This window comes from Nonomuraea sp. NPDC001699 (assembly GCF_053596455.1).
Map to the genome: position 1 here is coordinate 392,305 of NZ_JBSFGF010000005.1, position 57,149 is coordinate 449,453.

The 57,149-nt window shown below is 69.8% G+C and carries 53 protein-coding genes and 1 tRNA gene (1 of these 54 running past the window's edge); 30 read left to right on the forward strand and 24 right to left on the reverse strand.

Annotated elements, in window-relative coordinates; all coding sequences use genetic code 11:
* Positions 1-1,239: the 5' portion of a transglycosylase domain-containing protein gene (locus tag ACWCSU_RS18435; protein ID WP_449936208.1), read on the reverse strand. 1,224 nt of this gene lie to the left of the window's left edge; 1,239 of the gene's 2,463 nt are visible here — the first part of the coding sequence; its start codon is at positions 1,237-1,239; its stop codon lies beyond the left edge, outside the window.
* A 231-nt stretch (positions 1,240-1,470) separates the two neighbouring features.
* Entirely contained in the window at positions 1,471-1,857 is a 387-nt protein-coding gene (locus ACWCSU_RS18440) for a DUF5318 family protein (RefSeq protein WP_357693351.1), read from the reverse strand.
* Positions 1,858-1,990: 133 nt separating this feature from the next.
* On the opposite strand from ACWCSU_RS18440, the gene ACWCSU_RS18445 reads away from it, so the two are divergent.
* Positions 1,991-2,575, forward strand: a complete 585-nt coding sequence (locus ACWCSU_RS18445; protein ID WP_125640646.1) for a PadR family transcriptional regulator — start codon at positions 1,991-1,993, stop codon at positions 2,573-2,575.
* A 13-nt stretch (positions 2,576-2,588) separates the two neighbouring features.
* Entirely contained in the window at positions 2,589-3,668 is a 1,080-nt protein-coding gene (locus ACWCSU_RS18450) for an inositol-3-phosphate synthase (RefSeq protein WP_352322950.1), read from the forward strand.
* Positions 3,669-3,692: 24 nt separating this feature from the next.
* Here ACWCSU_RS18450 and idi read toward each other — a convergent pair whose 3' ends face one another.
* Positions 3,693-4,277: an isopentenyl-diphosphate Delta-isomerase gene (gene idi / locus ACWCSU_RS18455; protein ID WP_357693349.1), complete on the reverse strand. Its 585-nt coding sequence runs from the start codon at positions 4,275-4,277 to the stop codon at positions 3,693-3,695.
* Positions 4,278-4,383: 106 nt separating this feature from the next.
* On the opposite strand from idi, the gene ACWCSU_RS18460 reads away from it, so the two are divergent.
* Positions 4,384-5,673 (forward strand): MFS transporter, encoded by a 1,290-nt coding sequence (locus ACWCSU_RS18460; protein WP_449936212.1) that lies wholly within the window; start codon positions 4,384-4,386, stop codon positions 5,671-5,673.
* Here ACWCSU_RS18460 and ACWCSU_RS18465 read toward each other — a convergent pair.
* Positions 5,653-7,077, reverse strand: coding sequence for a CCA tRNA nucleotidyltransferase (locus tag ACWCSU_RS18465; RefSeq protein ID WP_357693345.1), 1,425 nt, complete (start codon positions 7,075-7,077; stop codon positions 5,653-5,655). The two genes, ACWCSU_RS18460 and ACWCSU_RS18465, sit on opposite strands and share 21 nt — an antisense overlap.
* Before the next feature lie 130 nt (positions 7,078-7,207).
* Between ACWCSU_RS18465 and ACWCSU_RS18470 the strand changes: the two genes are divergently transcribed.
* The 8 genes from ACWCSU_RS18470 (at position 7,208) to trxA (ending at position 16,157) form a co-directional block, all read left to right on the forward strand.
* The gene (locus tag ACWCSU_RS18470; RefSeq protein WP_449936214.1) at positions 7,208-7,732 is read left to right on the forward strand and encodes a YbaK/EbsC family protein; all 525 of its coding nucleotides are present in this window, start codon (positions 7,208-7,210) and stop codon (positions 7,730-7,732) included.
* Positions 7,733-7,776: 44 nt separating this feature from the next.
* A complete protein-coding gene (locus ACWCSU_RS18475; RefSeq protein WP_449936216.1) occupies positions 7,777-9,906 on the forward strand; it encodes a DUF6049 family protein in 2,130 nt (709 codons plus the stop codon).
* Positions 9,903-11,507, forward strand: coding sequence for a murein biosynthesis integral membrane protein MurJ (murJ, locus tag ACWCSU_RS18480; protein ID WP_449936218.1), 1,605 nt, complete (start codon positions 9,903-9,905; stop codon positions 11,505-11,507). Before ACWCSU_RS18475 ends, murJ begins: the two co-directional genes overlap by 4 nt.
* A gap of 230 nt (positions 11,508-11,737) precedes the next feature.
* Complete coding sequence (locus tag ACWCSU_RS18485; protein ID WP_449936220.1) at positions 11,738-13,255, forward strand: protein kinase family protein; 1,518 nt, start codon at positions 11,738-11,740, stop codon at positions 13,253-13,255.
* A 16-nt stretch (positions 13,256-13,271) separates the two neighbouring features.
* Positions 13,272-13,907 (forward strand): RNA polymerase sigma factor SigM, encoded by a 636-nt coding sequence (gene sigM, locus ACWCSU_RS18490; RefSeq protein ID WP_449936222.1) that lies wholly within the window; start codon positions 13,272-13,274, stop codon positions 13,905-13,907.
* Positions 13,897-14,775: a hypothetical protein gene (locus tag ACWCSU_RS18495; protein ID WP_449936223.1), complete on the forward strand. Its 879-nt coding sequence runs from the start codon at positions 13,897-13,899 to the stop codon at positions 14,773-14,775. Before sigM ends, ACWCSU_RS18495 begins: the two co-directional genes overlap by 11 nt.
* Before the next feature lie 124 nt (positions 14,776-14,899).
* Positions 14,900-15,832 (forward strand): thioredoxin-disulfide reductase, encoded by a 933-nt coding sequence (trxB, locus tag ACWCSU_RS18500; RefSeq protein ID WP_357693331.1) that lies wholly within the window; start codon positions 14,900-14,902, stop codon positions 15,830-15,832.
* A gap of 10 nt (positions 15,833-15,842) precedes the next feature.
* Positions 15,843-16,157, forward strand: a complete 315-nt coding sequence (gene trxA, locus ACWCSU_RS18505; protein ID WP_352322961.1) for a thioredoxin — start codon at positions 15,843-15,845, stop codon at positions 16,155-16,157.
* Positions 16,158-16,234: 77 nt separating this feature from the next.
* Here the strand turns inward: trxA and ACWCSU_RS18510 are convergent, their stop codons facing one another.
* A complete protein-coding gene (locus ACWCSU_RS18510; protein WP_357693328.1) occupies positions 16,235-16,852 on the reverse strand; it encodes a GNAT family N-acetyltransferase in 618 nt (205 codons plus the stop codon).
* A gap of 269 nt (positions 16,853-17,121) precedes the next feature.
* Here ACWCSU_RS18510 and ACWCSU_RS18515 point away from each other — a divergent pair, with 269 nt between their 5' ends.
* Together ACWCSU_RS18515 and ACWCSU_RS18520 are read left to right on the forward strand one after the other, a co-directional pair.
* Positions 17,122-18,354: an aminotransferase-like domain-containing protein gene (locus tag ACWCSU_RS18515; RefSeq protein WP_357693547.1), complete on the forward strand. Its 1,233-nt coding sequence runs from the start codon at positions 17,122-17,124 to the stop codon at positions 18,352-18,354.
* Positions 18,355-18,482: 128 nt separating this feature from the next.
* Positions 18,483-19,439: a D-alanine--D-alanine ligase family protein gene (locus tag ACWCSU_RS18520; protein WP_357693326.1), complete on the forward strand. Its 957-nt coding sequence runs from the start codon at positions 18,483-18,485 to the stop codon at positions 19,437-19,439.
* A gap of 111 nt (positions 19,440-19,550) precedes the next feature.
* On the opposite strand, the gene ACWCSU_RS18525 is transcribed toward ACWCSU_RS18520, so the two are convergent.
* Positions 19,551-20,555 (reverse strand): hypothetical protein, encoded by a 1,005-nt coding sequence (locus tag ACWCSU_RS18525; RefSeq protein WP_449936225.1) that lies wholly within the window; start codon positions 20,553-20,555, stop codon positions 19,551-19,553.
* Positions 20,552-21,073: an RNA polymerase sigma factor gene (locus ACWCSU_RS18530; RefSeq protein WP_449936228.1), complete on the reverse strand. Its 522-nt coding sequence runs from the start codon at positions 21,071-21,073 to the stop codon at positions 20,552-20,554. Before ACWCSU_RS18530 ends, ACWCSU_RS18525 begins: the two co-directional genes overlap by 4 nt.
* 564 nt (positions 21,074-21,637) lie before the next feature.
* On the opposite strand from ACWCSU_RS18530, the gene ACWCSU_RS18535 reads away from it, so the two are divergent.
* Positions 21,638-22,684: a threonine aldolase family protein gene (locus ACWCSU_RS18535; RefSeq protein ID WP_449936230.1), complete on the forward strand. Its 1,047-nt coding sequence runs from the start codon at positions 21,638-21,640 to the stop codon at positions 22,682-22,684.
* A gap of 260 nt (positions 22,685-22,944) precedes the next feature.
* On the opposite strand, the gene ACWCSU_RS18540 is transcribed toward ACWCSU_RS18535, so the two are convergent.
* From ACWCSU_RS18540 to rpmH, 8 genes are all read right to left on the reverse strand, one after another.
* Positions 22,945-23,907: a ParB/RepB/Spo0J family partition protein gene (locus tag ACWCSU_RS18540; RefSeq protein WP_449936232.1), complete on the reverse strand. Its 963-nt coding sequence runs from the start codon at positions 23,905-23,907 to the stop codon at positions 22,945-22,947.
* Between the two features lie 309 nt (positions 23,908-24,216).
* Positions 24,217-25,191, reverse strand: a complete 975-nt coding sequence (locus ACWCSU_RS18545; protein ID WP_449936233.1) for a ParA family protein — start codon at positions 25,189-25,191, stop codon at positions 24,217-24,219.
* Between the two features lie 137 nt (positions 25,192-25,328).
* Positions 25,329-26,000, reverse strand: a complete 672-nt coding sequence (gene rsmG, locus ACWCSU_RS18550) for a 16S rRNA (guanine(527)-N(7))-methyltransferase RsmG (protein ID WP_357693314.1) — start codon at positions 25,998-26,000, stop codon at positions 25,329-25,331.
* A 543-nt stretch (positions 26,001-26,543) separates the two neighbouring features.
* Positions 26,544-27,032, reverse strand: coding sequence for a Jag family protein (locus ACWCSU_RS18555; protein ID WP_357693312.1), 489 nt, complete (start codon positions 27,030-27,032; stop codon positions 26,544-26,546).
* A gap of 20 nt (positions 27,033-27,052) precedes the next feature.
* Complete coding sequence (gene yidC / locus ACWCSU_RS18560; protein ID WP_357693310.1) at positions 27,053-27,976, reverse strand: membrane protein insertase YidC; 924 nt, start codon at positions 27,974-27,976, stop codon at positions 27,053-27,055.
* 4 nt (positions 27,977-27,980) lie between these two features.
* Positions 27,981-28,238, reverse strand: coding sequence for a membrane protein insertion efficiency factor YidD (yidD, locus tag ACWCSU_RS18565; RefSeq protein ID WP_352322972.1), 258 nt, complete (start codon positions 28,236-28,238; stop codon positions 27,981-27,983).
* Positions 28,239-28,255: 17 nt separating this feature from the next.
* On the reverse strand, positions 28,256-28,618 hold the full coding sequence (rnpA, locus tag ACWCSU_RS18570; protein ID WP_357693308.1) for a ribonuclease P protein component: 363 nt from the start codon (positions 28,616-28,618) through the stop codon (positions 28,256-28,258).
* A gap of 62 nt (positions 28,619-28,680) precedes the next feature.
* Positions 28,681-28,818 carry a 50S ribosomal protein L34 gene (gene rpmH, locus ACWCSU_RS18575; RefSeq protein WP_043614899.1) on the reverse strand — a complete coding sequence of 46 codons (138 nt, stop codon included), beginning with the start codon at positions 28,816-28,818 and terminating at the stop codon, positions 28,681-28,683.
* A gap of 444 nt (positions 28,819-29,262) precedes the next feature.
* Between rpmH and dnaA the strand changes: the two genes are divergently transcribed.
* The 9 genes from dnaA (at position 29,263) to ACWCSU_RS18620 (ending at position 40,933) form a co-directional block, all read left to right on the forward strand.
* Positions 29,263-30,843: a chromosomal replication initiator protein DnaA gene (gene dnaA, locus ACWCSU_RS18580; RefSeq protein ID WP_397035968.1), complete on the forward strand. Its 1,581-nt coding sequence runs from the start codon at positions 29,263-29,265 to the stop codon at positions 30,841-30,843.
* 525 nt (positions 30,844-31,368) lie between these two features.
* Positions 31,369-32,508, forward strand: coding sequence for a DNA polymerase III subunit beta (gene dnaN, locus ACWCSU_RS18585; protein WP_357693304.1), 1,140 nt, complete (start codon positions 31,369-31,371; stop codon positions 32,506-32,508).
* A 49-nt stretch (positions 32,509-32,557) separates the two neighbouring features.
* Entirely contained in the window at positions 32,558-33,499 is a 942-nt protein-coding gene (gene gnd / locus ACWCSU_RS18590; RefSeq protein ID WP_364083562.1) for a phosphogluconate dehydrogenase (NAD(+)-dependent, decarboxylating), read from the forward strand.
* Positions 33,500-33,589: 90 nt separating this feature from the next.
* Positions 33,590-34,822: a DNA replication/repair protein RecF gene (gene recF / locus ACWCSU_RS18595; RefSeq protein WP_357693301.1), complete on the forward strand. Its 1,233-nt coding sequence runs from the start codon at positions 33,590-33,592 to the stop codon at positions 34,820-34,822.
* Positions 34,812-35,312 (forward strand): DUF721 domain-containing protein, encoded by a 501-nt coding sequence (locus ACWCSU_RS18600; RefSeq protein ID WP_352324557.1) that lies wholly within the window; start codon positions 34,812-34,814, stop codon positions 35,310-35,312. The genes recF and ACWCSU_RS18600 overlap by 11 nt, the downstream gene beginning before the upstream one ends.
* Positions 35,313-35,614: 302 nt before the next feature.
* Positions 35,615-37,558 (forward strand): DNA topoisomerase (ATP-hydrolyzing) subunit B, encoded by a 1,944-nt coding sequence (gyrB, locus tag ACWCSU_RS18605; protein ID WP_357693299.1) that lies wholly within the window; start codon positions 35,615-35,617, stop codon positions 37,556-37,558.
* A 15-nt stretch (positions 37,559-37,573) separates the two neighbouring features.
* Positions 37,574-40,072 carry a DNA gyrase subunit A gene (gene gyrA, locus ACWCSU_RS18610; protein ID WP_357693297.1) on the forward strand — a complete coding sequence of 833 codons (2,499 nt, stop codon included), beginning with the start codon at positions 37,574-37,576 and terminating at the stop codon, positions 40,070-40,072.
* 3 nt (positions 40,073-40,075) lie between these two features.
* Complete coding sequence (locus tag ACWCSU_RS18615) at positions 40,076-40,726, forward strand: DUF3566 domain-containing protein (RefSeq protein WP_449936235.1); 651 nt, start codon at positions 40,076-40,078, stop codon at positions 40,724-40,726.
* Positions 40,727-40,859: 133 nt separating this feature from the next.
* Positions 40,860-40,933, forward strand: a tRNA-Ile gene (locus tag ACWCSU_RS18620).
* 547 nt (positions 40,934-41,480) lie between these two features.
* Here the strand turns inward: ACWCSU_RS18620 and ACWCSU_RS18625 are convergent.
* Positions 41,481-42,665, reverse strand: a complete 1,185-nt coding sequence (locus tag ACWCSU_RS18625) for a DUF11 domain-containing protein (RefSeq protein WP_449936236.1) — start codon at positions 42,663-42,665, stop codon at positions 41,481-41,483.
* A 409-nt stretch (positions 42,666-43,074) separates the two neighbouring features.
* On the opposite strand from ACWCSU_RS18625, the gene ACWCSU_RS18630 reads away from it, so the two are divergent.
* Positions 43,075-43,353: a hypothetical protein gene (locus ACWCSU_RS18630; protein ID WP_449936238.1), complete on the forward strand. Its 279-nt coding sequence runs from the start codon at positions 43,075-43,077 to the stop codon at positions 43,351-43,353.
* Between the two features lie 16 nt (positions 43,354-43,369).
* Here the strand turns inward: ACWCSU_RS18630 and ACWCSU_RS18635 are convergent, their stop codons facing one another.
* Positions 43,370-43,741, reverse strand: coding sequence for a DUF4267 domain-containing protein (locus tag ACWCSU_RS18635; protein ID WP_357693287.1), 372 nt, complete (start codon positions 43,739-43,741; stop codon positions 43,370-43,372).
* A gap of 89 nt (positions 43,742-43,830) precedes the next feature.
* Between ACWCSU_RS18635 and ACWCSU_RS18640 the strand changes: the two genes are divergently transcribed.
* Both ACWCSU_RS18640 and ACWCSU_RS18645 read left to right on the forward strand, forming a co-directional pair.
* Positions 43,831-44,403 (forward strand): TetR/AcrR family transcriptional regulator, encoded by a 573-nt coding sequence (locus ACWCSU_RS18640; RefSeq protein WP_449936240.1) that lies wholly within the window; start codon positions 43,831-43,833, stop codon positions 44,401-44,403.
* A 74-nt stretch (positions 44,404-44,477) separates the two neighbouring features.
* Positions 44,478-44,867, forward strand: a complete 390-nt coding sequence (locus ACWCSU_RS18645) for a YybH family protein (protein WP_449936242.1) — start codon at positions 44,478-44,480, stop codon at positions 44,865-44,867.
* A gap of 18 nt (positions 44,868-44,885) precedes the next feature.
* Here ACWCSU_RS18645 and ACWCSU_RS18650 read toward each other — a convergent pair whose 3' ends face one another.
* Positions 44,886-45,212: a CU044_2847 family protein gene (locus tag ACWCSU_RS18650; RefSeq protein ID WP_449936244.1), complete on the reverse strand. Its 327-nt coding sequence runs from the start codon at positions 45,210-45,212 to the stop codon at positions 44,886-44,888.
* A 207-nt stretch (positions 45,213-45,419) separates the two neighbouring features.
* Between ACWCSU_RS18650 and ACWCSU_RS18655 the strand changes: the two genes are divergently transcribed.
* Positions 45,420-45,839, forward strand: coding sequence for a hypothetical protein (locus ACWCSU_RS18655; protein ID WP_364083524.1), 420 nt, complete (start codon positions 45,420-45,422; stop codon positions 45,837-45,839).
* Positions 45,840-45,841: 2 nt separating this feature from the next.
* Positions 45,842-46,066, forward strand: a complete 225-nt coding sequence (locus ACWCSU_RS18660; RefSeq protein WP_357693278.1) for a helix-turn-helix transcriptional regulator — start codon at positions 45,842-45,844, stop codon at positions 46,064-46,066.
* On the opposite strand, the gene ACWCSU_RS18665 is transcribed toward ACWCSU_RS18660, so the two are convergent.
* Together ACWCSU_RS18665 and ACWCSU_RS18670 are read right to left on the reverse strand one after the other, a co-directional pair.
* On the reverse strand, positions 46,063-46,539 hold the full coding sequence (locus ACWCSU_RS18665) for a GbsR/MarR family transcriptional regulator (RefSeq protein WP_364083521.1): 477 nt from the start codon (positions 46,537-46,539) through the stop codon (positions 46,063-46,065). The two genes, ACWCSU_RS18660 and ACWCSU_RS18665, sit on opposite strands and share 4 nt — an antisense overlap.
* A gap of 255 nt (positions 46,540-46,794) precedes the next feature.
* Positions 46,795-47,418 carry an FMN-binding negative transcriptional regulator gene (locus ACWCSU_RS18670; protein ID WP_449936247.1) on the reverse strand — a complete coding sequence of 208 codons (624 nt, stop codon included), beginning with the start codon at positions 47,416-47,418 and terminating at the stop codon, positions 46,795-46,797.
* 46 nt (positions 47,419-47,464) lie between these two features.
* On the opposite strand from ACWCSU_RS18670, the gene ACWCSU_RS18675 reads away from it, so the two are divergent.
* Positions 47,465-48,793 (forward strand): aminotransferase class I/II-fold pyridoxal phosphate-dependent enzyme, encoded by a 1,329-nt coding sequence (locus ACWCSU_RS18675; protein ID WP_449936248.1) that lies wholly within the window; start codon positions 47,465-47,467, stop codon positions 48,791-48,793.
* 17 nt (positions 48,794-48,810) lie between these two features.
* Here ACWCSU_RS18675 and ACWCSU_RS18680 read toward each other — a convergent pair whose 3' ends face one another.
* The gene (locus tag ACWCSU_RS18680; RefSeq protein ID WP_449936251.1) at positions 48,811-50,190 is read right to left on the reverse strand and encodes an MFS transporter; all 1,380 of its coding nucleotides are present in this window, start codon (positions 50,188-50,190) and stop codon (positions 48,811-48,813) included.
* Between the two features lie 135 nt (positions 50,191-50,325).
* On the opposite strand from ACWCSU_RS18680, the gene ACWCSU_RS18685 reads away from it, so the two are divergent.
* On the forward strand, positions 50,326-51,036 hold the full coding sequence (locus ACWCSU_RS18685) for a hypothetical protein (RefSeq protein WP_357693267.1): 711 nt from the start codon (positions 50,326-50,328) through the stop codon (positions 51,034-51,036).
* Between the two features lie 12 nt (positions 51,037-51,048).
* Here ACWCSU_RS18685 and ACWCSU_RS18690 read toward each other — a convergent pair whose 3' ends face one another.
* From ACWCSU_RS18690 to ACWCSU_RS18700, 3 genes are read right to left on the reverse strand one after another with little or no spacing between them, the layout of a single operon-like run.
* Positions 51,049-53,643, reverse strand: a complete 2,595-nt coding sequence (locus ACWCSU_RS18690; protein WP_449936253.1) for a LuxR C-terminal-related transcriptional regulator — start codon at positions 53,641-53,643, stop codon at positions 51,049-51,051.
* Between the two features lie 49 nt (positions 53,644-53,692).
* Entirely contained in the window at positions 53,693-53,854 is a 162-nt protein-coding gene (locus ACWCSU_RS18695; RefSeq protein ID WP_185844989.1) for a hypothetical protein, read from the reverse strand.
* A gap of 35 nt (positions 53,855-53,889) precedes the next feature.
* Positions 53,890-57,087 carry a BTAD domain-containing putative transcriptional regulator gene (locus ACWCSU_RS18700; protein ID WP_449936255.1) on the reverse strand — a complete coding sequence of 1,066 codons (3,198 nt, stop codon included), beginning with the start codon at positions 57,085-57,087 and terminating at the stop codon, positions 53,890-53,892.
* Positions 57,088-57,149: the final 62 nt, after the last annotated feature.

Genomic DNA, 57,149 nt, shown 5'->3' on the forward strand with positions numbered 1-57,149 from the left:
GCCGCCGTAGAAGGCCAGGACGCGGCCGTTCTTCGGGTCGACGGCGGCCAGGCCGGCGTGGAACTCCTTCGACATGTTCGCCGTCGTGGCCTCGACCGCCGTCTTGGCGGCCTTCATGAGCTTCTCGTCGAAGGTCGAGGTGATCTGGTAGCCGCCGCTCCTGACCATGTCAGGGGTGAGCTTGCGCTGCTTCAGCTCCTCCAGCACCTGCGTGATCATGTAGCCGCGCAGGCCCGCGTAGGCTTCCTTGGTGTCGCCCTTGTAGACCTTGGGGAACTTCGCCTTCGCCGGCAGGTCGCCGTACTTCTGGGGCCACTGCTCGGCCATGTACTTGATGGTCGTGCTCCACCGCTCGCGCAGGCCGGGGTCGTCGGGGCCCCAGCTCGGGCGCTGGATGCGCGCGGCCAGGTAGGCGCCCTGCTCGGGGGTCAGGTTCTTGGCGTGGACGCTCTTCCCGAAGTACGCCTGCGAGGCGGCCTCGACACCGTAGGCGAGGCCGAAGTTCACGGTGTTGAGGTAGCGGGCGAGGATGACTTCCTTGGTCAGCTCCTGGTTGAGCTTGACCGCGACGAAGATCTCCTTGAGCTTGCGCTTGACGGAGACCTCCTGGCTGAGGCCGTCGTAGTAGCCGCGGGCCATCTGCTGGGTGATGGTCGAGGCGCCCTGGAGCTGCTGGCCGGTCGCGGTCATCCACACCGAACGCGCCATGCCGGAGAGGGAGACGCCGGAGTCCTCGTAGAACGTCTTGTTCTCGATGGCGACCGTGGCGTCCTTGACGGTGTCGGCCATGTCCTTGAAGTCGACGGTCTGCCGGGGCACGCCGAGCTTGGCGAGGACCTTGCCGTTGCGGTAGTAGAGCGTGCTCTGCTGCGCGACCGCCGACGCCTGGGTGGCCTCGGGCACCGGCGTGAGGTTGTAGGCGACCATGATCATGCCGAAGATGCCGGCCGCCAGCACGACCACGCTGGCCACGACGATCTTCCAGCTCGGCACGAACCGGCGCCAGCCGCTGCGCCTCTTGGTCGGCGGCCCGGGCGGCTCCGGGGGTTCGTCCTGCCCGCTCGCCCGGCGCGAGCGCCTGGGCGGCGCCTCGCTGACCATCGTCTCCTGGTTGCTCACGGAACGCGTCTCCTGCCGCGCCCGGGAGCGGGCGCGCGGCGGCAGCTCCTCACGCCCCTGGGGCGCCCCGCGCCGGGGCTGCGGCCCGGAGGCGGGGTCGCTGTACGACTGCGCGGACATCGCGCCGGTCTGCTCATAAGCGGCTTCAGGACGACGCGGCGACTGCGCCGAACCCCAATCGGAGTCACCGGTTTGGGGAGGAGAACCTGGGGGCACAGAACGGGATGAGTTGGAGCGACGGCGCCTTCCCGGGCGGGCCGTCCCCTCATTCATGCTGTTACTCACACGTCCTCGCATCGTCGTCGGATAAAAACGGCGTATGGGCGTGAGGTGACTCGCCGCCCTCGGTCTTCACGGTTGGCCGACGAGGTCTGGCGGTCCGTTGCCGAGGACGAACGAGACCGTCAGGTGGTTCCAGGAACAACCTTGGCAGACCTCGACGACGTACACCCGGAACTCATCGTAATCATGGGCCATTTCGACAAGCTCTGACGTGGCCTTTGCCTGACCGGCATGCCGCCCGAGCGAATCGCCGTAGACATAGGTCACGTTGGTGACGTTCTCCCTCTCGCACACCGGGCAGAGACGTTCGGTCGACTCGCCGAACATGCGGGCTGCGCGAAGGAGGTACGGCTGTGCGTCACAGAGGTCTCCGCGCGAGGCGCGGCCCACCTCAAGGGAACGGACCGCTGCCCGCTTGGCGAGGCCGTAGTCCACCACCCTCCGCTGTGACCACATGAGCGCCAGACTACGGCGTTTTACCGAATCATCCCAACGGCTTGGCAAATCCTTTGATTGCGGCCTTATAGCGAATCGACGTATCCTCTGGATGTATCGACTCGATACATCGACGCGAGAGGAGGCGGTTCCAGTGGCCAGCGGACAAGGCAGAGTTCTGGAGCTCGCCGTTCTCGGGTCGCTGCACGAACAGCCGCTACACGGCTATGAGCTGCGCAAACGGCTCAACGCCCTGTTGGGCATGTTCCGTGCGTTCTCCTATGGATCGCTGTACCCCTGTCTGCGATCGCTACTGGCCCAGGGCCTCATCGTGGAGGAGCAGCCCGCTCCCGCCACGATGGTCGGCGGCCGGTCGAAAATCGTCTACAAGCTGACCGCCGAGGGCAAGGAACGCCTCCAGGAGCTGCTGACCCAGGCCGGCCCGTCAGCCTGGGAGGACGAGAGCTTCGGTGTGCACTTCGCCTTCTTCAGGCACACGGAGGCCGAGGTGCGCCTGCGCATCCTCGAAGGCCGCCGCAGCCGCCTGGAGGAGCGCCTCGACAGCGTGCGCACGGCGCTGGCCCGTACCAGGGAGAGGCTCGACAGCTACACGCTCGAGCTGCAGCGCCATGGGCTTGAGTCGGTCGAACGCGAGGTGCGTTGGCTGAACGAGCTGATCGCCACGGAGCGGCGGGCCTCGGAAGGGCCCGAGAGAGATACCACGTCAACTGATGAGTAAGGGAGCGAGTGCGATGGGTTCGGTTCGCGTGGCCATTGTCGGTGTCGGCAACTGCGCGTCTTCGCTGGTCCAGGGCGTCCACTACTACAAGGACGCGGACCCGGCCGCGCGAGTGCCGGGCCTGATGCACGTGAAGTTCGGTGATTATCACGTGGGCGACGTCGAGTTCGTCGCCGCCTTCGACGTGGACGCCAAGAAGGTCGGCCGCGACCTGTCCGAGGCGATCGTCGCCAGCGAGAACAACACCGTGAAGATCACGGATGTGCCGCCGACCGGGGTGACCGTGCTGCGCGGTCACACCTTCGACGGTCTGGGCGAGTTCTACCGCGAGATCATCGAGGAGTCCGACGAGGAACCCGTCGACGTGGTCAAGGTGCTCCGCGACAACCAGGTCGACGTCCTGGTGTCCTACCTGCCGGTGGGCTCGGAGGAGGCCGACCGCTTCTACGCGCAGTGCGCCATCGACGCCAAGGTGGCGTTCGTCAACGCGCTGCCGGTCTTCATCGCCTCCGACCCCGAGTGGGCCGAGAAGTTCACCGAGGCCGGCGTGCCGATCGTCGGCGACGACATCAAGTCGCAGGTCGGCGCCACGATCACGCACCGCGTGCTGGCCAAGCTGTTCGAGGACCGCGGGGTCGAGCTGCTGCGCACGTACCAGCTCAACTTCGGCGGCAACATGGACTTCATGAACATGCTGGAGCGCAGCCGGCTCCAGTCGAAGAAGATCTCCAAGACGCAGTCGGTGACCTCGCAGATCCCGCACGAGATGGGCAAGGCCGATGTGCACATCGGCCCGTCGGACCACGTGCCGTGGCTCGACGACCGCAAGTGGGCGTACGTGCGCCTGGAGGGCCGCTCGTTCGGCGACACGCCGCTGAACCTGGAGTACAAGCTGGAGGTCTGGGACTCCCCCAACTCCGCCGGCATCATCATCGACGCCGTGCGCGCCGCCAAGATCGCCCTCGACCGGGGCATCGGCGGCCCGATCCTGTCGGCGTCGTCGTACTTCATGAAGTCGCCGCCGGAGCAGTACTCCGACGACGAGGCCCGCGAGTACGTCGAGAAGTTCATCAGGGGCGAGGTCGAGCGCTGACCGATGGCCCCTCGCGGCCGCGGCTCAGCCGCGCGCGGCGGGGGGCAGTTCGTCGTCGGGGGCGGGACGCCAGGCCAGCGGGTCGGCGCCCAGCTCACTGAGCAGCGGCACCTGCTCCCTGCACCACGGCGAGATCGCCAGCAGGCCGCTCAGCACGCCCTCGGCGAACTCCTTCCACGGCATCCAGCGCACCTCGCCCACCTCGTCGGGGTTGGGCACCACCGGGGTGTCGACCGTGACGCGGTAGACCGGGCACAGCTCGTGCTCGACGATGCCGTTGCCCATGACGGCGCGGTAGGAGAAGCCGGGCAGCATGAGGTCGGCGCGGCCGGCGTCGAGGCCCAGCTCGTAGGAGAGCCTGCGAAGGACCGCCTGGGCGGGCTTCTCGCCGGGCAGCGGATGGCCGCAGCAGCTGTTGGTCCAGACGCCCGGCCAGGTGATCTTGTGGCCCGCCCGCCTGGTGAGCAGCACGCGGCCTTCGGGGTCGAAGACGTAGCTGGAGAAGGCTAGATGGAGCGGGGTCTCCTGGCCGTGCACCGACGTCTTGGGCGCGGTGCCGAGCGCGTGCCCCTCGCGGTCGACCAGCACAACGTGTTCCTCAGTGGTCACGCTTCGAAGCGTACGAGATCCCGGCGCACGTTCGTAACCCGCCGGGCATCTGCCGTACCAACCTCCGGCGCATCCTAGTTCAGGCACTCGGGGCTAGGCTGACGGGGTGTCATTCGTCGCCGATCTCCGCGTCGTCCTTCAGGGCCGTGACTTCCGACGGCTGTTCAGCACGCGGCTGGTCTCCCAGTTCTCCGACGGGATCTTCCAGTTCGGCGTCACGAACTTCGCGTTCTTCAGCCCCGAGAAGCAGACGACCGCCCTTGCGGTGGCCGCGGGCCTCGCCGTGCTGTTCCTGCCGTACAGCGTGCTCGGGCCGTTCGTCGGGGTGTTCATCGACCGGTGGTCGCGGCGGCAGATCCTCGTCATCGCGCCCTTCGTGCGCGGGGGGCTGCTGCTGGTCGCCGCCGGGCTGGTCGCCGCCGACGCGCCCGACCCCGTCTTCTACGCGGCCGCGCTCGGCGTGCTCGGCGTCAACCGGTTCTTCCTGGCCGCGCTCGGCGCCTCGCTGCCGCACGTGGTGCCGTCCGACCGGCTGATGGCGGCCAACGCGGTGACGCCGACCTGCGGCACCGTGGTCACGTTCGTCGGCGCGGGCGTCGGGTTCCTGCTGCGTGAGGTGTTCGGCGACGGCGACGCGGGCATCGCGCTGCTGCTGGTCGTGTCGGGCGTGATGTTCGGGCTGAGCGCCCTGGTCGCCCGCCTGATGGACCGCGCGCTGCTCGGCCCCTCCTACGACCCCGGCCAGCCGCAGGCCCGCGAGGCGCTGCGCAACGTGGTCGTGGGCCTGGTCGACGGCGCCAGGCACCTGGCTCGCCACCGCGACGCCGCCGCGACCATGGGCGCGATGGCCGCCCACCGCTTCCTGTACGGCATGGCCACCGCCCTCGGCATCATCCTCTACCGCTACTACTTCACCGACGGCGATCCCGACGCCGCGCTGCGCGGGATCAGCCTGGTGGTGGCCACCTCCGGCTTCGGCTACTTCCTCGCGGTGATCATCACCCCGTACGCGACCGAGCGGTTCGGGATCGGCCGCTGGGTGGTCATCGCGCTGTCCTCGGCCGGCGTGCTGGCGGGGGCGTTCGTCCTGCCGTTCCAGACGTGGGGGCTGCCGGTGGCCGGCTTCGTGCTGGGCGTGGCCGGGCAGAGCGTCAAGATCTGCGCCGACACGACCGTCCAGCGCGACGTCGAGGACGCCTATCTCGGCCGCGCCTTCTCGATCTACGACATGCTCTTCAACGGCATGTACGTGCTGGCCGCCGCGCTCTCGGCGGCGATCCTGCCGCCCAACGGCAAGTCGTACCTGGCCGTCGTGATCATCGCGGTCGGCTACCCCGTGGCGGCGCTGGTCTACCGGATGGTCACGACGTCGTCGTCACGCTCCCAGGTCGTGTGACCTCGCCCAGTCGAGCAGCGCCTGGGTGGCCGCCTCCTTGCCGAGCACGCCCTTGTCCAGCCTGAGGTCGAGCAGGAACTTGTACGCCCGGCCCACCACGGGCCCGGGGCCCACACCGAGGACGGCCTGGATCTCGTTGCCGTCGAGCTCGGGCCGGATCTTGGCCAGCTCCTCCTCCTCGGCCAGCCGGGAGATGCGCTCTTCGAGCTGGTCGTAGGTGCGCGACAGCGCCGCCGCCTTGCGCTTGTTGCGCGTGGTGCAGTCGGCCCTGGTCAGCTTGTGCAGGCGGCCGAGCAGGGGGCCGGCGTCGCGGACGTAGCGGCGCACCGCGCTGTCGGTCCACTCCCCCGTGCCGTAGCCGTGGAAGCGCAGGTGGAGCTCGACGAGCTGGGAGACGTCGGCCACGACGTCCTTGGGGAACCTCAGCTCGGTCATGCGCTTCTTCGTCATCTGGGCGCCGACCACCTCGTGGTGGTGGAACGACACCCGCCCGCCGGCCTCGTGGCGCCGGGTCTTGGGCTTGCCGATGTCGTGCAGGATCGCGGCCCAGCGCAGGATGCGGTCGGGCTTGCCGTCCTCCTCCTGGGCGATGGCCTGGTCGAGGACGGTCAGCGAGTGCTCGTAGACGTCTTTGTGCCGGTGGTGCTCGTCGATCTCCAGGCGCAGCTTGGGCAGCTCGGGCAGCACGTGGGCGGCCAGGCCGGTCTCCACCAGCAGGCGCAGGCCCTCGCGCGGGTTGGCGCCGCAGATCAGCTTGTCGAGCTCGTCGCGGATGCGCTCGGCCGAGACGATCTCGATGCGCTCGGCCATCGCGGTCATCGCCGCCAGGGCGGCCCGGTCGACGCCGAAGCCGAGCTGGGAGGCGAACCGCGCGGCCCTGAGCATGCGCAGCGGGTCGTCGGCGAACGAGCGCTCGGGGGTGCCGGGGGTGCGCAGCAGCTTGGCGCGCAGGTCGTCCAGGCCGCCGTAGGGGTCGACGAACTCGTGGCCGGGCAGGCGTACCGCCATGGCGTTGACCGCGAAGTCGCGACGCTCAAGGTCGGCCTCCAGGGTCTCGCCGTAGGCGACCTCGGGCTTGCGCGACTTGGGGTCGTAGGACTCGCTCCGGTACGTCGTGATCTCGATCAGCCAGTTGCCCTTGCGCAGGCCGACGGTGCCGAAGTCGATGCCGATCGTCCACACGGAGTCGGCCCAGTCCCTGACGACGTCGAGCACCCTGTGGGGGTTGGCGTCGGTGGTCAGGTCGAGGTCGTTGCCGACGCGGCCCAGCAGGATGTCGCGCACGGGCCCGCCGACGAGGGCCAGCTCGTGCCCGTGGTCGGCGAACAGGCGGCCGAGCTCGTCGGCCACCGGTGCGATCTTGCGGAACAGGTCGTGCATCGCCCGCTGCTGGCTTTCGGTCATTGTTGAGTCGGACAAACCCTGTCGGTCCTTCGATTCCGGAACATATCCCCCGAGCCACATCAGGTCCGGGTTACCGTCGGTCTGGGGACCGTCGGGGGCCATGGAACAGGGCGAGACGGAGGAGGACTTCATGAAGGACGCCCTCGCGATCCACCGCTGGCTCCTCGCACACCAGGTCCATCATGAGATCGTACGCCTTCCGCGCCCCATGACTTGCGCGGAGGAACTGCCGGAGACGGTCTCCGCGGCACCCGGGCGGTGCGTCGTGGTCACCGTGTTCGACGTCGCCACCAGGATCGGCAGCGAGGTCGTCGTCGCCGTCGTCTCCACGTCGGCGGCCCCGCCCCAGCCCGGCGTCGTCGGGGGCCTGCTGGGGGCCCGCCAGGTGCGCCCGGCCCCGGCCTTCCTGGTCAACTCGGCCACCGACTACACCGGCGGGCTCGTCTGCCCGCTGCTGCTGCCGGAGTCGCTGCCGGTGCTCATCGACGACCGGCTCGTCGCCGACGACGCGGCCGTCTTCACCGCCACCGGGGAAAGGCACACCGCGCTCTGTCTTCGTGCGCTCGACCTGCTGAATCTTCTCACCGGCAAGACGGTCGACCTGCGGGTGCCGCGACCGCGGGGCACCCGCGAGGCGGTCGCGCCGCGGCACTGAACCCGTACCATTGCGGGCGTGCGCCGTCGTACCCCAGCCCTGGCATGCGCGTGATCCGTAAGGCCGCGCTGCTCGCCGTGATGTCCGCCGCGTCGCTCGCCCCCTTGGTGGCGGCGGCGCCGAACTCCGCTGCCATGGTGGCGGCGGCGCCCGACTCCGCCGCCACGGCGGCGGCCCGGGAGACGCTCTCCGTCTCCATCACGTCGATCACGCCACAGGTGGCGACCAGTCCGACCGACGAGATCAAGTTCACCGGCACGGTCCGCAACGACACCGGGACCGCGCTCGGCCCCCTCCGCGTACGCCTGCGCTACACGGGCGAACGCTTCTTCGACCGCGCCTCCATGGCCGCCTACCAGAGCGACCAGAACATCGCCACCCTGCCCGCAAACGTGTCCCGCACCTCGGCCATGGACGTCCCGGCCCTGGCCGTGGGCGGGCAGGCCACCTGGACGTTCACCGCGACCCCGGTCCAGCTCGGCTACCAGGCGTTCGGCGTCTACCGGGTCGCCGTCGACGTCTCCCAGAACGAAGTGCCGATCAGCGCGCAGCGCACGTTCCTCACCTATGCCCCGCCCACCACGCCGAAGCCGCCGCGCAACAAGCTCGCCGTCGCCCTGCCCGTCATCGACCAGCCCCACCGGGGCTCCGACGAGACGTTGTTCGTCGACGACAAGCTGAGCCAGTCGCTCAGCGGCAAGGGCCGCCTGGCCGACCTGGCCCGCATCGCGCAGGAGGCGCCGAAGAGCGTCACCTGGTTCGTCGAGCCGTCGCTGCTCGACGACCTGAAGGCGATGACCAAGGGCTACCACGTCAAGACCAAGGACGGCACCGAGGGCAAACCGGCCAACGACACCGCCGGCACCTGGCTGACCACCATGAGCACGGCGCTGGCCGCCTCCCCCGTGATCGCCACCCCGTACGCCGACCCCGACGTGACGGCCCTGGCCCATCAGGGGCTCGACGCGCAGCCCGGCCGGGCCATCGAGCTCGGCGGCCAGACCGCCAGGGCGCTGCTCAACCGCAACGCGCAGACGTCGATCAACTGGCCGCCCGCGGGCGTGCTCGACGCCGATGCCCTCGACCTGCTCTCGGTCAGCCCCGGCAAGGTCACCACCGTCCTGCTCAACTCCACCAACCTGCCGCCGCAGCCGCCGGTCACCCACACGCCCGACGCCGCCGCCATGCTCGACACCGTCGCCGGGCCGGTCAAGGCGCTGGTCGCCGACGCCGAGCTGAGCCGGCTGTTCGAGCCGACCGCGCCCACCACGGTCCTGCTCAGCACCCAGCGCTTCATCGCCGAGACCGCGATGATCGCCGCCGAGGCCGGGCAGGTCGAGCCGCGGTCGCTGGTCGTCGCGCCGTCGCGCCGCTGGGACCCCAACCCGACGCTGGTCACCAGCCTGCTGAAGACCGCCCGCAAACTGCCGTGGTTGTCGATGACCACGCTCGACTCGATCAAGCCGAGCAAGGCGGCGACGCCGCGGGCCGGGCTCACGTACACCGAGCAGGACCGCAAGGAGGAGCTGAGCGCCAAGTACCTGGCCCCCGTCCGGGAGGTCGCGTCGCAGGCGCAGCTCACCGCGTCGATCACCGGGGCCAAGGCGCCCTCGGCCTTCGACGCCGCGGTGCTCAGGCTCACCTCGTCCGCCTGGCGCAACAACACCCGCGCGGGCCGGGTGGTGACCAAGCTGGTCGGCACGGCGGTCGACGACCAGATCGACAAGATCCAGATCACCGACGCGCCGCGCACGCTCGCCGGCAGCAACGGCGTGGTGCCCATCAGCGTGAAGAACTCGCTGGACAAACCCGTCACCCTCTACATCGACGTCAAGTCCAACGACCGCGCGCGGTTGCAGATCCTGTCGCCGCCGGCGCCGATCGAGCCGCTGGTGATCGGCGGCAACCAGAGCGGCACGCTCCAGGTGAGCATGAACGCCACCACCAGCGGCGACGCCACCGTCACCGTGCAACTGCGCACGGTCGACAACCTGCCCTACGGCAAGCCGCAGCGACTGACCATCCGCACCACCGGCTACACCGGCATCGCCCTGGTCATCGTGGGCGCCGCGCTGACGGTGATGCTCGCCGCCGTCGTGACGCGGATCCTGCGCCGAAGGTCGGAGCGACGGCTCGCGCGGGCGGGCAAATCCCGGGAGAATGAGACCGTATGAGCCGTATGTTGCGGGCCAGCGCCATCATGGCGGCGGGCACGATGGTGTCCAGGGTCACCGGGTTCGCCCGCACGATGGTGCTGGCCTACGCCATCGGCACCGCGGCGCTGGGCGACTCCTACAACGCGGCCTACGCGATCCCGTACAGCATCCTCGACCTGCTGCTGCTGGGCGTGCTGAGCAGCGTCGTGGTGCCGATGATCGTCCGGGCGCAGCAGCACGACGCCGACGGCGGGCGGGCCTACGAGCAGCGCCTGCTGACGCTGGCCACCGCCGTGCTGGTAGTGGTGGCGGCGCTCGCCGTGCTGGGCGCGCCGCTGCTCATCGACCTCTACACCGACTGGGACCGCGGCACCCCCAAGTTCGAGACCGCGGTCATGCTGGCCCGGTTCATCCTGCCGCAGCTGGCCTTCTTCGGGATCGGCGCGGTCGCGGGCGCCATCCTCAACACCCGCGACCGCTACGGCGCCCCCATGTGGGCGCCGGTGCTCAACAACCTGGTCGTCATCTGCGTGTTCCTGGCCTACGCCGTCGTCGGCAGCGGCTCCGACATCGACGCGGTCACCACCGGCGACCTCGCGCTGCTCGGCCTCGGCACCACGGCGGGCATCGTCGCCCAGGCGGTGGTGCTGATCTTCGCGCTCAGGCGCGTGGGGTTCTCGTTCGTGCCGCGCTTCGACGTGCGCAACGCGCGGCTGGGCGAGATGGGCAGGGCCGGGGTCTGGACCATCGGCTACGTCGTGGTCACCCAGCTCGGGTTCATGCTGACGACCAACCTGGCCAGCTCGGCGGGCAACGAGGTGGCCGGGCACGGCATCAGCCCTTACACGCTGGCGTTCCAGCTCTTCCAGCTCCCGTACGGGATCATCGGCGTCTCGGTGATCACCGCGATGCTGCCCCGGATGAGCCGGGCGGTGGGCGAGGGCCGGCTCGACGACGTGCGCACCGAGTTCGGGTCGAGCGTGCGGCTCATCTGCTCGCTCATGGTGCCGGTCTCGCTGCTGCTGATGGTGCTCGGGCCGGCGATCACCGTGCCGATCTACGGCCACGGCGCCAACAGCGTCGCCGACGCCGTCTACATCGGGAACGTCCTCCAGGTCTACGGCCTGGCGCTGGTGCCGTTCGCGGTGTTCCAGCTCCTGCTGCGGGTGTTCTACAGCTTCGGCGACACCCGTACGCCGGTGTTCGTGGGGGCCGGCACGACCGCGGTCAACGCGCTGCTCATGATCGTCTTCTTCGTCCTGCTGCCCGCCCGCTACGCCGTGATGGGGCTGGCGCTCGCGTACGCCATCGCGTACGGGCTGGGCGCGGTCCTGGCCTGGACGCTGGCCAGCCGCCGCGTGCAGGGGTTGGGCGGCTGGACCATCGGCACGGCTCTGACCAGGATGTACCTGGCGTCCCTGCCCACGGCCGTGCTGGGGCTGCTCACGGTCTGGGTGGTCACGCAGATCTTCGGCGGTCTGGGCTTCGTCAACTCGCTGATCGTCCTGGCGGTGGGCGGTGGCCTGGGCCTGTTGCTCTATCTCGCCGTCGCCCACAGGATGCGCATAGCGGAGGTCAACTCACTCGTTGGTATGGTCGCGAGACGCGTAGGTCGGTAGTAATTGGGAAATCCGCCATATGGACGGACTTGACCACGACGGCTGACGAGTTTCCGGTTGGCAAAGAACGCGGGCGGAATCGACTCGGCACTACCATGGTGCCCTACGCGCGCGAATGGAAGCAGGAGGGGCGTGGGCGGATCCACCCGGCATAGCGTGCCTACGTGGGACACCACCACGCAGGTGAGTCGAGTCATGAGCACGCCCGATCGGCCTAGCGGAGAGAGCCTGTGAGCACGTCGGCCGTGGAACCCGGCACCCGACTGGCCGAGCGCTTCCGGCTGGAGGACCGCGTCAGCGAGTCCGACGGCGCGACCCTGTGGAAGGCGATCGACGAGATCCTCGCGCGGCCGGTGGCGGTGCACACGTTCGGCCCCGACTTCCCGCGCGTGCACGAGGTCGTCACCGCCGCCCGTGCCGCGAGCCGGCTCACCGACCCGCGCCTGACGCAGGTGTTCGACGCCGCCGAGGACGACGACCACTCCTACGTGGTCAGCGAGTGGGTCACCGGCGATTCCCTGACCGACCTGCTGGCCGGCGGCCCGCTGGAGCCCGAACGCGCGGCGGGTCTGGTGGCCGAGGCGGCCGAGGCCCTGGCGCACGCCCACGAGGCCAAGCTCTACCACCTGTGCCTGCGCCCGTCCCACCTGGTGTGGACGACGGGCAACACGGTCAAGGTGCTCGGCGTGGCCGTCGACGCCGCCCTGTCCGGGCTCACCACCGACCAGCCCGCCCTCGACGACGCCGAGGGGCTGGGCCGGTTGTTGTACGCCGGCCTGACCGGCCACTGGCCCGGCGACGAGGAGGAGGGCGGCCTGCCCGCCGCCCCCATGAGCGACGGCCACTTCTGCTCGCCGCGACAGGTCACCGCCGGTGTCCCGACTTATCTGGACACGGTCACCGTCCGCGCCTGCCTTCCCGAGTCACGCAAGGGCCAGGGCGCGCTGTCGAGCCCGTCCGAGGTCGCCGAGGCACTGGCCGACGTGGCCAGGCCCATGCCGATCGCGATCTCCTACCCCTCGACGCCGGCGGTCGCCTCCGCCTCGCACACCGAGGGCCTCGACATCGCCCACCGGCAGCAGCGCACCATGCCGCCCCTGCCGACCGTGCCGCGCCGTCCCCCCAACCAGGGTGGCGGCAACGTGCTCAACCGGGTGCTGATGACCCTGGTGGTGCTGCTGGTCATCGCCGCCGTGGGCGTCGGGGCCTGGACGATCGGCCGCAGCCTCGGCAGCCCCGCCACACCGGAGGCGTCGGTCGTCCCCACCACCGGCAAGTCCTCCGCCGCGGCCTCGACCCAGGCCGTCAAGCCGGACAAGGCCAAGGGCTTCGACCCGCTCGGCGACGACGGCGACGAGAAGTCCGACATCGCGGGCCAGGCCATCGACGGCAAGCCCGGCACGGCCTGGACGACCCAGAGCTACGGCAGCGCCGAGCTGGGCAACCTCAAGAAGGGCGTCGGCCTGCTGCTCGACATGGGCAAGTCCATGCAGATCAGCGACGTGGTGGCTACGCTGGCCAAGACCGAGGGCGCGAGCGTCGAGTTGAAGGTCGGCGACTCCCCCGAACTCGGCTCACTCAAGACCGTGGCGACCGAGAAGTCCGCCTCGGGCAAGACCACCCTCACTCCCGGTGAACCGGCAACCGGTCGGTACGTTTTGATCTGGTTTACGCGCGTTCCGGCGGATGCAGGCCAGTTTCGTGGCACCATCTATGAAGTAGTGGTGCATTCTCCCGGATCGGCATAAATCAGGAATCTCTCTTGTGAACTCCCCACCCGAGACACCCTCAGCAGCGGAACGGCCGGCGATCACAGACGCCGAGCTGCTCACCGCGCACATCAACGGGGATCCACACGCGTTCAGCGAGATCGTCAAACGGCACCGTGACCGCATGTGGGCGGTCGCGTTGCGTACTCTCGGTGACCCTGACGAAGCGGCGGACGCCGTTCAGGACGCGTTCGTCTCCGCATATCGCAAGGCTGCCTCGTTCCGAGGCGAGGCGGCCGTGACCACCTGGCTCCACCGCATCGTCGTCAACGCCTGTCTCGACCGGATGCGGCGCAAGTCCGTCCGGCCGGTGGCCGACGACGAACTGATCGAGGCCGCCGAGCGGGACAGCCCGCTCCCCGACCAGACCGTCGAGCGCGAGGTCTCGATGGAGGTTTCGGCGGCTCTGAAACTGCTGCCCACCGACCAGCGGGCGGCTCTCGTGCTCGTGGACATGATGGGATATTCAGTCGAAGACGCAGCTCAAGTGCTTGAGGTGCCCAGCGGCACCGTGAAGAGCAGATGCGCGCGGGGCCGCGCGAAACTTGCCCCAATTCTTTCGCATCTGCGGAACCGTTCGGACCTCAATCGCGTCTCATCCGGGAAGGGAGCAGAACTTCGTGACGGGTGATACGCACTACGATCTTGAGGTCCTGGCCGAGCTGGCAGAGGACCTCTTGGACGCCGCGACGGCACGCCGGGTCCGCGAGCATCTCGCGGTCTGCGACCCCTGTGGGGAGCTTCTGGCAGACCTGGCGGCGGTTCGCGAGGTGCTCGCGGCGACCGCTACACCGGCCATGCCGATGGGCGTCGCACTGCGCATCGACAAGGCGCTGGCCGCCGAGGCGGAGTCCCCCCACGGGGGTGTCGGCCTCGTGGAAGCACCTGACTGGGACAGGCTCATGCGGGACGCGCCGTGGGAGCAGCCGGCGGCGGAGGTCCCCGAGCCGGCGCGTCTCGGGGTGGTCTCCGACGACGGCACCATCGTCCCGGCCCGGACCAGGTCGTCCAGGCGGCGCAGGTGGGCCATGCCCGCCGTGGCGGCGTCGGCGGCGGCCGCGGTGGTGGTCGGCACGCTGGCGCTCTCGGGCGGGTTGCTGGCCGGTGGAAGCGGACCGGGCGGTTCGTCCGGGCCCACGGTGGCCGAGTCGACGACATCGTCGAAGCCGTCCCACCAGCGGGCGAGGGCCTATGCCCTGACCGACAGCAACTACAACTACAGCGACCGGGAGCTGCGCCAGCCGCTGCTCGGGTACTTCGGCGCGGCTCCGGCCGCCCTCGAAGGCTCCCCGGACACCGCCAGGGTCGACCGATGCGTCGCCAAGGTGGCCGCCCGTTCCAAGCTGCAGACGTTCGCCGTCGACCAGGGCCAGTACAACGGCCAGGAGGCGCTGGTCGTGGCCTCCTGGAAGGACGAGGCCGCCAAGAAGTTGCGCATCGACATCGTCGACCCGTTCAACTGCAAGAACCTGCGGAAGCCCACATTGGGCCGCTGGTAATCGAAAGCCCACGTCAGAGCCCGCTTCGGCGGGCTCTTTCGTTTCGCTGGCAGGGGCGGGAATCAGCGCGGCCTAGGATCTGTTGAGCCCGAAGCAAACAGCAGACGAGGAAGGCGTGGGAGCGTTGAGCGACGTTCGTAACGTGATCATCATTGGGTCGGGCCCTGCGGGCTACACCGCGGCCGTCTACTCCGCGCGCGCCGAACTCAAGCCGCTGGTCTTCGAGGGCTCCGTGACGGCGGGTGGCGCCCTCATGAACACCACCGACGTGGAGAACTTCCCCGGGTTCCCCGACGGCATCATGGGCCCCGACCTGATGGACAACCTGCGCAAGCAGGCCGAGCGCTTCGGCGCCGAGCTGGTGGCCGACGACGTGGTCGAGGTCGACCTGGAGGCCAACCCCAAGGTCGTCAAGACCCACACCGACACCTACTACGCCAAGTCGGTCATCCTGACCATGGGCTCCGGCTACCGCGAGCTCGGCCTGGAGAACGAGAAGCGCCTGTCCGGCCACGGCGTGTCCTGGTGCGCCACCTGCGACGGCTTCTTCTTCCGCAACAAGGACATCGTGGTCGTGGGCGGCGGCGACACCGCCATGGAGGAGGCGACGTTCCTGACCCGGTTCGGGCGCATGGTGACGGTCGTGCACCGCCGTGGCGAGCTGCGCGCCAGCAAGATCATGCAGGAGCGCGCGTTCGCCAACGAGAAGATCCGTTTCGTCTGGGACTCCGAGGTCGTCGACGTGCTCGGCGACACCAAGGTCGAGGCGGTCAAGCTGCGTAACGTCAAGACCGGCGAGGAGTGCGAGCTGGCGACCGACGCGCTGTTCCTGGCCATCGGTCACGACCCCCGCACCGACCTGGTCAAGGGCCAGATCGACCTCGACGAGAACGGGTACATCCAGGTCGCCTCGCCGTCGACCGCCACCAACATCGACGGCGTGTTCGCGGCCGGCGACGTCGTCGACCACACCTACCGCCAGGCCATCACCGCGGCCGGCACCGGCTGCGCCGCCTCGCTCGACTCCGAGCGCTGGCTGGCCAACAACGAGAAGTAAGGAGCGCACCGTGAAGGCAGTTACCGACGCCACGTTCGAGACCGAGGTCCTCAAGAGCGACAAGCCCGTGCTGGTCGACTTCTGGGCCGAGTGGTGCGGCCCGTGCCGTCAGGTCGCGCCCATCCTCCAGGAGATCGCGAACGAGCACGGCGACAAGCTTGAGATCGTCAAGCTGAACATCGACGAGAACCCCGAGGTTCCCCGCCAGTACGGTGTGCTCCAGATCCCCACGATGAACGTCTACAAGGGGGGCGAGGTCGTGAAGCAGATCATCGGCGCCAAGCCGAAGGCCATGCTGCTGCGCGAGCTCGACGGCATCATCTAGTCGCCCTCCAGTCGAAGCCCCCTGCGGCGGTGCCCGCGGGGGGCTTTCGCTTGCCCTTCTCAGGCGCCCAAGAGCCGTCAGACGGGACGAAGGGCGCGCTCCGGGCTCATGGACCCCAGAAGGCGTTCGAGGGCCACCTCGACGTCCTCACGCCACGAGATGGCGCTCTTCAGCTCCAAACGCAACCGCGGAAACCGCAAATGCGGTCGAACCGTCTTAAAACCCACAGAAAGCAAGTATTCAGCAGGAACTACACAACTCGGCTCTTCCCACTTCAGGTCGCCGAACGCCTCAATGGCCTTCACGCCGCGCCTGGTCAGGTCCTTGGCCACGCCTTGAATGAGCATCCGGCCCAGCCCGCCGCCCGAGAACTCGGGGATGATGTGGGCCGTCATCAGCAGCACCGCGTCGGCGCTCACCGGCGAGGTGGGGAAGGCCAGCGAACGCGGGCTGTAGAGCGGCGGGCTGTAGAGGACGAACCCGGCCGGAACCCCGTCGACATAGGCGATTTTCCCGCAGCTCCCCCATTCCAGCAGCGTGCCCGAGATCCAGGCCTCCTTCTCCAGCCCGGAGTCGCCCGAGTGCACGGCGCGCTCGCCACTGACGGGATCCAGCTCCCAGAACACGCACCGCCGGCAACGGCGTGGCAGATCTTCGAGATTGTCCAGGGTTATGTTGACCAGCCGGCGCGACAACTACGGCCCCTATCGTCGACCCAGAAAAGCGCGCGAAAACCGCGTCCGTTGGTGGCATGGTAGCTCAGTGAAGATGCAGCCAGCGGATACCACGACGGTCGAGCCCGGTCACGAAGGACATCTCCGACTGGCGTAATCTGGTATTTCGGTCCGATATGACACCTAGGAGGTGGGCCGTGACGGAAGAGCTGAATCACGGTCAGACACCCGCGACCCAAGGGTCGCGCATCGACGCCTACGTCGACCGGTACGCCGCACGAGCTACCGGGATGGTCGCCTCCGAGATTCGAGCTCTCTTCGCCGTCGCGTCGAGACCCGAGGTGGTCTCGCTCGCCGGCGGTATGCCGTACGTCACGGCGCTCCCCCTCGACATGGTCGGCGAGCTGGTCTCCGACCTGGTCACCACGCGCGGCACGGTCGCGCTGCAGTACGGTTCCGGCCAGGGTGACCCGCATCTGCGCGAGCAGATCTGCGAGGTCATGCGGCTGGAGGGGATCGAGGCCGGGGCGAACGACGTCGTCGTCACCGTCGGTTCACAGCAGGCGCTCGACCTGATCACCCGGATCTTCATCGACCCGGGCGACGTCGTGCTCGCCGAAGGCCCCTCGTACGTCGGGGCCCTGGGGACGTTCTCCGCCTACCAGGCCAAAGTGGTCCACATCGCCATGGACGATCAGGGCATCGTGCCCGAGTCGCTGGCGCAGACCATCTACGCGCTGGAGACCGCCGGAGCGCCCGTCAAGTTCCTCTACACGATCCCGACCTTCCAGAACCCGGCCGGCGTCACGCTGAACCTGGCCAGGCGGCAGCAGGTGCTCGACATCTGCCAGCGCGCCGGGATCCTCGTCATCGAGGACAACCCGTACGGGCTGCTCGGCTTCGACGGCGAGCCCATGCGCGCCCTGCGGGCCGACAACCCCGACGGCGTGGTCTACCTGGGGTCGTTCTCCAAGACGCTCGCCCCCGGCTTCCGCGTCGGCTGGGCGCTCGCGCCGCACGCCATCCGCGACAAGCTGATCCTGGCCATGGAGTCGGCCGTGCTGTCGCACTCGGTGTTCACGCAGCTCGCCGTGGGCCAATACCTGGCCACGCAGCCGTGGCGGGAGCAGATCAAGTCCTTCAAGGAGCTCTACCGCGAGCGGCGCGACTCCATGCTGGACTCCCTGGAGGCCCTGATGCCGCCCGAGGTCACCTGGACCCGTCCGGCCGGCGGCTTCTTCGTCTGGGCGACCCTGCCCGAGGGGCTCGACTCCAAGGCGATCCTGCCGCGGGCCGTGGCCGAGCGGGTGGCGTTCGTCCCCGGCACCGGGTTCTTCTCCGACGGCAGCGGCGCCCGGCACATGCGCCTGTCCTACTGCTTCCCCGAGCCCGACCGCATCCGCGAGGGCGTACGACGCCTGTCCGGGGTGATCGAGCAGGAGATGCAGCTCCGGGACATGTTCGGCACCGGCTCCGGTCCCGATCGGGTCGGCGTCGACACTCCGGGGCCCGAACTGGCCTAGCTTCCTCGGTACGGCCGGCGCTCCCCGGGGACGGGGACGCCGGCCGTACTCGTGTGCGGGCCTCACCTACACCATTCGCCGCCAGCCGCCGGTACGGTTGGACGCGTACGATCAGCGGAGGAGATGTGATGAGCGATCTGGGCCACGTGCTCGTGCTGGCCGGGGGCCTCTCCTATGAGCGGGAGGTGTCGCTGCGCTCCGGCCGCCGGGTGAGCGAGGTGCTGCGCGCCACGGGCATCGACGTGGAGGCCCGCGACACCGACGCCTCCCTCGTGCCCGCCATCCTCGCCGACCCGCCGGAGGCGGTGTTCGTCACCCTCCACGGCGGCGCGGGCGAGGACGGCGCGATCCGTTCCGTGCTCGAACTCCTCGACGTCCCCTACGTCGGCGCCGGCCCCGACGCCTGCCGCGTGGCCTTCGACAAGCCCACCGCCAAGGCCGTCGTACGCTCGGTCGGGCTGCGCACCCCCGAGTCCGTCACCCTCCCCCGGGAGACCTTCCACGACCTCGGCGCCACCGTCGTGCTCGGCCGCATCATCGACCGGCTCGGCCTCCCGCTGTTCGTCAAGCCCGCGCGCGGCGGCTCGGCCCTCGGGGCCTCCATCGTCCGTACGGCCGAAGACCTGCCCGCCGCCATGGTCGGCTGCTTCGCCTACGGCGACACCGCCCTCATCGAGCGGTACGTCGAGGGGGTCGAGGTGTCGGTCTCGGTCGTCGACCTGGGCGAGGGGCCCGTGGCGCTGCCCGCCGTGGAGATCGTCCCCGACGCCGGCGTCTACGACTACGCGGCTCGTTACACGGCCGGGCACACCGAGTTCTTCGCCCCCGCCCGCCTCTCCACGGCCGCCGCCGAAGCCTGCGCCCAGATGGCCGTGACGGCGCACACGGCGTTGGGGCTGCGGGACATCTCCCGTACCGACCTGATCGTGGACGCGGCCGACGACCCGCACTTCCTTGAGGTGAACGTGGCGCCGGGGATGACGGAGACGTCGCTGCTGCCGATGGCGGCGGAGGCGGCGGGCCGCGACCTCGGCGACCTCTGCCGCACCCTCCTCCAGAACGCCGCCAACCGCCCCCGCCCCTGACCGTGCGAGGATTGCGGGCTCGTCCGGGCTCTCACCCTCCGAGCCCCCCTCCCCGCCCAGAAGTACAGCCGGGACGCAGTGCTCACCGCACCGCGATCCACTGGGCGCGTTCTAGAGCCGGGCCGTACAGCGGACGCATCTGGCAGGCGGCGCCGGTCGCACATCGCTCCAGCCCGCCTTCCTGACGATCTCGGCGCTCCAGGCGACGCCCTCCGGAGTCAGCCGTTGCCTCCCGAGGAGTCGGCCGGTCCTACGGTCGATCACGATCTGCTCCTCCTTGGATTGGAGGGCCAGCCCGTCAAGCCGGAACGTCCCGGGAACATCGTCGACCACTTTGATGCCCGGCGCCTTCGCCAGGAGAAGATAGGCGGCAGCCCTGGTGCCGGGCGTCGCCGGTGAGTTGATGAGCCGCGAGGCGGCCCCCGCGAGCCAGGGCTCACGCTCGGCGGCCGCATGGGGGTCGTAGCTTTCCAGCAGCCGTTCCCTGAGCGCCGCCGGCTCCTCGGGGAGGCTCCGCAGTTGCGTCAGCGTCGGGTTCAGCCCATCGGCGAGTTCCAGTCCCGCATCCAGGTCCACCGAGGAATATGCGGGCATGTTCCTGTCGCACCCCCGCGCGGGGCACAGCCGGGGGGAGCCGTCCCGTCGCCACGCGTTCAGTCCCTCGGCCGTGTATGGCTTCGACGAGATCGGCTCGTGCCAGCCGTAGACCTCGCGGTCGGGCCCGAAGGCGAGGACCTCCATGGCCCGTTCCTCGACCTTGTAGGCATAGCCGTTCTTCGTCCGCATGACCTGCTCGGTGTCGCGTCGCCAATAGCGGCCCTTCGCCTCCGGCGTCGCCGCCAAGCTGGCGGCCGCAGCTTGCAGTTTCTGCAGGGGAGTGACCGCGACCGGCTCCACCGCAGGTCGAGGTACGAGGGCCACCACCACGCCGACCACGAGCACGACGGCCGCCGCGACGAGCGCCATCCCCGTCCACGACTGTCTACCCACCCGCGCTCCGGACGCAGGGGGCACCCGGGTGGCTGCGAGTACCCGCTCCCGCGCCGCCGCCAGCTGGCCGGCCGACGGGGGCGGCACATCGGGCATCACCGAGTCGATGACCTGGAACTCGTTCATCCCAACACCTCACGCAGCTTGGTCCTGGCCCTGCTCAACCGGGACGCGACCGTCCCCGAGGCGATCCTGAGCGCCGCCGCCACCTCGTCGTAGCCCAGCCCGCCGTACGCGATGAGGAGCACCACGTCGCGCTCCCCCTTCGACAGCCGCGCCAGCGCCCCGGCCAGCCGGTCGACCGTCACGCTCGCGCTGAGCCTGTCCACGATCCGCTGGTCGTGTCCTTCGTCGTCAGGCGGTGGCCCCGTCCGGGCCATGGCACGGTACCTGCGCACCTCGGCGCGCCGGTGGCGGCCGATGAGGTTGGTCGCGATGCCGTACAGCCATGGCCTGACCGCACCCATGGCCGAGTCGAAGCGTTCACGTTGCCTGAAGGCGATGAGGAACGTCTCCGCGGCGAGATCCTCAGCCACGCCGAGGTCGAGCCTGCGCCCGATGTAGCGCCGGATCTCCTCGTAATGGGCTTCGAAGACGACCTCGAAGACGTCGGGAGCAGTGATCACACCCTTGTTTGCCCGCAAGCATGCGATCCTTCCAGAAAATCTCGAGTACTTGTCGCAGGGATGCGTCCGCGCGCCTGGTCATGTACGAACGCCGCTGCGCCGCCGCTCTCTTCGCCCGCCTGTACTGGGCGCCGGTTCAGCGCGCCTCTCCCCAAAGGTCTTCCGGATCGCGTGCAGACGCTTCCCGCCCAGCCCGCCTGCGCACCCACCAATCTGGGCACGCCTTCTCCTGAAGCCTCGCCCCGTGGTCTCCATCGCGATCCTCACCCGCGCCGTAGCCGTTGCCGTCGGCGCCACCAGCCCTCCGCCTTCTCCTCCCCGACCGCGAGGGCGACCTCGCCTCCACCCCCACACCGACAGACACCACCATCTTGCGGTGCCTTGGTGCTCGCGGCCGCCTACCTCTGCGCGTAACCGCCGCAAGGCTTCAGGCAACGCCGTCCTGCCCTCTTGAAGCGTCAGCACGACGCCAACGGCGACACCACCACCGTCGACGGACCGGGCATCTGAAGCGAGAACACCCCTCGGAAGCCACCCCGCCCCTCCCAGCCCCCGCCCAAGCACCTTGCATAGCCTTACGGTGTGCCGATCAATCCCGCCCACCCCAAGAGCTTCGCCAGCGACAACCACGCAGGCGTGCACCCCGACATCCTCAACGCCATGACCACCGCCAACCAGGGAGACGCCCCCGCCTACGGCGACGACACCTGGACCTCGACCTTCGAGCAGAAGATCAAGGAAACGTTCGGCCCCACAGCAGAAGGCTTCGCCGTACTCAACGGAGCCGGCGCCAACATGGTCGGCCTGGCCCTCATGCTTGGCCGCTACGACGCCATCCTCTGTGCCGACACCGCCCACATCGCCACCCACGAAACAGGCGCCACGGAACGCCTTCTAGGGGTGAAGCTCCGAACCGTCCCCACCCCTCAGGGCAAGCTTCACCCGGACGACATCAAGGCCCACCTGAACCTCATCGGCCAGCACCACGAGCCCCAGCCGACGGTCGTCTCCATCTCCCAGGTGACCGAACTGGGCACCTGCTACTCCCCCGCCGAGATCGCCGCTCTGGCCGAAACAGCCCACGCCGCCGGCCTACGCCTCCACGTAGACGGCGCCCGCCTCGCCAACGCCGCCGCCCATCTCGACTGCTCCCTGAAGGCCATCACCACGGACGCAGGCGTAGACGTCTTCAGCTTCGGCGGCACCAAGAACGGCGCCATGGCCGCCGAAGCGGTGGTCGTCCTGGACCCGTCCCTGACGGACGCAGTGCCGTACCTCCGACGGCAGTCGCTTCAACTGGCCTCGAAGATGCGCTTCATCTCCGCTCAGCTCTCCGCCCTCCTGACCGACGGCCTCTGGCACCGAAACGCCTCGCACGCCAACCAGATGGCACTCCGCCTGGCGAACGGCCTCACGGACGTCCCCGGCGTGACGCTGGCCTACCCCGTGGAGTCCAACGCCGTCTTCGCCACGCTCCCCCACGCCATCAGCGAGTCCCTCCGGCAGCACTACCTCTTCCACTACTGGGACGAGCCCGCAGGCACCGTCCGCTGGATGACCGCCTTCGACACCACCGAAGAACACGTGGACGACTTCCTGGCCGCCCTCTACAAAGCAGCAACCCCTTAGCCTCCCGGCGCCGTTTCACGTGAAACACCGCCTCCCCACCGCTCAGAACCGACAGGGTTTCACGTGAAACAGCGCCCACCCGAGGGCGTGACACAAGACAGACGGCAGCGCCCAGAAGAGAAGTCGAGACTCAACGAAGAGAAGAGAGAAGCGAGGGCGGAGTCTCACGCGAGCCACCACGCCACTCGGCCTAGACGCGCTCGTGCAGGGAGCCAACAATCACCAAGGAGCACGCACGTTTCACGTGAAACACGTGAGGTTCAGTCTTCGCGCTCCCGCATCACCCGAGCCGCCTCAGGCGCCATCGTCCCGATGATGCGCTCAAGGTCGTCGATCGTCGCGAACTCCACCACGATCCGCCCCTTACGCCGCCCCAAGTCGACCTTGACCTTCGTCTCGAAGTGGTCGGAGAGTCGGTCCGCCAGATGGGTCAGGCCAGGAGCCGTAGGCTTGGGCGCCTGCCGCTCACGCGGCGCCTTCTGAGCAGCCTTCGCGCTGCCCATGGCGACGATCTCTTCCACCGCCCTCACGGACAGAAGCTCCGCCACGATGCGCTTGGCCAACGCAACCTGCTCCTCCACACTGCTCAGGCCGAGCAGGGGGCGAGCGTGCCCGGCGCTGATGGTGCCGGCGGCCACGCGGCGCTGAACCTCCGGCGGGAGGTTGAGCAGCCGGAGCGTGTTGGTGATGTGGGATCGGGAGCGCCCCACCTTGCTGGCCAGCTGCTCGTGGGTCGCCTGGAAGTCGTCCAGCAACTGCTGGTAGGCGGCCGCCTCTTCCAGAGCGTTCAGCTGCTCGCGCTGAAGGTTCTCGATGAGCGCGTCCCGGAGGAGATCGGTGTCCTGTGTGTTCCGGACGATCGCGGGAACCGGGTCAAGACCGACCTGCTGGCACGCCCGCCAACGCCGCTCCCCCATGATCAGCTCGTACTGGCCGCCGCCCACAGAGCGCACCACGATCGGCTGCAGAAGGCCGACCTCGCGGATGGAGTCGGCGAGCTCCTTGAGGCGCTCGCCGTCGAACACCTCACGCGGCTGACGGGGGTTGGGCACGATCGCGGTCAGCGCGACCTCTTTGAAGTACGCTCCAGCGATCGGCTGAGGGCCCGCCTCGGCCGGGGAACCGTTCGAGGGAGCGGGCGCCGTACCCGGGCCGTCAACGATGGGTCCGGTCGGGATGAGCGCCCCGAGTCCCTTGCCCAATCCCCGCCGCTGCTGACTCACTGCGTCTCCTCATCCAGCCGGTCGAATCCGGCCGGTCGATTCCGGTCACTCCAGGAGAGGTTACCGTTGCAGGCCCAACGGGGTGCCCCCACGCCACACACAGTCCTGTGGGATTTACGCCGACACGGCTACAAATCTGCGTAACTCGCGACGGGCCACGAACAAGACCACCCGGCCACCGGCCCCACCCAACAGCAGCCGGCCGGTGATTCCACACAGACCACCCAGGGCGCGGGCATGACGAGCCCACAACCAACGCGACCTCACCAGGAGCCCTCTCGCGCGTACGCGGAAGACCCGCAACCGGGGTCAGGCCACGGTGGCGCGGTGAGCGATCTCGCGGGCCGCGTCCATGTACGCCATCGCCCCGCTCGAACCCGGGTCGTACGTCATGACCGACTGCCCGTAGCTGGGCGCCTCCGACAGTCGGACGCTGCGCGGGATGACCGTCTTCAGCACCGTGTCGCCGAAGTGCGACCGCACCTCGTCGGCGACCTGCGAGGCCAGCCGGGTACGCCCGTCGTACATCGTCAGGACGATCGTGGAGAGCCGCAGGGTCGGGTTGAGGTGCGCCTTGATCAGGTCGACGTTCCTGAGGAGCTGCCCCAGGCCCTCCAGCGCGTAGTACTCGCACTGGATCGGGATCATGACCTCCTCCGCGGCGACCAGGGCGTTGACCGTCAGCAGGCCGAGGGACGGCGGGCAGTCGATGACGATGTAGTCGAACTCCACCTCGTACGCCGCCAGCGCCCGCCGGAGCCGCGCCTCCCGTGCCACCAGCGAGACGAGCTCGATCTCCGCACCGGCCAGATCGATCGTGGCGGGGGCGCAGTAGAGGTTCGGCATCTCGGGGACCTGCTTGACGATGTCCGCCATGGGCAGATCGTCGACGAGCACCTGGTACACATCCGGTACGTCACCGCGATGCTCGGTCGCCAGCGCCGTCGAGGCGTTGCCCTGAGGGTCAAGGTCGACCACGAGGACCCGCTGCCCATGCATCGACAGGGCCGCGGCGATGTTCACCGAAGTGGTGGTCTTGCCGACGCCGCCCTTCTGGTTGGCCACCGCGATCACCCTGCACTGCGCCGGACGCGGCCAGGAGCCGTCGCCCTCGCTGCCGGTGCCGCCTCTCTGGGCGGCGGGCTGGGCAGCAGGCTGCGCGGCAGGTGGCGGGGTGGCGGCCGGCTGGGCGGCAGGCGTTTCACGTGAAACCACTGAACTGAGCGCCTCTCGTACCAACGGCGAATCACCGGGGTTCAGGGGGGTCTGGGTCACGTTGGCCATCCTTTCAACCAGTGGTGTGCCGGTGCCGGGAATTTGCTTGTGCGACACGCCCATTTCGGGCCATCCAACCCCGGCTGGGCTCTCGGACCGACGGCTGTCCGGCCAGCCAAGACCGCAAGACGCGACTGGCACAACCGTCACCTCCTTCGTCGCCGCCTGGCTCGCTCCGGCGCGCGACCCGCTACCACCCGAACCAATGTTGCAGGCGGCTCGACCTTACCGTGCCCGACGGTTACAAGCTCGGCCGTTCGGGCCCCGCTGGCCCGCAATTGGGACTCCGCCTCGGCGAGCTCGCCGGCGGCCCGCTCGCCCTTCATGGCTATCAGTTCGCCGCCCTCCCGCAGAAGAGGCATGGCCCATTTCAGCAACCGGTCGAGCGGCGCGACCGCCCGAGCACTGGCGACGTCGAACTCCCGCTCCCCCGCCAGGTCCTCCGCCCGCGCGCGCAGCACCTCGACGTTGTCCAGTTTGAGCGCCTCGACGCACTCCTCCAGGAACACGGTACGGCGAAGCAGCGGCTCCAGCAGCGTGACCTCAATGTCCTGACGGACGATGGCCAGGACGAGCCCCGGCAGCCCCGCCCCGGAGCCGATGTCCACCAGACGCACCTCCGGCGGCACGGCCTCGGCGACCACCGCGCAGTTGAGCAGGTGACGATCCCAGATGCGCGGCACTTCGCGCGGCCCCAGCAGCCCCCGGACGACACCCGGGCCCGCCAGCATCGCGGCGAACGCGTTCGCGCGGTCCCATGCCTCCCCGGCGAAGACGTCCCGCGCTATGTCCGGCGGCGCCGGAAGCTCTTCGCTCACTGGATGCTGGCCTTTCTCGGTCTCAAATGCTGTTGGTACTCAGGTTGCCTGCTCGGCGGAGGTGCCGGTGGGCGTTCGACGGTAGGTGTCCCGACGTTCTAGGGGCGCTGTCCACCCAAGGCTAGATGTGAGATCACACTGGAAGACTAGCGGGCTGGCATGTAGGTGACCGTCGAGCACGCGCCGCGCGCAGCTCTCAATCCCGCCACTGACGCCAACTCCCCAATAAACGATATAAAGCGCACACCTCTCAAAAGACACCCTTACACGCACCTTCATGGACGAACATCAAGCTCACCGCACAAATGCGCACGTGCCCCTCCGACCGCCCCGAACACGCACACAAACGCACGAAGGCCCCGAAGAACGCTCCGACCACCAACAGTCAGGATCGATCTGCACAGGTCTGGATGTCCGCTCACAAACCCGCTAACCGCCCACACAAGCCCGCCCACCCGCACGTACAGCCATAAATACGGAAACGGCCGCCCATCAGCGCAACCAAGCGCCGACAGACGGCCGAACCGGCTGACAATGCACGTTTCAGGCGGGAAGGACCACCACGTACCGCTGCGGCTCCTCACCCTCGGACTCGCTCCGCAGCCCGGCGGCCGCCACCGCGTCGTGGACGATCTTCCGCTCGAACGGCGTCATCGGGTGCAGCGCCTTCGGCTCACCCTTCTCCTTGACCTGGATGGCGATCTCGGTGCCGAGCTTGCTCAGCTCGGCCCGGCGCCGCTCGCGGTAGCCGGCGACGTCGAGCATGAGCCGCGACCGCTCCCCGGTCTGCCGGTGGACGGCCAGGCGGGTCAGCTCCTGCAGCGCCTCCAGGACCTCCCCCGCGGGCCCGACCAGCTCGTTGCCCTTGAGCCCCACGACGGAGACCATGGCTCGGTCGCCCTCGACATCCATGTCGATGTCACCGTCGATGTCGGCGATGTCGAGAAGGCCCTCGACGTAGTCGGCAGCGATCTCGCCTTCCTGCTCAAGCGCGTTGAGATCAGGAGCCTTCTCCTGCTCGGCCTCGGTCATGGCCGGCCTCTCCTTCGTGTTCAAGACTTCTTGCTGCCGGTGCGCTTGCTGCGGGACTGGCGGCTGGGCTGCTGCCTAATGATCTTAGGCTCCGGCGGGGCGGGCGGTGCCGCCTCTTCGGGAGTGGTCTTGCGCATCTTGGCCACCAGGCCGGGCTTGGGCGTCACGGGAATGGCGTTGCCCTTGGCGTCGAACTGCGGCATCGGGTGCCGGCTGTAGAACCAGTGCTGCTGGCCCAGCGTCCACAGGTTGGTGGTGACCCAGTAGAGGATCAGGCCCAGCGGGAAGTTGAGGCTGAAGAAGGCGAACAGCGGCGAGATGTACATCAGGATCTTCTGCTGCTGCGCCATGGGGTTGTCCGGCATCTGGGCCATCGAGCGGGTGACGCTCTGCCGGACGGTGAGGAACGTGGTCAGCGAGCTGATCGCCACGAAGAAGCCGATGACGATCTTCTGGGCGATGTCAGGAGCCTCGAAGAACGTGGCCGGCAGGGGCGCGTTGATGATCAGCGCGTGCTTGGCGCTGTCGACCAGCTCCTGCGACATGCCGAACTTGGCCTGGTCGGCGGCGATGGCCCGCAGCACGGTGAACATCGAGATGAAGATCGGGAACTGCGCCACGACGGGAAGACAGCCACCGAGGGGGTTGGCGCCCGCACCCTGGTACAGCGCCATGACCTCCTGGTTCATGCGCTGCTTGTCGTTCTTGTAGCGCTTGCGGAGCTCCTGGACCTTCGGTGCCAGCTCCTGCATCTTCCGCGAAGACCGCATCTGCTTGAGGAACAGCGGGAAGATGAGGATCCGCATGCAGACGGTCAGCGTGACGATGGTCAGCGCCCAGGTCAACCCGCTGTTGGGGTCGAGGAAAGTGCTGTAGACCTGGTGGATCCAGGTGATGACTTGGGCGACGGCCGTGTACAGCCAATTGAGCCAGGACAGCTCCACCGAGCTAGCTCCCTTGCGTTTCGTGGGACCGGACCGGGCGTGGGGGCACCGGGTCTATACCTCCGGGATGGAATGGGTGGCACCGCCCGATGCGCCGGACAGTCAGCCAAGTGCCGCGCAATGCCCCATGTACGGCAATCGCCTCGAGCCCATACGCGCTGCACGACGGGTAGAACCGGCAGCGTGGACCGAGCATCGGGCTGATGAACGCCCGGTAGAACCGAATGGGGATGATCAGCGCCCGGGCGGCGAGGCCCGGCATCCCTTGCGGCTGCTCCGTCATCTGTGTCCACCCGTCGAGGACTCACGCCGCCTGAGCAAACGATCCAGCGCGGCGTCGAGCTCGGCGGCCAGTTGCTCGACGCACGCGGACGCGGCCGGTGGATTGGCGCGTACCACCAGCAGGCTACCTCGCGGCAGCCGGTCGAGACGGTCGCGCATCAGGTGTCGGAGCCGTCGTTTGACCTTGTTCCGGGTCACCGCGCCACCAACGGCCTTGCTCACCACGAAACCAACCAGAGGTGTCTCTTCCCCAGAAAAGTTGAGATGCACCACCAGAGTGGGACGACCGGCGCGTTTTCCGCGCCGGACCGCCGCTTCGAATTCGTCCCCGCGCCGCATGCGGGATTGACGGGACAGCACCGTATACGCCTAACGCCCGTCGGCGAGGTACACCGACGGGCCAGACTTAGGGCGCGGGTCGATCAGGCCGACAGCTTCTCGCGGCCCTTGCGGCGGCGGGCGGCGAGGATGGCGCGACCGGCCCGGGTGCGCATCCGCAGCCGGAAGCCGTGGGTCTTCGCGCGGCGACGGTTGTTCGGCTGGAAAGTACGCTTGCTCACGGGTGGGCTCCTTGAAGGTGCGCCCAGGGGCGCTTATACACACATGGCTGGCCTGCCGTGGGAGCGAGGGCACGCGAAATAGCCGTCGCGTGGCAAGCCGACCGTCGTACGTTACGGGCCAACGGCCTCCCAGGTCAAACCGAACGGGTTATCCACTGATCCACAGGCGACTTTTCCACCGCCGGGCCCACGTCCACAGTTTGCGCATCCGGGTGCCACTAGGCTGTGGACAACGTCTTGAACACAGCTGTGCACATGGATACTGTCGGCCCTTCTGGACCACCGGAAACACCGTGCACAGCCTGTGGATCTCCTGTGGAGGACCTGGGTACGAAGCCCTGCCGCCACGCTGTGGACGAAGGGGTCGCCGACCGCTCGGGGCGGCCACGGACATGTGGATAAACGATCGCGGGGGGCCGCGAGAGGAAGGAGGGGAGCCGCACCATGAGTGGTGTCGACCTCGGCACGGTATGGGCGAGGGCCCTGGGCAACTTCCTCAACGAGAACGTGCCCATCCAGCAGCGCACCTGGCTGTCGATGGTCCGTCCGATCGCCCTCGCGGACGACACGATCGTGCTCGGCGTCCCCAACGACTTCCTCAAGGACCTCATCGAGGGCAAGTTGCGCCCGCTGGTGGCCCACGCGCTGTCGCAGGAACTCGGGATGACGATGCGGCTGGCCGTGATGATCGACACCACGGCCCCTGAGCAGCCTTTGCCAGACGCCCATCAACAGCCTGTGAATATGCCCTATCCCCAGAGTGTGGATAGCCAGCCGCGTTACACACAGCCGGTGCAACCCCAGCACTACCAGGCATCCGAGCCCCCGCAGTTCTATTCTCCACAGCCTGAGCAGCCATCGGCGTCCACCGAATATCCACAGCCTTCGTTCTCTTTTGAACAGGTGCAGCCGTACACACCGCCTGTGGAGAAAGCGCCGGAGCCGGCGCCGAATCGCTGGGAAGCGAAGAGCAACAAGCCCAGCGAACCGGCCAGACTCAACCAGAAGTACACATTTGAGACATTCGTCATCGGTGCCAGCAACCGGTTCGCGCACGCCGCGGCCGTGGCGGTGGCCGAATCCCCCGCGAAGGCGTACAACCCGCTCTTCATTTACGGCGACTCCGGCCTGGGGAAGACGCACCTGCTGCACGCGATCGGGCATTACGCGCAGAGCCTGTACGACGGCGCCCGGGTGAGATACGTGAGCTCGGAGGAGTTCACCAACGACTTCATCAACAGCATCCGCGACCACAAGGCCGACGGCTTCCGCGGCCGCTACCGGGCGATCGACATCCTGCTTGTGGACGACATCCAGTTCCTGGAGGGCAAGGAGCAGACGCAGGAGGAGTTCTTCCACACCTTCAACACCCTGCACAACGCCAACAAGCAGATCGTCATCTCCAGCGACCGGGCGCCCAAGCAGCTCATCACGCTGGAGGACCGGCTGCGCAACCGGTTCGAGTGGGGCCTGATCACCGACGTCCAGCCGCCCGAGCTGGAGACCCGCATCGCGATCCTGCGGAAGAAGGCCATCCAGGAGGGCCTGGCCGCGCCGCCCGAGGTGCTGGAGTACATCGCGAGCCGGATCTCCACCAACATCCGCGAGCTGGAGGGCGCCCTGATCAGGGTGACCGCGTTCGCCAGCCTCAACAGGCAGGGTGTGGATCTGCAGCTCGCCGAGGTCGTGCTGAAGGACCTGATCACCTCGGAGTCCGACACCGAGATCACGATCGCGGCCATCATGACCGAGACCGCCAACTACTTCGGCATCAGCATCGAAGACCTGTGCGGCACCTCGCGCAGCCGCGCGCTCGTCAACGCCCGGCAGATCGCCATGTACCTGGCGCGCGAGCTGACCGAGCTGTCGCTGCCGAAGATCGGGCAGCAGTTCGGCGGCCGCGACCACACCACCGTGATGCACGCCGAGCGCAAGATCCGGTCGCTCATCGCCGAGCGCAGGTCGATGTACAACCAGGTCAACGAGCTGACAATGCGTATCAAACAGAGCAAGCGTGGATCTTGATGGTCGTACACAGCCTGTGGAAAACACTGTGGACCAGCGGAAACGCAAAATCGGCCCGTCGGTACGACCACCAATGCCGGGAAAAATCCGCCCACAAGGGCTGGGGACGAATCTGGGGACATCCTGAGGAGAACCTGGGGATGACTCGTGGATAACGTGTGGACGGCCTGTGAACAGTCGATCTGGGACTCCAGAAGGCCCCCGCTTACCCCGTGGACAACCTGTGGAAACCTCGTGGATAACCGGTGGATGAACACACCATGATCTGGGGACGGCCTGTGGGCAACGAATCTTCATCCCCAGGCGGCGAAGTTTCCCCCAGGCGTCACCCACACCCTCGGTGGATGAAAATACGGGTGCTGACCTGCAAGGACTTCAGTTGTCCACAGTTCCCACAGCCCCTAGTGTGATGACCTCTTATCTCTCTTACTAAGAAAATCAAAGACCCATAGAGGGGTTCTCCCCGAACCGAGGTGCGGGAGAGTGAACACTTGAATCAACGACGAACCCAGGAGGCTGATCACCGTGATGTTCCGAATCGAGCGAGACGTCCTCGCTGAGGCGGTGGCATGGACGGCACGCAGCCTCCCGGCGCGCCCGTCGGTGCCCGTACTCGCCGGCATGCGGCTGGAGGTGACGGAGGGACAGCAGCTCAAGCTGTCGGGGTTCGACTACGAGGTCTCCGCCGAGGTCACGCTCGAACTCCAGACCGGTGAGGCGGGCGTCGTCCTGGTCTCGGGCAAGCTGCTCGCCGAGATCACCCGCGCGCTTCCCGCACAGCCTGTGGACTTCGTGGTGGAAGGCGCCAAGGCCGTCGTCACGTGTGGCAGCGCGCGCTTCACACTGCTGACCATGCCTGTGGAGGACTACCCGTCGCTCCCGGCCATGCCGCCGGCCGCCGGACGGGTGGGCAGTGACGTGTTCGCCTCGGCCGTCGGCCAGGTCGCCGTCGCTGCGGGCAGGGACGACACGCTGCCGATGCTCACGGGCGTGCGCATGGAGATCGAGGGCGACACCGTCACCCTGGCCGCCACCGACCGCTACCGGCTGGCCGTGCGCGAGCTCAAGTGGCAGCCGGGCCAGCCCGACTTCGCCGCCATCGCGATGATCCCGGGCAAGACGCTCGCCGACACCGCCAAGGCACTCGGCACCACCGGCGCCGAGGTGGAGATCGCGCTCAGCTCGGCCGGCGGCACCGGCGAGGGCATGATCGGCTTCTCCAGCGCGGGCCGGCGCACGACGACCCGGCTGCTCGACCCCGAGTTCCCCAAGTACCGCTCGCTGCTGCCGACGGAGTTCTCTGCGCGCGCCGACCTGTCCACAGGCCCGTTCGTCGAGGCGGTCAAGCGCGTGGCCCTGGTCGCCGAGCGCAACACCCCCGTCCGCCTGGCGTTCAGGAGCGGCGAGGTCGTGCTGGAGGCCGGCAGCGGCGACGAGGCGCAGGCCGTCGAGGCACTGCCTGTGGATTACGAGGGCGAGGAGATGAACATCGCCTTCAACCACCAGTTCCTGCTTGAGGGGCTGGGGGCCATAGACTCCGACATCGCACGCCTGCAGATGACGACCTCGACCAAGCCCGCCATCCTCACCGGGGGCAAGCCTGTGGACGAAGGCGCAGGTACGGACTACCGTTATCTGATCATGCCCATCCGCCTGTCGGGCTGATCCCGTCATCGGGGATGATGGAAGCCTGACAAGGGGGTAGAGGAGCGTCATGCAGATCGGCATGGTGGGACTGGGCAAGATGGGCGGCAACATGGCCGAGCGGCTGCGCCGCGGCGGCCATGAGGTGGTCGGTTACGACCGCGACCCTGGCATCAGCGACGTGGCCAGCCTGAAGGAGCTGGTCGAACGGCTGTCCGCGCCGCGCGCGGTCTGGGTCATGGTTCCCGCGGGCAAGCCCACCCAGCAGACGGTCGATGAGCTCGGCGAGCTGCTCGACGAGGGCGACATCGTCGTCGACGGCGGCAATTCACACTATGTGGACGACCAGAAGCACGCCGCCGAGCTGCGCGAGAAGGGCATCGGCTTCGTCGACTGCGGCGTGAGCGGCGGCGTGTGGGGGCTGCAGAACGGCTACGCCCTCATGTGCGGCGGCGAGCAGGCCGACGTCGACCGGCTCATGCCGATCTTCGAGACGCTCAAGCCCGAGGGCGAGGACGGCTTCGTCCACGCCGGTGACGTCGGTGCCGGCCACTTCGCGAAGATGGTCCACAACGGCATCGAGTACGGCATGATGCAGGCTTTCGCCGAGGGCTGGGAGCTTCTGGAGGCGTCCGACGTCGTCAAGGACGTCAGGGGCTCCTTCAGCAGCTGGCGCACCGGCACCGTCATCCGTTCGTGGCTGCTCGACCTGATGGTCCGGGCGCTCGACGACGACGAGCACCTCGACGAGCTCCGCGGTTACGCACAGGACTCCGGCGAGGGCCGGTGGACGGTCCAGGCGGCCGTCGACCACGCCGTGCCGCTGCCGGTGATCACCGCCGCCCTCTACGCGCGGTTCGCCTCGCGCCAGGACGACTCCCCCGCGATGAAGGTCGTCGCCGCGCTGCGCAACCAGTTCGGCGGCCACGCGATCACCTCGACCGAGGGCAGCACCGGCAAGGGCGCCGACTCGCCCGGCGCCGACGTGACCCCGCCGCGCGAAGCCGAGTAGTCCACAGGCGGCCAGGGGAAGCCCGGGGTTTTCCACAGGACGGCACGCCGGTGACGCGGGCGGCCCCCGCGGCGCACTAACCTTCGTGGGGTGCATGTCGCCCACCTCTCGCTGACCGACTTCAGGTCCTACGCGTCCGTGGAGCTCGGTCTGGAACCGGGCGTCACGGCTCTCGTGGGGCCCAACGGCCAGGGCAAGACCAACCTGGTCGAGGCCCTCGGCTATGTCGCGACGCACTCCAGCCACCGGGTGGCCAACGACGCGCCGCTGGTGCGTCAGGGTGCCGCGCGGGCCATCGTGCGGTGCGCCGTCCACAGGGACGATCGGCGGGCGCTGATCGAGCTGGAGATCAACCCGGGCAAGGCCAACCGGGCGCGGCTCAACCGCTCCCCCGTGTCCAGGCCGCGCGACGTCATCGGCCTGCTGCGCACGGTGCTGTTCGCGCCGGAGGACCTGGCGCTGTCCAAGGGCGACCCTTCCGAGCGCCGCCGTTTCCTCGACGACCTGCTGGTGGCCAGGGCCCCCAGGTTCGCCGGGGTCCGGGCCGACTACGACCGGGTGCTGAAGCAGCGCGGCGCCCTGCTGCGCACGGCCGCGCAGGCCCGCAGAGGCAGCAGGAGCGCCCGGCGGGCCGAGAGTGACACCGCGTTCGCCGCCGCGGGCGCCGGCGACGTGCTGAGCACTCTGGAGGTGTGGGACGCCCACCTCGCCCGGCACGGCGCGGAGCTGTTGCAGGCGCGGCTCGAACTGATCGAGGCGCTGCGCCCGCTGGTCGCCGGGGCCTACTCCGCGCTGGCCCCCACGAGCGCCCCCGCGACGCTGGCCTACCGCAGCACGTTGTCCACAGGTGGGGACGGCGCGGAGGACGAAGTCGCCGGTGAGCGGGGATCTCCCGATGCGCAGACGTTATCCACAGACTTGGGGAAAACCCTTGAACAGCAGCTCCGCGACCGGCTGTTGGAGGTCCGCCAGGCCGAGCTGGAACGGGGGGTCACACTCGTCGGCCCACACCGCGACGACCTGATCCTGGGCCTCGGCGACCTGCCCGCCCGCGGCTACGCCAGCCACGGCGAGTCGTGGTCGTTCGCGCTGGCGCTGCGCCTGGCCGCCTACGACCTGTTGCGGGCCGACGGCGGCGACCCGGTGCTGATCCTCGACGACGTGTTCGCCGAGCTGGACAGCCACCGCAGGCGCAGGCTGGCTGAGATCGTCGCGCCGGCCGAACAGGTGCTGATCACCGCCGCCGTGCCCGACGACGTGCCGAAGGAGCTGGCGGGAGCCCGTTTCGACGTCGCTGAGGGGAGCGTGGCCCGTGTCCGATGAGCAGCACAACGCGGCGGCCAGGGGGGCCGCCATGGCGAGGGAGAAGCTGGCGCAGGCCAAGGCCGACGCGGCCAAGCGCGGGCAGCTCCCGCGCCGCGAGCCCAGGCGGAAGGCCGGCCCGCGCCGGGAGGCCGGCGATCCGCAGCTCTTCGGCCGGGCCATCGCCGACCTGCTGGCCGACCGGGGCTGGGAGCGGTCGGCGGCCGTCGGCGCGGTGTTCGGCCGGTGGAAGGAGATCGTCGGCCCCGACCTGGCCGCCCACACCCGGCCGGAGTCGTTCGACGAGGGCGAGGTGCTCATCGCGGCCGATTCCACGGCATGGGCGACGCAGGTCAGACTGCTCGCGCGCACCCTCATCCGCAGGCTGAACGAAGAGCTGGGTGACGGATCGGTGACAAAGGTCAAGGTCAGGGGGCCGCAGAACGCGCCCCGGCCCACAGGGGGATTGCGGGTGACCGGAAGCAGGGGGCCCGGCGACACCTATGGTTAGGCGCCGGGGGCGATCAGACAGCCGCAGACGCGATAAGCCCCCTTTCCGAAGGGGGGATGCTTGAGTGGGGGGCAAAACGAGCTAGGGCGCATCACAGGCGCGTGTATTGCCACCACGGGCTCCGGGAAGCGGTAGAATGAAAAAGGATTCCGGACACGTCCGCTTGCGTGTCACCCCGGCAGCAAGCCGACTCCCCCGGGTGACCGCGCATCGGGGCACTCACGACGGTGACGGGCACGGCAGGGGCAGCATCAGGTTGATGGCCTCCCCCGCCGCGTGTCCGCGGCAGGAGGATTTCGCAGTTGTCCTACGACGCTAGCTCAATCACCGTACTCGAAGGACTTGAGGCGGTTCGCAAACGCCCGGGTATGTATATCGGCTCGACCGGTGAGCGCGGCCTGCACCACCTCGTCTACGAGATCGTGGACAACGCGGTGGACGAGGCGCTGGCCGGTTTCGCCTCCAGGATCGACATCACTCTGCTGGCCGATGGCGGCGTGCGCGTGATCGACAACGGCCGCGGCATCCCCACGGGCATCCACCCCGTGGAGAAGCGCTCGGCCGTCGAGGTCGTGCTGACCACGCTCCACGCGGGCGGCAAGTTCGACAGCCAGTCCTACGCGGTCTCCGGCGGCCTCCACGGCGTCGGCTCGGCCGTCGTCAACGCGCTGTCCACCGCCATGGACGTCGAGGTCAAGCAGAACGGCCACTTCTGGCGGCAGCGCTACGAGCACTCCAAGCCCACCGCGCCGCTGGCCCAGGGCGAGGAGACCGACGAGACCGGCACGACGATCACGTTCTGGCCCGATCCCGACGTCTTCGAGACCACCACCTGGAACTACGAGACGCTCTCGCGCCGGTTCCAGGAGACGGCCTTCCTCAACAAGGGCCTGACGATCACGTTCACCGACGAGCGGCCCGACCACGTCAACGGCGAGCCCCTGACGGTCGAATACCACTACGAGGGCGGCCTGGCCGACTTCGTCAAGCACCTCAACGCCAAGAAGGAGGCGGCGCACGCGTCGATCATCTCCTTCGAGGAGGAGGGCGACGGCATCGCGGTCGACATCGCCATGCAGTGGAACAACTCCTACTCGGAGTCGGTCTACACGTTCGCCAACATGATCAACACGGCTGAGGGCGGCACCCACGAGGAGGGCTTCCGCGCGGCGCTGACGACCATCGTCAACCGCTACGCGCGCGAGCAGAAGTTCCTCAAGGAGGGCAAGGACGACAACCTCTCCGGCGAGGACGTCCGCGAGGGCCTGACGGCGATCATCTCGGTCAAGCTGTCCGACCCGCAGTTCGAGGGCCAGACCAAGACCAAGCTGGGCAACACCGAGGCCAAGTCGTTCGTGCAGAAGGCCTGCAACGACCATCTGCGCGACTGGTTCGAGCGCAACCCCGGCGAGGCCAAGGACGTCATCAACAAGTCGCTGCAGGCCAGCCGCGCCCGCATAGCGGCCCGCCAGGCCCGCGACCTGACCAGGCGCAAGTCGCTGCTGGAGTCCGGCAGCGGCCTTCCCGGCAAGCTGGCCGACTGCCAGTGGAACGACCCGGAGAAGTGCGAGCTGTTCATCGTCGAGGGCGACTCGGCCGGCGGCTCCGCCAAGGGCGGCCGCGACTCGCGCTTCCAGGCGATCCTGCCCATCCGCGGCAAGATCCTCAACGTGGAGAAGGCGCGGATCGACAAGGTCCTGAAGAACAACGAGGTCCAGGCGCTCATCACCGCTCTGGGCACCGGCGTGCACGACGAGTTCGACATCGCCAAGCTGCGTTACCACAAGGTGATCCTGATGGCCGACGCCGACGTCGACGGCCAGCACATCAACACCCTGCTGCTGACGCTGCTGTTCAGGTTCATGCGGCCGCTGATCGAGGCCGGGCACGTCTACCTGTCGTGCCCGCCGCTCTACAAGATCAAGTGGGACCGGAAGGGCGAGGACGCCTCCTACGCCTACTCCGACGCCGAGCGCGACGCGGTCATCAACGACGGCATCGCGCAGGGCAAGGCAGACCCGCGCCCGCGTGACAACGTCCAGCGCTTCAAGGGCCTCGGCGAGATGAACGCCGGCCAGCTCTGGGAGACCACCATGAACCCGGCGACGCGACTGCTGCGCCTGGTCACGCTCGACGACGCGGCCCAGGCCGACGACCTGTTCAGCGTGCTCATGGGCGAGGACGTCGAGGCGCGGCGTGACTTCATCATCCGCAACGCGCGCGACGTTCGCTTCCTCGACGTTTAAGAAGGACCTGAACCTGTGACGGACGTGAACACCACTCCCCCGGCTGAGCGCATCGAGCCGGTGGACATCCAGTCGGAGATGCAGCGCAGCTACATGGACTACGCGATGTCCGTCATCGTGTCCAGGGCGCTGCCTGATGTGCGCGACGGTCTCAAGCCGGTGCACCGGCGGGTGCTCTACGCGATGTACGACGGTGGCTACCGTCCCGACCGCGGCTACTTCAAGTGCGCCCGCGTCGTCGGTGACGTGATGGGCACCTACCACCCGCACGGCGACACCTCGATCTACGACGCGCTGGTCCGCCTGGCCCAGCCGTGGTCGCTGCGCTACCCCCTGGTCGACGGGCAGGGCAACTTCGGCTCGCCGGGCAACGACCCGGCGGCCGCGATGCGGTACACCGAGTGCAAGCTCGCGCCCATCGCCATGGAGATGCTGCGCGACATCGACAAGGACACCGTCGACTTCCGTCCCAACTACGACGGCAAGTCGCAGGAGCCCGACGTCCTGCCGGCGCGGTTCCCGCAGCTGCTGGTCAACGGTTCGGGCGGTATCGCGGTCGGCATGGCGACCAACATCCCGCCGCACAACCTGCGCGAGGTCTCGGCCGCGGTCCGGTGGTACCTGGAGAACCCGCAGGCCGACGACGAGGAGCTGCTGGAAGCCTCGATCAGACTGGTCAAGGGGCCCGACTTCCCGACCAGGGCGCTGATCGTCGGGCGCCGGGGCATCGAGGACGCGTACCGCACCGGGCGCGGCTCGATCACCATGCGCGCGGTGGTCGAGGTCGAGGAGGACAAGGGGCGGCAGGCGCTCGTCGTCACCGAGCTGCCGTACCAGGTCAACCCGGACAACCTGGCGCTGAAGATCGCGGAGCTGGTGCGTGAGGGCAAGCTCACGGGCATCGCCGACGTCCGCGACGAGAGCTCCTCGCGGGTCGGCCAGCGTCTGGTGATCGTGCTCAAGCGCGACGCGGTCGCCAAGGTCGTGCTGAACAACCTGTACAAGCACACCCAGCTCCAGGACACCTTCGGCGCCAACATGCTGGCGCTGGTCGACGGCGTGCCGCGCACGCTGCGGCTCGACCAGTTCATCCGCCACTACGTGGCCCACCAGGTCGAGGTCATCGTCCGCAGGACGCGTTACCTGCTGCGCAAGGCCGAGGAGCGCGCGCACATCCTGCGCGGGCTGCTGAAGGCCCTTGAGCGGCTCGACGACGTCATCGCCCTCATCCGGGCCTCGGAGTCGGCCTCGCACGCCCAGCAGGGCCTCATGGGGCTCCTGGAGATCGACGAGGTCCAGGCTCAGGCCATCCTGGACATGCAGCTGCGCAAGCTGGCCGCCCTGGAGCGGCAGTCCATCCAGGACGAGTACGACTCCCTGATGGCCCAGATCGCCGAGTACAACTCGATCCTGGCCAGTGAGGCCCGCCAGCGCGAGATCATCGGCGACGAGCTGGCCGAGGTCGTCAACCGCTTCGGCGACGAGCGCAAGACCGAGATCATCGCCTACGACGGCGACATGTCGATCGAAGACCTCATCGCCGAGGAGGAGATCGTCGTCACGATCACCCGCGGCGGCTACGCCAAGCGCACCCGTACCGACCTCTACCGGGCGCAGAAGCGGGGCGGCAAGGGGGTGCGTGGCGCCCAGCTGCGCCAGGACGACATCGTCGACCACTTCTTCGTCACCACCACGCACCACTGGCTGCTGTTCTTCACGAACAAGGGCCGGGTGTACCGGGTCAAGGCGTACGAGCTGCCTGATGCCGGGCGTGACGCCCGTGGCATGCATCTCGCGAACCTTTTGGCCATGCAGCCCGACGAAACAGTCATGGAAGTTCTCGACCTCCGCGACTACGACGTCGCCCCCTACCTGGTGCTGGCCACGCGCAGCGGCCTGGTGAAGAAGACGCGCCTGTCCGAGTACGACTCCCCCAGGTCGGGCGGTCTGATCGCGATCAACCTGCGCGAGGACGACGAGGTCATCGGCGCCCGCCTGGTCTCCGAGACCGACGATCTGCTGCTCGTCTCCAAGGGCGCGCAGTCGATCAGGTTCACCGCCTCCGACGAGGCGCTGCGGCCCATGGGCCGCGCGACCAGCGGCGTCATCGGCATGAGGTTCCTCGAAGGAGACGAACTTCTCGCCATGAATCGCATGGCCGACGGTCAAGACGTGCTTATCGCCACGAAGGCTGGGTACGCAAAACGGACGCCAGTGGAGCAGTATCCAGTTCAAGGACGTGGCGGTAGGGGCGTGCTGACTGCGAAGATCGTGAGTTCCCGTGGCAAGCTGGTCGGAGCCGTCATGGTCAACCCAGAGGACGAGGTCTTCGCGATCACGTCCGCCGGCGGGGTGATCCGGACGAGTGCCGGCGAGATCAAGCAGTCCGGCCGCCAGACCATGGGAGTGCGATTGATGAACCTCGCCGAAGGCGACAGCGTGGTTGCCCTCGCCCGGAACGCGGAGTCGATGGAGACTCCGGTGGAGAATGAGGAAGACGGGGGAGGAGAGTAAATCATGAGCGCCCAGGGTGGCACCGCCAGAGCCCAGGCGGCGTCGGGTAACGGACAGCAGCCGAAGAAGTCCAACGAGCCGGAAATCTTCAATTCGGTCGACGGCGAGCAGGACAAGACGCCCAGGCCGGGCGCCGCTGCTCAGCCTCGTTCCAAGGACGAGCCGCAGGCGGAGGGCAACGAGACGGTGCGCCTCCGTCCGTCGCTCACCTCCGAGGCGCCTCCGGCCGTCGAGGTGCCCAAGAAGAAGTCGTCGAACAACGCGGGGTCCAGGCTTCCCCGCAAGGCACACCTGGTGCTGCGCCGCATCGAGCCGTGGTCGGCCATGAAGTTCAGCTTCGTGGTGTCCCTGGTCTGCTTCGTGGTGCTCTTCGTGGCAGTCGCCGTCCTTTACGGCGTGCTGTCGGCTCTGGGAGTGTTCGACTCGCTCGTCGACCTGGTCAACCAGCTCGGCAAGGGCGAGCAGGGACAGAGCTCGATCCCGATCAACATCGCCTCGTGGTTCGAGCCGGTGCGGATCCTCGGCTACACCGCGCTGATCGGCGCCGTGAACGTGGTGCTGATCACCGCTCTGTCCACGCTGGGCGCGGTCATCTACAACATCGCGTCCGACCTGGTCGGGGGCGTTGAGGTGACGTTCAGCGAGGCCGAATAGCAGGTTCGGGCGGGGGCTCGTGCCGTACCGGGATGGCTGGTACGGCACGAGCAGCCCGTCGGACACGGTAAGCTTTTCTCGTCCGAACAACCGGTTCGCCTCCATCAGGCGAATGCGATACGGTTCGGTGTGCGGGGCTATAGCTCAGACGGTTAGAGCGCTTCCCTGATAAGGAAGAGGTCCCAGGTTCAAGTCCTGGTAGCCCCACAGTGCTTTCTCCATTCAGAGGCCGTTTCCCGGAGATCGGGAAACGGTCTTTTGATTGTTCGCCATCAATCTGTCATCAGGAGCGTCTGTCATCAGGTGACAGGGGTCAATCCACATCGACATCAGCCGAATTTCCGGGCAAGGTTGAAATGATGACCGGTTGAACGACTTCATCAAGGAACAGAGCGGATGAACTCCGCGAGCGTGGAGTTTGATCGCTCGACCGGCGAGCGGCGAGCGGCGCCCGCCCGTCCTGCCCTCGCGCGGAGTCTGGTCGGTCCCATCCAGCGGGATGAACTCCCTCCTGCCCTGCTCGGGGCGAACCGTCCGTAGTCCGCCGCTTGATCGTCGGACAGGAACTCGACTGTCATTTACCGTCATCGACATGGATTGACGCGTCGGTATCGCTGATTTCTGCGGAGTTCCTCCTCGCCCCGACGGTGACGGCGTCCCGAACGCCGGGGCTGCACATGATGGCCTGAGTGCACGATGGAATACCCCAAGGGGGCCTCAGGCCACGCCTGGACCCCCTTGGGACGTGGGTCAGTTACCAGGGTCGGGGTTTGTGTGGTGATTTGTGGAAGACCTTCACGATGGTGCTGTCGGTACAGTTCATGAGGGCTTCGGACGATTTGCAGTGCCAGGAGACCATGTTGCGCAGGAAACCGGGCCTGTCGGCGATCACCGTGTAGGTGATCGTGGCCGTCTGCCCCGGGCTCAGATCGCCGGTCCAGACCAGGGTGTCGCCGGAGCGCTGGACGGTTCCCGTCGTGGCTCGGATCGGTCCCGTGAGTGAGCCGTTGTCGAGCACGTCGGTCAGGTCGTCGGTGACGGTGGCGTTGAGGAAGGTCCTGTCGCAGGTGTTGGTGACACGGATGCGATAGTGCACCTGGTCGCCGACGGAGACCTTGGTCCGGTCGGCGGTCTTGTCCACCCGCAGTTTCTCCTTGGGACACGGCTCCGGCGTGGGCGGGACGCCGCACGACTCGGTGTCGTAGGAGAGGGTGACCTCGCCGTTGCCCTCGCGGACGCCGGTGTTGTAGGTGACTCCGGCGGGGCCGAGGCTCGACCCTCCGCCACCGCCGCCACCGTACATGGTGCTGCTGGAGGAGGAGCCGCCGGCGCCGCCGCCTTGCGCGCCACCACCGCCGCCGCCGCCCGTGCCCATGTGCGGGTCGGCGAGGTTGACGGCGCCGTTCCCGCCGGTGCGTCCTTGAGCGTCCCCGCCGGGAAGGCCGGGAAGATCGAAGTCAGCCACGGGCTGCCCGCCGGGGCCGCCTGCGCCGCCGTTGCCGCCCGAGGAGCCGCCGGCGCCGGCGCCGGGCTGGTTCGGAGTGGCGCCGTTGGTGCCGTTCTGGCCGCCGTCGCCGCCTTGGCCATCCGTTCCACCGGCGAAGCTGCCGGCGCCGCCGCCACCGCCGCCGGCGATGACGAGCGGCTGCGTGCCGAGGGTGATCGTCGTCGCGCCGCCCCCGCCACCGCCGTTGGTGCCGTTGCCGGGCCTGAGGTCCTCCTGGTACCCGCCGGGCCGGCCGCCTCCGCCGTAGCCCCCTGCCGCGGGTTCGCCGGTGTCGAGGTTCCCGCCTGTGCCCGCGCCGCCGACGTCGATCGTCAGCTCGTCTCCCGGATTGACCCGTACGGTGCCGCTGACCTCACCGCCTCGCCCGCCGGGAGATCCGTAGACGGCGGTGCCGCCCGCGGCGCCGAAGGCGTCCACGATCAGCTCGCACACTCCTTCTGGGACTGTGAATGTCTGCGGAGCTCCGGTGTAGCCGAATGTCTGGCTGCCTTGCGCCGCCTGCGCGACGGTCGGCGCAAGTGCCAGCGCCGTGGTCATTGTGGCTCCCGCTATCCATGGCAGCCACTTAGGGTTAGTGAATATCACGGTTAGTAACTTTAAGTTCAGCCCGGTCACGATCTATCCGGCTCAAGGCAACGAGCCGCCCTATGTCGTCACACCTCAACGCATCCCGACCTGCACACCACCCGCTGGGCGCGACCTGTACCGGTTACGCCACGCCGCATCGCCGGGCTGAGCGCGCTGGAGGTCAACTACGTGGTGCGGGAGCTCGGCTGGTCGGGCCTGGCCACCGGCCTGGTGTTCGGGGTGAGCATGGCCGGCGGGCCGGCGGCCGGGGCGATTGCGCGTCTTCCAGAGCACCCAGCGCAGCCTGCGGCAGCTTCTGACGCCCAAGGAGATGCAGGGCCGGCTGGCGGCCACGTCCCGCTGGCTCACCTGGGCGGCCACGCCGGTCGGCGCGGTCCTCGCGGGAGCGCTGGCCGGCGGGATCGGCATGCGCGGGACGCTTGTCGTGTTCTCGGCCGGGATGCTGGCTGGTCCGGTGGTCATGTGGTGCTCGCCGCTGCGCACGTCCCGGCGGGAGATCGAGCGGGACGTACGGACGGCGACGGCGGGGTAGCTCCGGGATCGCCGGGTCACACGGCGAAGAGCAGGGCGGCGCTCACGAGGACGGCGACGGCGGTCGCGAAGTGCACGCCGAACGCGACCGCCTTAGTGCCCCCATTGCGGAGCACGATCAGGGTGTCGCCCAGGGGCAGCAGCGCGACGATCAGCATGTACCAGGCCTCCGCCTGGGCGCCGGCGAAGGCCAGCAGGGCCAGGCCGAGCAGCCCGTACGCGCCGTCGCGCAGGCCCTTGATGGTCAGGTAGGCGCTGTCACCGTCCTGCTTGGCGGGGACGCCGTAGCCGGCGGCGGCGGCGCGCGGGACGAACAGGAAGCGGGCGCCGATCAACAGGACCATCAGGTTGAGGACGATGGCGAGGCCGTAGGCAATGGTGGTGAGCATGTCCGTCTCCAGAAAGCTAGCGGTGCTAGGAACGAGGATGACGCTAGCAGAACGATGACAGATGCGCTAGCGGTGCTAGAATCGAGAGCATGACGATCCAGGCGCGCCGGGAGCGCGAGCGTGCGGAACGCGAGAAACTGATCATCACCGTCGCCTGCGAGCTGGCCGAGGCCGAGGGCTGGGAGGCGGTGACCACGCGGCGGCTGGCCGAGCGCATCGAGTACAGCCAGCCGGTGCTCTACAGCCATTTCAAGGGCAAGGGCGCGATCATGGCGGCCGTCGCCGTCGAGGGATGCGCCGTCCTCGCGGAGGAGCTGCGCGAGGCCCGCACCGCGGCTCCCGATGCCGGCAGTGCGCTCGCGGCCGTCGGCGCGGCCTACACGGCGTTCGCCGAGCGGCGTCCGGCGCTCTACGACGTCATCTTCAGCTTGAGCGTCGATCTGCCGTTCGCGACGCCGCAGGCTCCCGCGGCCCTGCATGCGGCGTTCGGCGAGCTGGTGGAGGGGCTTCGCCCGCACGCCGGTGAGGAGGACCTGCCCCTGCTCGCCGAGACCTTCTGGGCCGCGCTGCACGGGCTGGTCACGCTCACGAGGGGCAAGCGGCTGCCGCGGGAGCAGCACGACCGCCGGCTTGAGCTGCTGCTGAGGCGGTTCGTGGCCTGACGGTTTGACCTTGTCACTGGCGTCAACGATTACCCTCGTCGCCCGCCCATCGACCGGAACGGACGACCACACCCATGAGCACGTCCCGCACCACCCTGCTCGACCTGGACCAGAGCTTCTTCGACGCCCTGGTGGCCAACGACCACGACCGCCTGAACGACCTGCTGACGGACGACTTCGTCCTGGTGGGGGTCGAGGACGGGGCGGTCGCCGGGAAGGGCGTCCTGCTCGATCTGGTGGCTTCTGGAAGCCTTCGGTTCCCGAAGATTGATTCGTTCCCGGACGAGGCGATCGTGCGGGTCATCGGGCAGGTGGGGATCGTCGTGGGGCGTACTGGGATGAACTTCACGAACCCCGATGGCAGCACGTTCAGCGCCGGGAGCCGGTACACGCACGTGTACGCGTCCGGGGGCGACGGGAGCTGGCGGCTCGTCTCGGCACAGGGCACCGCCGTCAAGCCGTGAACAGGGCCTGCCGAACGGTCAGCTGTTCGGCTTGTGCCATTCTGCGGTGACCTTGAGGTGCGCCTCGCCCGTCGACTCGGCGACGACCACGCCGGCCTTGGCGGTGAGCTTCATCCCGAACTCCACCGCGATCACGTCCGGCGGCTCCGGGCATGATCGCATGCGGCGCAGGACGTCGGTGGCGAAGGCCTGGACGCGCTGGAGCCCCGCGCCCAGCGTCTCGGGCATGCGTTCGACGGCCGCGCGCGCCCGTCCGGCGGGGAGCGGCTCGTCGCCGGGCCGCTCGTCGACCTCCACGAGCACGGTGCCGCCGTCGTCGAGGGGAACCTCAAGGAAGTAGCGCACGGTGGGCCTCCTGTCCTGGGACAAGAGCAAGCATGCTGGACGGGTCCGCCCGGCGGTGGCTCTTTCGCCGCGGCGGTGCTACCGGCGGCCTGTGGAGGGGCTCTCCGGCGGAAAGTTATCCACAGGATGGGGACGGTTGTCCACAGCAGTGGAGAAGTCTGAAATCATTGACATGATGTACAGAGCGTTTTACATTCCCTTCTTGTGATGTCGTACGAGGAAAAGGGTGCCTGGGTCTATCTCGTGGCGACGGTGGGCACCTACGTGGCCTACGTCATCGTCATCCTGGGCCGGGCCGGCGGCGGTCCGCTCAGCGCCGTCCCCTACGTCGCGCCGATGGTGTGGGCGATCGGCATAAGCATCGGCCTGTCGATCGCGGGCCGTATCGTGGTCGAGATCGTGAAGCCCAGCGAGAGTCACCAGAGCGACGTGCGAGACAGGGAAATCAACCGTTCCGCCCAACATGTCGGGGGCGTTGTCCTAGGGGTCTCCATGATGGTCCCCCTTGGTCTGACCATGGCGGAAGCCGACCACTTCTGGATCGCCAACGCCATCTACGCGGCACTCGTCCTGTCCGCCCTGGTAGCCACCCCGCTGAGGCTCATCGCCTATCGGAGGGGCCTGTAGGGATGGGCAAGCCGACCAAGGTCACCAATTCCATCAGGACTCTGCGGTTCACGCACGGCGAGATGACACAGGCCGAACTGGCCCAGCGGATCGGCGTCACGCGGCAGACCGTCATCGCCATCGAGCAGGGCCGCTATTCACCCTCTCTTGAGGTGGCCTTTCAGATCGCCAGGGTGTTCCGGGTGCCTCTGGACGACGTCTTCCAGTATCCGGACCCCGAAGGCTAGTTATCCACAGGCGCGTCGGTTTTCCACAGGCTGTCGAGAGCAGCGGCGACGGCCGCGATGGAGTCGTGCGCGGAGCGGATGCGGGCGGTCTGGGCCTCGTCCGTCCAGCCGAGTCGCAGGCCCTCCTCGGCCAGCGCGTCGAACGCCGTGAACGCGGCCAGCTTCTGGCGCAGCACCTTCGACCAGGCGTCGTCCTCGATCCGGTAGAAGACGTTGCGCTCCCCCGGTCTGCGGAGCTTGTGGACGAGCCGGATCGACGTCAGGAGCTGCATGGTCGTCGTCAGCGACGCGCGGCTCGCGCCGATGGCGTCGGCGATGTCGGACGCGGCCTGCGCGGGCGGGTCGCAGACCATGAGCCAGCCCAGGACGCGGCCGGTGATCGGAGCCAGACCCCACTCCTCGGAGACGAAGTCCGCCACCCGCTCGACCCAGTCGAGCACCTGCTCCCGGCCGGGGCCGTCCGGCGCCTCCATGTAAGACCTCCCCTTGCGTCGCGATCCCAGCCGACATCACTCTTCGCGAGCTGTCAAATACCGGGAGTGGCGACGGCAGGCTGCTCATGCTGAATCCGTGATCGCTGTCATGCTGCTGCTCCCCCTGGTCCTGCCCGAGCCGACCTCAGTCGTCCGGGCGCGGGGTGAGGGCCTGGATCACGGTGAAGCACCACTACGGGCTGACCGTCACCCACCGGGAGAAGCGGGCCCTCATCCGCATGCTGCGCACCTGCTTCAGCGCCCTGCCATCCTCCTGAGCTGCTGCTCCCTGGCTCCGGCGTCGCCCGGCCGGTCGCGTTCGGCCAGCAGGGCGGCCACCCGTTCGCGGGCCTCGGCAGGGTAGTGGCCGTCGTACTTGAACTTGGCGCGCACCTCCACCACCGCCAGGCGCAGCCCGCGCAGACCGGGCAACTGCCGGTGGTACGGGCCCTCGCCGGCCGCCACGACGCCGTGGGCGCCGTCGGGCTGGAAGTGGGCGAGCTGGCGGCGCAGGATCTCCGCCTTGGCCTCGGGGTCGTCCACCGTCTCGGCCCGGCAGGTGAGCTGGACGGAGGCGTAATAGCTGGTGGGCACGCCGGTCTCGGGGTCGCCCTTCCGCCAGCCGCCGGGGATGTAGGCGTAGTCGTCGTGCACGCTCAGCAGGACCAGCGGATCGCGCTCGATCGCCGCCCACACGGGGTTGGGCCTGGCCAGGTGGAGCAGCACCTCCGTGCCGCCGTCGAAGAGGAAGTGGGTGGGGACGACCACGGGCGGGCCGCCGTCGTGGCCGTTGGCGGCGAGCTGGCCGAAGTCGCGGGTGGCCAGCCAGGCCCGCCACTCGTCGTCGTCGCGTGCCGCGTCCCAAGGATGGATGAGCACGTGAAAACCCTCCCGTCGAGGTTTGTATTAGTACATAATGTTTTTTGTGTCAGGAACATACACGATCGTTGGGGGGACGGCCAGCGAGATCGCGGCGGGCGTCGAGGCCGCCGTGTCCGCCGGGCTGCTCCTCCCCGGTACGCACCTGCCGCCCGTGCGCGAGGTGGCCGCCATGGCCGGGGTCAGTCCGAACACCGCCGCGGCGGCGTACCGGCTGTTGCGGGAGCGCGGGGTCGTCGAGACCGCGGGCCGGCGCGGAACCCGGGTCAGGCCGCGTCCGGCCACCACGACCCGCGAGGAGATCCGCATCGAGGTGCCGCCGGGCGCGCGCGACCTGTCCCACGGCAATCCGGACCCGGCTCTGCTGCCGCCGCTGCACGACGCGCTCGCCGCCGCGGCCAGGGCGCACGAGCAGCGTCCGGCCATGTACGGCACGGGCGACGACGAGGAGCTCCTCTCGCTGGCCGCCGCCCGCCTGCGTGCCGACGGCGTGCCGGCCGCGCCGCTGGCGATCACCTCGGGCACCCTCGACGCCGTGGAACGCGTCCTGATCGCCCACCTTCGTCCCGGCGATCCGATCGGCGTCGAGGACCCGGGCTGGACGGCCCTGCTCGACCTGGTCGCCGCCCTGGGGCTGCGGCCGGTCCCCATGCGGCTGGACGACGAGGGCCCGCTGCCGGACGAGCTCGACCGGGCGTTGCGGGCGGGCGTACGAGCGGTGGTGATCACGGCCCGCGCCCAGAACCCCACCGGCGCGGCCGTCACCGCGTCGCGGGCCGCGGACCTGCGTGCCCTGCTGGACACCCGGCCCGACGTGGTGCTGATCGAGGACGACCACGGGGCGAGCCTGGTGGACCTCCCCCTCCATCCCCTGGCCGGCGTGACGACCCGCTGGCTGCTCACCCGCTCGACGGCCAAGGCGTTCGGCCCTGACCTGCGGCTGGCGCTGGTCACGGGCGATCCCGTCACGCTCGGCCGGCTGCGCGGACGGCAGCGGCTGGCCGCGGGCTGGGTCAGCCATCTGCTGCAACGCGCGGTCGCCCACCTGTGGCGCGCGCAGGCCGTGGACACCGCGGCCGTCGCCGCCGCCTACGCCGGACGCCGGGACGGCCTGGTCGAGGCGCTGGCCGCGCGTGGCGTACGGGCGCACGGCCGCAGCGGGCTCAACGTCTGGGTCCCGGTCGCCGACGAGACCACCGCGGTCACCCGGCTGCTGGCGCTCGGCTGGGCCGCCGCGCCCGGCGCCCGCAACCGCGTTCGGACGCCGCCCGCGCTGCGCCTGACGGTCTCCACGCTCGGGCCCGACGAACTTCCGCGCCTCGCCGACGACCTGGCCGTCGCCCTCCGTCCGCCCACGACCGGCCGGTACGGCTGACGTCACGGGCCCTGTGGTCAGCGGTGCGGTTCCAGGGACATCGCCGGGGCCGGCTCGGGACACCGCGGGCGGCGTGCCGAATGGGCCAGCACGCCCAGGGCGCCCACGATGAGCACGAGCAGGGCCGCCCTGGTGGCCGCGGGCCAGCCGGCGTCCAGGGAGCCGAAGAACACCGCGCCGGTGATCGTGCCGCCGAGCACGCCGCCGGTCTCCTGGACCGTCCCCAGCACCCCGGCCGCCGCGCCCGCGCGCTCCCGGCGTACGGACGCGAGGACCGAGGAGAGCAGCGGCGACATGAGCAGGCCCATCCCCGCGCCCGCCACCAGCAACGCGCCCGCCACCAGGTACGGCGACTCCCCCGCCTGGTAGAGCAGCCCGAGCCCCAGCAGCAGCGCCAGCGGGCCGACCGGGCGCGGCACCCGGGCCGAGCGCGGCGAGGCCAGGAAGAAGCCGACGTTCAGCGCGGTGCATACCGCCCCGGCGGCCAGGGGACCGAGGCCGAGCCCGTCCTGGAGGTGGAGGGCGAGCACGAACGACAGGCCCGCCGAGGTGCCGAACAGCAGCGCGACCGCCGCCAGCCCGGTCGCGAACCCCTTCTCGCGGAACACCTCCAGGTCCAGCAGCGGCTCCCGGCCGGTCGCCGCCAGCCGCCGCTGCCGCCGGACGAACGCCGCCAGCGTGAGCGCCGCGCCGCCCAGGCACGGCCACGTCCACTGAGGCCAGCCCTCCTCGCGCCCCTGGACCAGCGGCAGCACGACGCCCACCAGCCCCGCCGCGACCAGCGCCGCCCCCGCCAGGTCCAGCCCGGCGCGCGCCCCGGCCCCCGCGACGCCGGGGACCAGCCGCCTGGTCAGCGCCAGCGCCGCCAGCCCGATCGGCACGTTGACCAGGAAGCACGCCCGCCAGCCGAGCCCGAGGGGATCGGCGGCCACCAGCAGCCCGCCGACGACCTGGCCGCTCATCCCGGCCAGACCCACCACCGTGCCGTACCAGCCGAACGCCCTGGCCCGGTCCGCGCCCGGGAACAGCGTCCCGACCAGCGTGAGGACCTGCGGGGCGAGCAGCGCCGCCGCGACGCCCTGCGCCACCCGGGCGAGCACGAGCGCGGCGGTGTCCGGCGCGCCGCCGCAGGCCGCCGAGGCGAGCGTGAACAGGGCCAACCCGGCGGCGAAGAGGCGGCGCGGCCCGTAGAGGTCGCCGAGCCGTCCCGAGACGATCAGGGCCGCCGCGTACGCCAGCCCGTACCCGGCGATCACGAACTGGCTCGCCGCGTCCCCCGCGCGCAGGTCGGCGCGGATCGAGGGCATGGCCACGTTCGCGACGAAGAAGTCGAGCGTGGTCATGAACACCGCGACCAGCAGCACGGGCAGGGCCGCCCAGCGAGGACGGAGGGACATCAGGGACTCCAGGGGAGGGAGGAACCGGGCGGTGGGAGAACACCGGCGGGCGCCGGACGGTTGACCTCACCCTGGAGGCGGGCGCTTATGGTTTCCTGCTGATGAGCTACGGAATCAGCGTCATAATGACGCTCAATGCCGAAATTTCAGGGCCTGGGGGAGTTTGCGGCGGCGATCGCGCCCGTCATCGACGCCGCACACGTCAACGTGCACGCCGCCGCCGGCAGAGCCCTCCTTGACCTGGTCGAACGCTCCGGCCTGACCGCCGGGCTGCTCAACGACCTGCGCTTCGTGCTGCCCCTGCGCCCGGTGACCACGGCCGCGCTCGCCGCCGTCCACCGGTACGGCGACGTGACCGAAGGCGTCGACGTCCACGTGCGCGAAGGGGCGCTCGAACGGGACGCCGACGGGGCGCTGCGGCTGACGGCCCAGGGCCGGGCGTTCGTGGACGGCCTGTACGCCGCGCACGCCGAGGCGGCCGGCCGCGTCTGGGCGGGCCATGACGTGACCGCTCTCGCCGCGTCGGCGGGCGGCGTGCTCGACCGGGCCGTACGCGTGCCGGGCGGCGCCCTGGAGGTGATGGCGCCGCCGTACGAGCCGGACGGCGCCCCCGCCGGGTTGCTGCTGTTCAACCGGCTCGCGGTGCTGCGCTACCACCGGGCGGACGCGCACGCCGAATCCTGGCGCGCGGCCGGGCTGACCGCGGCCGGGATCGTCGCCCTGAGGGACGGACCGCTGCGGGACACGATCGAGGCGGACACGAACCGGCGGGCCGCCGCGCCGTACGAGGCCATGACGGCCGCCGACCGCCAGGCCCTGTACGACGGCCTCCTGGGCCTCGTCTGAGGCTGCCCTCGGTTACAGCGCAGCCAGGAGGCGGCCCACCTGGGTGCGGTCGTTGACGCCCAGTTTCTCGTAGGCCGCCTGGAGATGGTTGGCCGCCGTCCGGGTGGACAGCGTCAGCCGGTCGGCGATCTGCCGGTTCGTCAGCCCGGCCGCCGCCAGCTTGACGATCTCCCGCTGGCGCGGCGTGAGCTCCGGCGTGGCCAGCTCGACCAGCGCGGGCGTCGAGACCCCCGGGCACCGCCTGGCCAGCGCCCACGCCCTGGTCTGCGCCCCCTTGGCCAGCGTGCCCCGGCCGTCCCGGCGGTGGGCCGCCGACTCCTGGGCGAGGGCCTCGGCGGCGTACAGGATCAGGCCGAGCCGCTCGAACTCGGCGGCGACGTCCCGCAGCTCGGCGGGGTCGCCGGCGGCCCGCGCGTGCCGGGCGAACAGCCCGGCCAGCGGTCCGTCCACGCGTTCGGCGAGCGCGGCCAACCGCCGGGCCGCCAGGGCGGGCGCGCCGAGCCGCACCAGGTCGTGCAGCGCGAACATCAGCTGCCCGAACTGCTCGTGCTGCTCGGCCAGCCCGGCGGCCGACAGGCACAGGCTCACCGCCTCGTCCAGGTCGCCCGCCGAGGCCGCCACCCAGACCGCCGCCTGGAGCACCGGCTGCCGGGTGAACGCCCACCGCGAGGCTGACTCCTCGGCCTCGGCCAGCACGGCCCGAGCCGCCGCCGTCTCCCCCAGCAACGCCCGCGCATGAGCCAGCTCGGCCAGGCACCGCCCCCGGTACGGCGTCCGCGCCGGCAGCCGGGCCGCGTCCTCCCTGGCCCAGCGGGCCGCGCCGGCCGCGTCGCCGCGCAGTCTGCCGACCATCGCCCGGTACGCCCCGAACCCCGACACCGCCGGTTCGGCCGCCGCCGGCTCCATGCCCTCCGCGGCCGTCCGCTCGGCCTCGTCCAGCCGGGCGGAGAACACCTGGGCGGCGCAGCGCGCGTCCAGCAGGGTCGGCAGCGCGTGCGGGGCGTCGTCGTCCCAGTCGTCCATGGTCGTGAGCGCCCGCTCGACCACGGCGAGCGCACGTACCGCACGGCCCGAGTAGGCGTCGATCCACGCCTCCAGCCCGGTCGCGTGCGCCGCGCCGCGCACGGTCATCGGCTCGCACGCGCGCGCCCGCGCCAGCGACCCGGCGGCCCCGGTCAGCCGCCCGGCGAAGAAGTCGGCGACGCCCCGGTAGATGTGCGCCTCCTGCCGCCAGGCCGGATCGGTCAGCGCCTCGGCCGCCAGGTCGAGCACCCGGCACGCCTCGGCGTCCGCGCCCGCCCAGGCGAGGTTCATGCCCAGGCTGAAGGCGTGCTGCGCGCGCTCGCCCTCGGTGACGGCGTTCCTGGCCGCCTGCCGCAGCGCCGTCAGAGCGGCGTCCGGGTCGCCCAGCACCATCAGCACCTGGCCGAGCAGCGCGACGGCCGCCACGCCCGCGCCCGCCTCGATCGCGGCCCTGGCCAGCCGGGCCGCCAGCCGTGGGTCACGCCTGGCCCAGGCCAGGTCCGCGGCCGACAACAACATCTCGGGCGCGGCGGCCGACCCGCTGTCCAGCCGCCAGACGGCCGCGCGCAGTTCGTCCTCGCGTCGCCGCAGGCCGCTGGCCTCCAGGGCCTCGGCCAGCGTCCGCAGCCGCCGCCTGGCCCGTAACGTGCCGCAGTCGCCGCGGACCACCTCGCCGTACAGGGGGTGGCCGAGGCGTACCTGCTCGCGCCTGCCGTCGCCGGCGACGGCGACCAGGCCGCGGGCCTCGACCCGCTCGACCGCGCGTGACGAGGTCAGCGTGACCAGCAGCTCGGCGCCCACCGGCTCACCGAACGCCACCAGCTCCAGCACCTCCCGCTCGTCCTGGTCCAGGTGGCCGATGCGGGCGCCGACCAGCTCGCGCAGCCGGGTCGTCATCGACAGCTCGCCCCGCCAGCGCCACTCGCCGCCGCTCTCGGCCAGGCAGCCGGACGTCCGCCCGGCGTGCACGACCTCGCGCAGGTAGAGCACGTTCCCGCCGGTGACGTCCGCCAGACGCCGTACGGTCCCCGCCGCCACCTCGCCGCCGAGCGCGCCCGCCAGCACCTGGCCGACCTCGTCCTGGCCGAGCGGCGGCAGCTCGATCCTGGTCAGCAGCTCGTCCTTCCACAGCGCGACCACCGGCGCGGGCAGCGGGCCGCCCGTCCGCACCGTGACCAGCACCCTGGCCTCCCCACCTGCCGCCAGGTGGTGCACCAGCGCGGCCGAGGCCGCGTCGAGCCGGTGGGCGTCGTCCACGCTCACCAGCAGTTCTCCTTCTCCCCTGCCTCCCCTGCGCAGGTGCCGCGCGGCCCAGCGCAGCAGGTTCTCGCCACCGTGCGGCGGACCCGTCAGTACGTGGGCGAACGCCCCGAACGGGATCATCGACGCGGTCTCCGTGCCCAGCACGCGCACGACCTCGTACCCGTCGAGCCCGGCCAGCGCCTGCGCGGCCAGCCTGCTCTTGCCGACGCCCGCCTCACCGGCGATCATCACGCCGGCTCCCGACCGCAGCGCCTCGCGCACGGTCGCGATCGATCCCCCTCGCCCGACGAACGGCCATCCGCTCCCCAGCTGCTCGCTCATCGTGCCTCCTCTCACCACAGATGGTGGCGAGCCGAGGTTCGCGCGAGGTTCAGGCGGGATCGCGGTTCAGGCCGGCCGCGTTCAGCAGCAGGGTGATCACGGCGTCGGCACCGCTGAACGGCACCGGCTCGCCCCCCACCTCTTCGAGCAGCCCGCGGAGCTGGCCGCCGGATTGCTCGGGCTCGACCAGCCGTACGATGACCGTCCTCATCGGAGCACCATCTCCCCGGACGGTTCAGGTCTGGTTCAGGTGGGGTAGGGCGCGGGCTCGACCTCCAGCTCGCGCATGCGCTCGGCGTACAGGTGGTAGCGCCTGCGGGCGTCGCCGCGCCGTCCCGCCAGGTCGAGCACGCGTACCAGGCCCAGGTGGGCGCGTTCGTCGTAGCCGTCGCGCTCCAGCAGGCGCAGCCAGTGGCGGGCGGCCTCGTCGTAGCGCCGCTCGCGGGTGCGCGCCGCGGCCAGCCTGGCGGCGGCCTGCACGTAGGCCAGCCTCGCCTGTTCGCGCAGGCCCACGGCCCAGTCGGCGTAGGGGTCCTCCTCGCAGAACTCGCCGCCGTACGCGCTCTCGGCCGCCGTCCACAGCTCCAGCGCCTCGGCCGTCCGGCCGGTCTGCTCCAGCCGTACGGCTCCGGCCGCCAGGTCGAGGAAGCGCTCCACGTCGACGTCGGCGTGCGCCAGGTCCAGGCGCAGCGCGCCCTCCTCGGAGACCACCAGGTCGTCGGCGGGCCGCTCGTGGGCCGGGTCGAGCACCGCGCGCAGCGTGGAGACCATGACGTTGAGCCGCCGCAGCCCGACCGTGTCGTCCGCCTGGCCGGGCCAGAGGATCTCCACGAGCCGTTCCCTGCTGATCGCGCCGCCCCGGCGGCTGACCAGGATCTTCAGCAGGTCGCGGGCCTTGCGCGACTGCCAGGCCGTACGCGGGACCGGCACCGCGCCGCGCAGCACCCGGAACGTTCCCATGGTCTCGATCACCACCGTCGCCCCCGGCACGGGCGCCGCGCGGGCGATCAGTCCGTCGATCCGGTCGTCGAGCGCCCGGCAGCCGATCGCGTGCATCCGCTCGCGCACGCGTACGGCCACCTCGCCCCCGCTCACCGGGTCGGCCAGGGCCGCCCGCACCAGCTCGGCCCTGGCCCGCCCGATCGGGTCGCCGAGCGCCGCCCACCTGCGCACCGCCTCGTCGGCCTGCGCCGGATCGCCGTCGAGCCGGGCGCGCAGCTCGCAGATCACGGCCTGGGCCGCGTGGTCCCTGCGCTCCACGGCGACCGGCTCGGTCTCGTCGAGCAGCCGGACGGCCTCCTCACGGCGTCCGGCGGCCACGGCCACGTGCGCCGCCGCCACCCGCGCGGTGACCCCGGCGATGCCACCGGCGTGCACGAGCGCCTGCTCGGCCACCTTGGCGGCCTCCTCGGGTTCGTCCTCGGCGAGCAGCTCGGCCAGCGCGTTGAGCGCATTTGAGCGGGTCTGCACCTCGCCCAGCGGGCCGGTCTCGGCGATCACCCGGCGGTAGACGGCGGCCGCTTGGCCGCGGTCGCCGCGCAGGCCGTGGATCTCGCCCAGCCTGACCAGCCCGACGCTGACCAGCCGGGAACCCATCGCCTCCCACCTGGCCACCGCGTCGGCGGCGTCGATCGCCGACTCCTCCAGCCGGCCGAGCCCGACCAGCGCCTTGGCCCGGTTCGCCACGTTGAGCGCGGCGTACGGCGCGAACGACACCAGGTCGCACAGCCGGCCGGCGGCCTCCGTCTCGGCCAGCGCCTCGGCGTAGGCGCCCTCGTCGAGATGGCGGGAGGCCCGGTTGGCCCGGATCCTGATGAGCTGGACGATGTCGCCGGCGCGTTCGGCGTACTCCAGGGCGCGCAGGTAGTAGGCGTCGTTGGCGCGGCGGTCGCCGTCGAGCGCGGCCAGCATGGCCAGCACCGTGTTGGCCATCGCCAGCGCGCCCGGGTCGCCGAGGCCGCCGGCCTGCTCCAGCGCCTGGTCGGCCAGCTCGGCACAGCCCGCCCGGTCGCCCTTCAGCCACAGCACCGAGGCCATGGAGGCGGCGCACATGGCGGCGTCGGCGGGCGGCGAGCCGTACGCGTGGCCTTTGGCGTACATGGCCATGGCGGCGTCGAGGTCGCCGCGCAGGTGGTCGATGAAGCCGAGCCGCCTGGCCACGAACGCGTCGAAGGCGGGGCTGCCCGCCACCCGGGCCAGCAGGTCGTGGGCGCGGGTCCAGTGGCCGCGGTTCTGCTCGGCGATGCCGGCCAGCCTGAGCATCGGCGGGGAGCTCCTGGCCTGCTCGGGCAGCAGGTCGAGCGCCGCGATCACGTCACCGCGTTCGGCCAGGCGGGGGCCGTGGGAGTTGAGCAACGACGCGGCGAGCTCGGGGTGGGCGGTCGCGACCGCTGCGCGCAGGGCCAGCTCGGGCTGGTCGTGCTCGACGTACCAGCGGGCGGCGACCGCGGCCACGTCGTGGGCCTCGTGCCGGTCGAGCGGGGCGTGCCTGGCCAGGACGTGCCTGCTGGTGGCGGTCAGCCGGTGGCCGTCCTGGTCGGCCTCGATGAACAGGCCGCGGCTGGTCAGGGCCGCGAGCGTGTCGGGCGGTGCGCCGAGCGTGGCGGACAGACCGGCGGTCAGCACCGGCAGGACGGTCGCCGCGCGCAGCAGCTCGCGCATGCCCTGCGGCAGGTCCTTGAACGCGGCGAGCGTCAGGTGTCCGAGCGTGGCCGAGCCGGCGGTCAGGCTCGCCGCGGTGCGCGGCCAGCCCGCCGGCTCCTCGCGGGCCAGCGTGTCGAGGGCGGCCTGGACGGCGGCGGGCCAGCCCGCGCAGGCCTCGTGCACCCTGGCGGCGATGCCCGCGCCCTGCTCGCCCAGCCGCTCGCGGGCCCAGGCGGCGGTCTCGGACGGGGTGAGCGCGAGGTCGGTGGCGTCGAGGTCGAGCACCTCGTGGTCCTGGCGCAGCCGGGCCGTCGGGAACGGCAGCGGCGCCCGCGAGGCGGTGACCAGGTGGAGGTGCCGGGGCGCGGCGCGGACCAGCGTCTCGACGTAACGCACCGAGCCGGGCGCGCCGGTGATCGCGTCGACGCCGTCGAAGACCAGCGCGAGCCCTCTGGTCAGCCGCCGGGCCAGTGCCTCGGCCAGCGCGCCCGCCAGCGCGGCGGCCCTGGACAGCTCGTCGGCGCCGGGCCCGAGCGGCGCGCCGGCCGCGGCCAGCAGCTCTGGGGGCAGCCCCGGGACGGCCTCGGCCAGCGCCGACGCCACCGAGCCCGCCAGCGTCGGCAGGTCGCGGTCGGCGGGCCCGAGCAGGTGCAGCACCGCGCCGACGGCGTGGCTCCAACCGGCGAGCGCGATCGACTTCCCGTAGCCTGTAGAGGCCACGAGCGTGGTGAGCCTGTGCGTAAGCGCCCCGTCGAGCCGCCGGTCGAGGGCGGGACGGGGTTGCACCCACCCGCGTTCCACCCCCGCATGCTACGCCCGGGTTCGCGAAGGACTCCAGAGTTCGCAAAGTGCCACCTCCCGGT

What these genes read in the sequence shown, in the direction of transcription:
- ACWCSU_RS18440 (WP_357693351.1), bottom strand. Translation starts at nt 1,857, where the DNA reads ATGTGGTCACAGCGGAGGGTGGTGGACTACGGCCTCGCCAAGCGGGCA.
- ACWCSU_RS18450 (WP_352322950.1), top strand. Translation starts at nt 2,589, where the DNA reads ATGGGTTCGGTTCGCGTGGCCATTGTCGGTGTCGGCAACTGCGCGTCT.
- ACWCSU_RS18465 (WP_357693345.1), bottom strand. Translation starts at nt 7,077, where the DNA reads ATGACCGAAAGCCAGCAGCGGGCGATGCACGACCTGTTCCGCAAGATC.
- ACWCSU_RS18470 (WP_449936214.1), top strand. Translation starts at nt 7,208, where the DNA reads ATGAAGGACGCCCTCGCGATCCACCGCTGGCTCCTCGCACACCAGGTC.
- ACWCSU_RS18475 (WP_449936216.1), top strand. Translation starts at nt 7,777, where the DNA reads ATGCGCGTGATCCGTAAGGCCGCGCTGCTCGCCGTGATGTCCGCCGCG.
- murJ (WP_449936218.1), top strand. Translation starts at nt 9,903, where the DNA reads ATGAGCCGTATGTTGCGGGCCAGCGCCATCATGGCGGCGGGCACGATG.
- ACWCSU_RS18515 (WP_357693547.1), top strand. Translation starts at nt 17,122, where the DNA reads ATGGTCGCCTCCGAGATTCGAGCTCTCTTCGCCGTCGCGTCGAGACCC.
- ACWCSU_RS18520 (WP_357693326.1), top strand. Translation starts at nt 18,483, where the DNA reads ATGAGCGATCTGGGCCACGTGCTCGTGCTGGCCGGGGGCCTCTCCTAT.
- ACWCSU_RS18525 (WP_449936225.1), bottom strand. Translation starts at nt 20,555, where the DNA reads ATGAACGAGTTCCAGGTCATCGACTCGGTGATGCCCGATGTGCCGCCC.
- ACWCSU_RS18545 (WP_449936233.1), bottom strand. Translation starts at nt 25,191, where the DNA reads ATGGCCAACGTGACCCAGACCCCCCTGAACCCCGGTGATTCGCCGTTG.
- ACWCSU_RS18555 (WP_357693312.1), bottom strand. Translation starts at nt 27,032, where the DNA reads ATGACCGAGGCCGAGCAGGAGAAGGCTCCTGATCTCAACGCGCTTGAG.
- yidD (WP_352322972.1), bottom strand. Translation starts at nt 28,238, where the DNA reads ATGCCGGGCCTCGCCGCCCGGGCGCTGATCATCCCCATTCGGTTCTAC.
- dnaA (WP_397035968.1), top strand. Translation starts at nt 29,263, where the DNA reads ATGAGTGGTGTCGACCTCGGCACGGTATGGGCGAGGGCCCTGGGCAAC.
- gnd (WP_364083562.1), top strand. Translation starts at nt 32,558, where the DNA reads ATGCAGATCGGCATGGTGGGACTGGGCAAGATGGGCGGCAACATGGCC.
- ACWCSU_RS18615 (WP_449936235.1), top strand. Translation starts at nt 40,076, where the DNA reads ATGAGCGCCCAGGGTGGCACCGCCAGAGCCCAGGCGGCGTCGGGTAAC.
- ACWCSU_RS18635 (WP_357693287.1), bottom strand. Translation starts at nt 43,741, where the DNA reads ATGCTCACCACCATTGCCTACGGCCTCGCCATCGTCCTCAACCTGATG.
- ACWCSU_RS18640 (WP_449936240.1), top strand. Translation starts at nt 43,831, where the DNA reads ATGACGATCCAGGCGCGCCGGGAGCGCGAGCGTGCGGAACGCGAGAAA.
- ACWCSU_RS18645 (WP_449936242.1), top strand. Translation starts at nt 44,478, where the DNA reads ATGAGCACGTCCCGCACCACCCTGCTCGACCTGGACCAGAGCTTCTTC.
- ACWCSU_RS18655 (WP_364083524.1), top strand. Translation starts at nt 45,420, where the DNA reads ATGTCGTACGAGGAAAAGGGTGCCTGGGTCTATCTCGTGGCGACGGTG.
- ACWCSU_RS18660 (WP_357693278.1), top strand. Translation starts at nt 45,842, where the DNA reads ATGGGCAAGCCGACCAAGGTCACCAATTCCATCAGGACTCTGCGGTTC.
- ACWCSU_RS18665 (WP_364083521.1), bottom strand. Translation starts at nt 46,539, where the DNA reads ATGGAGGCGCCGGACGGCCCCGGCCGGGAGCAGGTGCTCGACTGGGTC.
- ACWCSU_RS18680 (WP_449936251.1), bottom strand. Translation starts at nt 50,190, where the DNA reads ATGTCCCTCCGTCCTCGCTGGGCGGCCCTGCCCGTGCTGCTGGTCGCG.
- ACWCSU_RS18685 (WP_357693267.1), top strand. Translation starts at nt 50,326, where the DNA reads ATGCCGAAATTTCAGGGCCTGGGGGAGTTTGCGGCGGCGATCGCGCCC.
- ACWCSU_RS18690 (WP_449936253.1), bottom strand. Translation starts at nt 53,643, where the DNA reads ATGAGCGAGCAGCTGGGGAGCGGATGGCCGTTCGTCGGGCGAGGGGGA.
- ACWCSU_RS18695 (WP_185844989.1), bottom strand. Translation starts at nt 53,854, where the DNA reads ATGAGGACGGTCATCGTACGGCTGGTCGAGCCCGAGCAATCCGGCGGC.